The 47,340-nt window shown below is 67.8% G+C and carries 43 protein-coding genes (1 of these 43 running past the window's edge); 21 read left to right on the forward strand and 22 right to left on the reverse strand.

The window, feature by feature from the left end; genetic code table 11:
* Positions 1–522, forward strand: partial view of a TonB-dependent receptor gene (locus tag PYV00_RS13515; RefSeq protein WP_275228793.1) — the 3' end only. The gene continues 2,025 nt to the left of window position 1, outside the view; the window shows 522 of its 2,547 coding nt (coding positions 2,026–2,547); its start codon lies off the left edge, out of view; the stop codon is at positions 520–522.
* Positions 523–607: 85 nt separating this feature from the next.
* On the opposite strand, the gene PYV00_RS13520 is transcribed toward PYV00_RS13515, so the two are convergent.
* A complete protein-coding gene (locus PYV00_RS13520) occupies positions 608–1,684 on the reverse strand; it encodes an aminoglycoside phosphotransferase family protein (RefSeq protein ID WP_275228794.1) in 1,077 nt (358 codons plus the stop codon).
* A 138-nt stretch (positions 1,685–1,822) separates the two neighbouring features.
* On the opposite strand from PYV00_RS13520, the gene PYV00_RS13525 reads away from it, so the two are divergent.
* From PYV00_RS13525 to PYV00_RS13545, 5 genes are all read left to right on the forward strand, one after another.
* A complete protein-coding gene (locus PYV00_RS13525; RefSeq protein ID WP_275228795.1) occupies positions 1,823–3,037 on the forward strand; it encodes a CaiB/BaiF CoA transferase family protein in 1,215 nt (404 codons plus the stop codon).
* The gene (locus tag PYV00_RS13530) at positions 3,037–3,462 is read left to right on the forward strand and encodes a Zn-ribbon domain-containing OB-fold protein (RefSeq protein ID WP_275228796.1); all 426 of its coding nucleotides are present in this window, start codon (positions 3,037–3,039) and stop codon (positions 3,460–3,462) included. The genes PYV00_RS13525 and PYV00_RS13530 overlap by 1 nt, the downstream gene beginning before the upstream one ends.
* On the forward strand, positions 3,459–4,643 hold the full coding sequence (locus PYV00_RS13535; RefSeq protein ID WP_275228797.1) for a thiolase family protein: 1,185 nt from the start codon (positions 3,459–3,461) through the stop codon (positions 4,641–4,643). Before PYV00_RS13530 ends, PYV00_RS13535 begins: the two co-directional genes overlap by 4 nt.
* A gap of 108 nt (positions 4,644–4,751) precedes the next feature.
* A complete protein-coding gene (locus PYV00_RS13540) occupies positions 4,752–5,951 on the forward strand; it encodes an amidohydrolase family protein (protein ID WP_275228798.1) in 1,200 nt (399 codons plus the stop codon).
* A 13-nt stretch (positions 5,952–5,964) separates the two neighbouring features.
* Positions 5,965–7,251, forward strand: coding sequence for a cytochrome P450 (locus PYV00_RS13545; protein ID WP_275228799.1), 1,287 nt, complete (start codon positions 5,965–5,967; stop codon positions 7,249–7,251).
* A gap of 36 nt (positions 7,252–7,287) precedes the next feature.
* On the opposite strand, the gene PYV00_RS13550 is transcribed toward PYV00_RS13545, so the two are convergent.
* From PYV00_RS13550 to PYV00_RS13585, 8 genes are all read right to left on the reverse strand, one after another.
* Positions 7,288–7,752: a GreA/GreB family elongation factor gene (locus PYV00_RS13550; RefSeq protein ID WP_275228800.1), complete on the reverse strand. Its 465-nt coding sequence runs from the start codon at positions 7,750–7,752 to the stop codon at positions 7,288–7,290.
* Positions 7,749–9,011 (reverse strand): class I SAM-dependent RNA methyltransferase, encoded by a 1,263-nt coding sequence (locus PYV00_RS13555; RefSeq protein ID WP_275228801.1) that lies wholly within the window; start codon positions 9,009–9,011, stop codon positions 7,749–7,751. Before PYV00_RS13555 ends, PYV00_RS13550 begins: the two co-directional genes overlap by 4 nt.
* Positions 9,008–10,408: an NAD(P)H-hydrate epimerase gene (locus tag PYV00_RS13560; protein ID WP_275228802.1), complete on the reverse strand. Its 1,401-nt coding sequence runs from the start codon at positions 10,406–10,408 to the stop codon at positions 9,008–9,010. Before PYV00_RS13560 ends, PYV00_RS13555 begins: the two co-directional genes overlap by 4 nt.
* A complete protein-coding gene (locus PYV00_RS13565) occupies positions 10,392–10,763 on the reverse strand; it encodes a hypothetical protein (RefSeq protein ID WP_275228803.1) in 372 nt (123 codons plus the stop codon). The genes PYV00_RS13560 and PYV00_RS13565 overlap by 17 nt, the downstream gene beginning before the upstream one ends.
* Before the next feature lie 4 nt (positions 10,764–10,767).
* Positions 10,768–12,624: a dihydroxy-acid dehydratase gene (gene ilvD / locus PYV00_RS13570; RefSeq protein ID WP_275228804.1), complete on the reverse strand. Its 1,857-nt coding sequence runs from the start codon at positions 12,622–12,624 to the stop codon at positions 10,768–10,770.
* A gap of 82 nt (positions 12,625–12,706) precedes the next feature.
* Positions 12,707–13,438 (reverse strand): N-formylglutamate amidohydrolase, encoded by a 732-nt coding sequence (locus tag PYV00_RS13575; protein WP_275228805.1) that lies wholly within the window; start codon positions 13,436–13,438, stop codon positions 12,707–12,709.
* On the reverse strand, positions 13,435–14,250 hold the full coding sequence (locus PYV00_RS13580; protein ID WP_275228806.1) for a 4-(cytidine 5'-diphospho)-2-C-methyl-D-erythritol kinase: 816 nt from the start codon (positions 14,248–14,250) through the stop codon (positions 13,435–13,437). Before PYV00_RS13580 ends, PYV00_RS13575 begins: the two co-directional genes overlap by 4 nt.
* Before the next feature lie 81 nt (positions 14,251–14,331).
* Positions 14,332–15,981 (reverse strand): electron transfer flavoprotein-ubiquinone oxidoreductase, encoded by a 1,650-nt coding sequence (locus PYV00_RS13585; protein WP_275228807.1) that lies wholly within the window; start codon positions 15,979–15,981, stop codon positions 14,332–14,334.
* Positions 15,982–16,073: 92 nt separating this feature from the next.
* On the opposite strand from PYV00_RS13585, the gene PYV00_RS13590 reads away from it, so the two are divergent.
* The 6 genes from PYV00_RS13590 to PYV00_RS13615 all read left to right on the forward strand — a co-directional run bounded on the left by PYV00_RS13590 (position 16,074) and on the right by PYV00_RS13615 (position 21,688).
* The gene (locus PYV00_RS13590) at positions 16,074–16,901 is read left to right on the forward strand and encodes a hypothetical protein (RefSeq protein WP_275228808.1); all 828 of its coding nucleotides are present in this window, start codon (positions 16,074–16,076) and stop codon (positions 16,899–16,901) included.
* Between the two features lie 55 nt (positions 16,902–16,956).
* Positions 16,957–18,738, forward strand: a complete 1,782-nt coding sequence (locus tag PYV00_RS13595; RefSeq protein WP_275228809.1) for a lytic transglycosylase domain-containing protein — start codon at positions 16,957–16,959, stop codon at positions 18,736–18,738.
* Positions 18,728–19,255 carry a molybdenum cofactor biosynthesis protein B gene (gene moaB / locus PYV00_RS13600; RefSeq protein ID WP_275228810.1) on the forward strand — a complete coding sequence of 176 codons (528 nt, stop codon included), beginning with the start codon at positions 18,728–18,730 and terminating at the stop codon, positions 19,253–19,255. The genes PYV00_RS13595 and moaB overlap by 11 nt, the downstream gene beginning before the upstream one ends.
* Positions 19,256–19,320: 65 nt before the next feature.
* Entirely contained in the window at positions 19,321–20,433 is a 1,113-nt protein-coding gene (locus tag PYV00_RS13605) for a PA0069 family radical SAM protein (RefSeq protein WP_275228811.1), read from the forward strand.
* A gap of 85 nt (positions 20,434–20,518) precedes the next feature.
* Complete coding sequence (locus PYV00_RS13610) at positions 20,519–21,316, forward strand: enoyl-CoA hydratase/isomerase family protein (protein WP_275228812.1); 798 nt, start codon at positions 20,519–20,521, stop codon at positions 21,314–21,316.
* Between the two features lie 93 nt (positions 21,317–21,409).
* Positions 21,410–21,688 carry a hypothetical protein gene (locus tag PYV00_RS13615; RefSeq protein WP_275228813.1) on the forward strand — a complete coding sequence of 93 codons (279 nt, stop codon included), beginning with the start codon at positions 21,410–21,412 and terminating at the stop codon, positions 21,686–21,688.
* A 65-nt stretch (positions 21,689–21,753) separates the two neighbouring features.
* Here PYV00_RS13615 and dnaE read toward each other — a convergent pair whose 3' ends face one another.
* Positions 21,754–25,329 (reverse strand): DNA polymerase III subunit alpha, encoded by a 3,576-nt coding sequence (gene dnaE, locus PYV00_RS13620; protein WP_275228814.1) that lies wholly within the window; start codon positions 25,327–25,329, stop codon positions 21,754–21,756.
* Positions 25,330–25,465: 136 nt separating this feature from the next.
* Here dnaE and PYV00_RS13625 point away from each other — a divergent pair, with 136 nt between their 5' ends.
* A complete protein-coding gene (locus tag PYV00_RS13625) occupies positions 25,466–26,626 on the forward strand; it encodes a Yip1 family protein (RefSeq protein WP_275228815.1) in 1,161 nt (386 codons plus the stop codon).
* A 21-nt stretch (positions 26,627–26,647) separates the two neighbouring features.
* Here PYV00_RS13625 and PYV00_RS13630 read toward each other — a convergent pair whose 3' ends face one another.
* From PYV00_RS13630 to PYV00_RS13645, 4 genes are all read right to left on the reverse strand, one after another.
* Positions 26,648–27,142, reverse strand: coding sequence for a glutathione peroxidase (locus PYV00_RS13630; RefSeq protein ID WP_275228816.1), 495 nt, complete (start codon positions 27,140–27,142; stop codon positions 26,648–26,650).
* Positions 27,129–27,416, reverse strand: a complete 288-nt coding sequence (locus PYV00_RS13635) for a hypothetical protein (RefSeq protein WP_275228817.1) — start codon at positions 27,414–27,416, stop codon at positions 27,129–27,131. The genes PYV00_RS13630 and PYV00_RS13635 overlap by 14 nt, the downstream gene beginning before the upstream one ends.
* Before the next feature lie 127 nt (positions 27,417–27,543).
* Complete coding sequence (locus PYV00_RS13640; protein WP_275228818.1) at positions 27,544–28,218, reverse strand: ABC transporter ATP-binding protein; 675 nt, start codon at positions 28,216–28,218, stop codon at positions 27,544–27,546.
* The gene (locus tag PYV00_RS13645) at positions 28,211–29,452 is read right to left on the reverse strand and encodes a lipoprotein-releasing ABC transporter permease subunit (RefSeq protein WP_275228819.1); all 1,242 of its coding nucleotides are present in this window, start codon (positions 29,450–29,452) and stop codon (positions 28,211–28,213) included. Before PYV00_RS13645 ends, PYV00_RS13640 begins: the two co-directional genes overlap by 8 nt.
* A gap of 318 nt (positions 29,453–29,770) precedes the next feature.
* Here PYV00_RS13645 and purF point away from each other — a divergent pair, with 318 nt between their 5' ends.
* The 4 genes from purF (at position 29,771) to PYV00_RS13665 (ending at position 32,924) form a co-directional block, all read left to right on the forward strand.
* Complete coding sequence (gene purF / locus PYV00_RS13650) at positions 29,771–31,240, forward strand: amidophosphoribosyltransferase (protein WP_275228820.1); 1,470 nt, start codon at positions 29,771–29,773, stop codon at positions 31,238–31,240.
* A 10-nt stretch (positions 31,241–31,250) separates the two neighbouring features.
* On the forward strand, positions 31,251–31,967 hold the full coding sequence (locus PYV00_RS13655) for an SDR family NAD(P)-dependent oxidoreductase (protein ID WP_275228821.1): 717 nt from the start codon (positions 31,251–31,253) through the stop codon (positions 31,965–31,967).
* Between the two features lie 67 nt (positions 31,968–32,034).
* Positions 32,035–32,391 (forward strand): PilZ domain-containing protein, encoded by a 357-nt coding sequence (locus tag PYV00_RS13660; protein WP_275228822.1) that lies wholly within the window; start codon positions 32,035–32,037, stop codon positions 32,389–32,391.
* Positions 32,392–32,573: 182 nt separating this feature from the next.
* The gene (locus PYV00_RS13665; protein WP_275228824.1) at positions 32,574–32,924 is read left to right on the forward strand and encodes a PilZ domain-containing protein; all 351 of its coding nucleotides are present in this window, start codon (positions 32,574–32,576) and stop codon (positions 32,922–32,924) included.
* Here the strand turns inward: PYV00_RS13665 and PYV00_RS13670 are convergent.
* The 4 genes from PYV00_RS13670 to PYV00_RS13685 all read right to left on the reverse strand — a co-directional run bounded on the left by PYV00_RS13670 (position 32,906) and on the right by PYV00_RS13685 (position 38,635).
* Positions 32,906–34,213 carry an SAM-dependent methyltransferase gene (locus PYV00_RS13670; RefSeq protein ID WP_275228825.1) on the reverse strand — a complete coding sequence of 436 codons (1,308 nt, stop codon included), beginning with the start codon at positions 34,211–34,213 and terminating at the stop codon, positions 32,906–32,908. The genes PYV00_RS13665 and PYV00_RS13670 overlap by 19 nt on opposite strands.
* Before the next feature lie 35 nt (positions 34,214–34,248).
* Positions 34,249–35,631 carry a cryptochrome/photolyase family protein gene (locus PYV00_RS13675; protein ID WP_275228826.1) on the reverse strand — a complete coding sequence of 461 codons (1,383 nt, stop codon included), beginning with the start codon at positions 35,629–35,631 and terminating at the stop codon, positions 34,249–34,251.
* A 70-nt stretch (positions 35,632–35,701) separates the two neighbouring features.
* Complete coding sequence (locus tag PYV00_RS13680; RefSeq protein WP_275228827.1) at positions 35,702–36,742, reverse strand: 2-oxoacid:ferredoxin oxidoreductase subunit beta; 1,041 nt, start codon at positions 36,740–36,742, stop codon at positions 35,702–35,704.
* A 12-nt stretch (positions 36,743–36,754) separates the two neighbouring features.
* On the reverse strand, positions 36,755–38,635 hold the full coding sequence (locus PYV00_RS13685; protein WP_275228829.1) for a 2-oxoacid:acceptor oxidoreductase subunit alpha: 1,881 nt from the start codon (positions 38,633–38,635) through the stop codon (positions 36,755–36,757).
* A 240-nt stretch (positions 38,636–38,875) separates the two neighbouring features.
* On the opposite strand from PYV00_RS13685, the gene PYV00_RS13690 reads away from it, so the two are divergent.
* A complete protein-coding gene (locus tag PYV00_RS13690; protein WP_275228830.1) occupies positions 38,876–39,358 on the forward strand; it encodes an RNA pyrophosphohydrolase in 483 nt (160 codons plus the stop codon).
* Between the two features lie 39 nt (positions 39,359–39,397).
* Here the strand turns inward: PYV00_RS13690 and PYV00_RS13695 are convergent, their stop codons facing one another.
* The 4 genes from PYV00_RS13695 to PYV00_RS13710 form a co-directional block, all read right to left on the reverse strand.
* On the reverse strand, positions 39,398–39,940 hold the full coding sequence (locus PYV00_RS13695; RefSeq protein WP_275228831.1) for a tetratricopeptide repeat protein: 543 nt from the start codon (positions 39,938–39,940) through the stop codon (positions 39,398–39,400).
* Between the two features lie 13 nt (positions 39,941–39,953).
* Positions 39,954–41,126, reverse strand: coding sequence for an RsmB/NOP family class I SAM-dependent RNA methyltransferase (locus tag PYV00_RS13700; protein WP_275228832.1), 1,173 nt, complete (start codon positions 41,124–41,126; stop codon positions 39,954–39,956).
* Positions 41,127–41,198: 72 nt separating this feature from the next.
* A complete protein-coding gene (guaB, locus tag PYV00_RS13705) occupies positions 41,199–42,656 on the reverse strand; it encodes an IMP dehydrogenase (RefSeq protein ID WP_275228846.1) in 1,458 nt (485 codons plus the stop codon).
* A 133-nt stretch (positions 42,657–42,789) separates the two neighbouring features.
* Positions 42,790–44,283, reverse strand: coding sequence for a M28 family metallopeptidase (locus PYV00_RS13710; protein ID WP_428981637.1), 1,494 nt, complete (start codon positions 44,281–44,283; stop codon positions 42,790–42,792).
* Between the two features lie 276 nt (positions 44,284–44,559).
* Here PYV00_RS13710 and ypfJ point away from each other — a divergent pair, with 276 nt between their 5' ends.
* The 3 genes from ypfJ to PYV00_RS13725 all read left to right on the forward strand — a co-directional run bounded on the left by ypfJ (position 44,560) and on the right by PYV00_RS13725 (position 47,323).
* On the forward strand, positions 44,560–45,441 hold the full coding sequence (ypfJ, locus tag PYV00_RS13715) for a KPN_02809 family neutral zinc metallopeptidase (RefSeq protein ID WP_275228834.1): 882 nt from the start codon (positions 44,560–44,562) through the stop codon (positions 45,439–45,441).
* Between the two features lie 41 nt (positions 45,442–45,482).
* A complete protein-coding gene (locus PYV00_RS13720; protein ID WP_275228835.1) occupies positions 45,483–46,151 on the forward strand; it encodes a hypothetical protein in 669 nt (222 codons plus the stop codon).
* Between the two features lie 62 nt (positions 46,152–46,213).
* Positions 46,214–47,323 (forward strand): alpha-hydroxy acid oxidase, encoded by a 1,110-nt coding sequence (locus PYV00_RS13725; protein ID WP_275228836.1) that lies wholly within the window; start codon positions 46,214–46,216, stop codon positions 47,321–47,323.
* The last annotated feature ends 17 nt before the right edge of the window (positions 47,324–47,340 follow it).

Genomic DNA, 47,340 nt, shown 5'->3' on the forward strand with positions numbered 1-47,340 from the left:
GGCAAGTCCGTCATCAAGGGTGTCGAGGTGGATGCGGGCGCGACCGTGCTCGACATCGTGCGGCTCTCGGCCGGCTACACCTACCTCGATACCAAGATCAAGGATCTGGTGGCGCCGACGCTGACGGCCGACAGCCCGTTCGAGCAGATCATCCCGCGCGGCAATCCCGGCGATCCGCTGACCTATTCGCCCAAGCATCGCCTGACCACGTCCGCCGACGTCTACCTGCCGGTGGACGAGACGGTGGGCGAACTCTCGTTCGGCGCCACCTTCACGTATACGTCGAGCCAGCTTGTCGACGGCAACAACCGCATCCCGTCCACCAGCCTGCTCAACCTCAACGCGAGCTGGAAGAACGTTCTCCAGAGCGGGTTCGACGTGATCGGCTTTGCCACCAACGTCACCAACAAGATCTACAAGATGACGGCGGGCGGCGGCTACGAATCGTCGGGCATCTTCGACTTTGCCTATGGCGCGCCGCGCATGTACGGCATCCGCCTGCGCTACAACTTCGGCAAGTAAGCCGGCCGACAGTCCTGCGCGACAAGGGAAGGGCCCAGGCCACGCGGCCAGGCCCTTCCCACACCCGGCCTCACGGCCGGAAACCTCAAGCCACGCCCAACAGGGCGTGGCTTTCGTGTCTGGAAACGGCCTTGCCCAGCCGATCGACGAACTGGTTGATGATCGGCGGGTCGACCCGGCGCGTGATCGCCCAGAGGTAATAGCCATAGACCATCGCCTCGCGGTATTGCGCCCAGGCCTCCTCGTCACCGGGCATGGCCATCCCCGCGGCGCGCATCCGCGTGAGGTATTCGCCCAGCAGGCGGCGTTCCTCGGCCTCGGCGATTGATGTCGGCAGCACGGCGTTGAGGTGATAGGCGACATCCAGCGCCCAGCCGCCGCGCTGGAGCAATTGCCAGTCGATCACGCCCATGCCTTCGGCCGTGCGGAAGATATTGCCGGCGTGGGCATCGCCGTGGATCATGAACTGGCGCCGCCCCTCGTCACGTGCGGCCAGCGCGCGCATCGCCGCGATCAGGCGCGCGGCGTCGCGGATCTCGGGCGGGAGGTTCACCCCGCGCGGACCGTCGAGCATCTCCTGCAGCAGCTCAGGCGTGATATAGGTCATCCGCGCAAGCTCGGCCGCGCGCGGCCTGATCCAGTCGGCCCCGGCCAGGAAATCGCTGCGGGCATGGAGGGTGGCGAGTTGCGCCAGGCTTTGCGCCGCATCATCGGCGGTGAAAGGTTCGAGCGCGGAGCAGAAGCGCGCCCCATCGACGATCAGGTCACGCATCACGATCACCGCCTGCTGCCCTTCGCGATCGATCACCGCGCTGACGCATTCGGGCACGCGCAAGTCCGGCACCGCCGGGGCGACCTTGCAGTAGAAATCCGCTTCGAGCACGCAAGTCGGCCCGCCGCGCGCGGTCATCTCGTCGACATCGAGCAGGCCCTTGAGGCAGAAGCCGCGCTTTTCCGGCGATCCGGCGAACGTGACGGCAAAGCGCACCTTGGTCGCCACGGTCCTGATAAGCTCGACCTGTTCCACCGATTCGACTCGCGCGCCGTCGGCGCAGGCCCGCAGCGCATCGCCCAGCCAGGCGGGATCGAGCGCCTCCCGCAAGGTCCTGGGCACCGCGATCCGCGGCTGCGCCGGCACGGGCGGGGGTGTGGTTTCAGGCATCGTTCTCCCTTTCGATTTGCTGTGATCATCCCTTGACGCAATTCGCCATTTCGTTCCATGCTTCGCAATAGAGAATTTTCGTGGTCACAAGGGCGTCACCGGAAGCACCGCCCGAACCGCGCGACACCGGGGAGAGGCATGGGCAAGCCGCTGGAGGGCATAAAGGTCGTCGAAGTCGCGATGTGGGCCTTCGTGCCCGCGTGCGGCGGGATGCTGGCCGATCTGGGCGCGGACGTGATCAAGATCGAGCCGCCGACGGGCGATCCGCTGCGCGGCCTCAAGATCGGCAATCTCCAGCCCACCGGGCGCGCGATCGACTATTCCTGGGAAAGCTACAACCGGGGCAAGCGGTCGATCACGCTCGATCTCAAGCAGGAAGCCGGGCGCGAGGTGCTGATGAAGCTGCTAACCGACGCCGACGTGTTCCTGACCAACCTGCTGCCGCGCGCACGACGCGCGATGCGAATCGACGCGGCGGCGATCCGCGCCCAATTTCCCGATATCATCTACGCCAGCGGCAGCGGTGTCGGCCCTGGCGGCCCCGAAATGGAAAAGGGGGGATACGATGCCATCACCTTCTGGGCTCGCGGCGGCATCTCCTCATCCCTTACCGATGCCGGCGCCAGCCATCCCGTCGGGCCCCCGGGCCCCGCTTTCGGAGATACGCTGTCGGGCGCGATGCTGGCCGGCGGCATCTGCGCGGCGATCGCCAGACGGGCGATGACGGGAGAAGCTGGCGAAGTGGACGTCTCGCTGCTGGGCACGGCCATGTGGTCGATGCAGCGCTATATCTGCCAGGCGACAGCCGAGGGCATCGACAGCTTTGCCAGGCCGCCCGCCGACAAGCCGCACAACGTGCTCGTCGGCAACTACCGCACCAGCGACGGACGGTTCGTGGCGCTGTGCATGTTGCAGGCCGACAAATACTGGGCGCCGTTCTGCGCGGCGGCCGGGCGGGCCGATCTGGCCGCCGATCCGCGCTTCGCCACGGCCGAGGCGCGGCGCGACAACCTGGGTGCCTGCTATGCCGAGGTGACAGCGCTGTTCGCGGCGAAGACGCTGGCCGAATGGCGCGCGATCCTCTCGCGCCAGGAAGGCCAGTGGGACGTCGTCCAGAACGTGGGCGAGATGAAGGACGACGTGCAGGTGCAGGCCAACGGCTATCTCAAGCAGGTCGATTACGGCGATGGCAGCGCGATCCCGATGGTGAGCGTGCCGATGCTGTTCGACGGCAAGCCGCTGAGCTCCACCCGCTCGCCCGAACTGGGCGCCGACAGCGACGCGATCCTCGCCAGCCTGGGCTATGGCGAGGATGCGATCATCGACCTCAAGGTGCAGGGCGTGGTCTTCTGATGGCGCCGGCCCCTCCTCCCCCGCCGCGCAAGCTGCCGCTGCTGGAACCGGGCAGCGCGTTCTACTGGACCTCTGGCGCCGAGGGCGCGCTACGCATCCAGCGCTGCACGGCGTGCGGCACGTACCAGCACCCGCCCTTCCCGCACTGCGCCGCGTGCGGCAGCGAGGATGTCGCCCCGGCGGCGGTATCGGGCAAGGGCCGGCTGGCGACCTATACGATCAATTACGAGCCCTGGATTCCGGGCCTGCCGGTCCCGTTCGTGTTCGGCGTGGTCGAACTGGCCGAGCAGCGCGAGCTTTACGTCTTCACCAATGTGCTGGCGCCGGTCGACCAGGTGCGCCACGGCATGGCGGTGGCGGTGACGTTCGAACCGCACGAGGACGTGTGGCTGCCGATGTTCCGGCCCGAAGACGCGCCAGCATGACCGACCTGCCCGAAAAGCTGACCTGCATCACCGGCGCGGGCCAGTCCGAAGTCGGCCGTCCCTCCTCGCGCACCGCGCTGCAGCTGACCGCCGATGCCTGCCTGCAGGCGATCGCCGATGCCGGGCTCAAGGTCTCGGACATCGACGGTGTCGCGACTTATCCCGGCAAATCGGCCGAAGGCGGCGGCATCGCGCCGGTCTCGCCCGCCGAGGCGGCCGCCGTGCTCGGCATCGATCCGCGCTGGATCCTCGCTTCGGGCGAAGGCTTTTCGCACATGGCGCCGATCTTCAACGCGATCACCGCGATCGCTTGCGGGCTGGCGCGCCATGTCGTGATCTTTCGCACCGTGGCGCAGGCGACGGCGCGGCTGGCATCGCGCCAGTCCACCCTGATGGCGGGCGAGCGCAACGCCCGGATCGAGGGCAACAATGCCTGGACCGTGCCGTTCAACGCGCTTTCGCCGATCAACACGTTCGCGCTCTATGCCCAGGCCTATTTCGACAAGTACGGCGCGACATCCGAGCAGCTGGGCGCGATCGCGGTGAACAGCCGCAGGAACGCGGCGCACAATCCCAACGCGATCTACCGCAAGCCGCTGAGCCTTGAGGATTACCTCGCCTCGCGCGTGATCTCCTCGCCGCTGCGGCTGTTCGACTGCGATTCGCATATCGACGGATCAACCGCGATCGTGGTCTCGCACCGCGACGCGGCCAGCGATCTCAGGAACCCGCCGCTGCACATCGAAGCGATGGGCATGGCGATGGGCGGCCTGTGGGTCGGCAAGTTCGCGGGCGATTTCACCCACCTGGCCGCCGACAAGGCCGGCGCCATGCTGTGGTCGCGCACCGATCTCACGCCGGGGGACGTGGATTGCGCGCAGATCTATGACGGCTTCTCGATCCACGTCTGGCTGTGGCTGGAAGCGCTGGGCATGGTCGGCCGGGGCGAAGCGGCCGCGTTCGTCGAAGGCGGCCGGCGCATCGCGATCGACGGCGAATTGCCGCTCAACACCGGGGGTGGCCAGCTCTCGGCCGGGCGCTTCCACGGCTATGGCCATATCCACGAAGCCACCGTGCAGCTCTGGGGCCGGGGCGGCGGGCGGCAAGTGCAGGACGCGCGCACCTGCCTGATCTCCAACGGCGGCTACGGATACGGCGCGATGTTGCTGCGACGCGACTGACCACGGCGCGCGCCGAGTCGCCGGCTTGACAGACAAGTTCATAATCGCGATAATCATTTCGCTATTTCGAATGATACGACAAGTATCGCGGAAACGGGAGTTTGGGAGATGAGCGAAGCAGATCCGGCCATCACGGACGCGCAGGTCGAAAACTGGAGCTACGGCCCGATCTTCGATGCCGACGCGCACATCGATCCGCCGCACGACATGTGGAAGACCTATCTTCCCGCGCACTTGCGCGATCGCGCGCCCCGCATCCTCCATGAAGAGGATGGCGACTACATCGAATTCGAAGGCAATCGCCGCCCCTTCATGATGATCAACAACCAGGCCGGGCGCGAAGGCCGCAACTTCAAGATGAAGGGCCGGCTGGAGGAACAGCGCAAGGTGTGGGAACCGGCCACGCGCCTGGCCGACATGGATGCCGACGGCATGGACGCGGCGCTGCTGTTCGGCGGTGGCCCGCTCGGTTCGTTCGACAACGAACTCTACATCGCCAGCTACGAGGCTTATCAGAACTGGGTGCTCGATTTCTGCTCGGTCGCGCCCGACCGGCTGTTCCCGGTCGGCTACGTGCCGATGCGCGATATCGACGAGACCTGCCAGCATGTCGAACGGCTGGCGAAAAAGGGCTTCCGCGCGATCAACCTGCCCGCCTTCCCGCAGAATCCCGATGCCTGGAAAACCTCGTCGGGCATCCAGAACATGAAGGACGGCCAGGTCTCGGCGCTGACCGGCGATGCCAAAGGCGCGCTGCAATATGCCGATCCCGCCTTCGACAAGCTGTGGCGGACCATCGTCGACAGCAACGTGGTGATCACCTTCCACCTCGGCGCGCGCGTCCCGCGGTTCGGACAGAAGGAATTCTTCCTGCCCGACATGCCGATGTCGAAGATGGCCATGGCCGAACCGATCGGCATCTTCATCTTCAACTGCATTTTCGATCGCTTCCCCGACCTGCGCATCGGCAGCATGGAAAGCGGCGTGGGCTGGTTCGCCTGGTACACCGAATATATCACCCGCACCTGGGAAAAGCAGCGCTTCTGGACCGAGAGCGCGCTGAAGGAGCCGCCGAGCCACTACATGGACCGCAACGTCTTCGGCTCGTTCATCCAGGACCGCACCGGCATCCTCAACCGCAACCTGCCGGGCGGGCGGAACATCATGTGGTCATCGGACTATCCGCATTCGGAAACCACCTTCCCGCGATCGCGCCAGATCATCCTGCGCGATTTCGAGGGCGTGCCCGAAGAGGACGTGCGCGACATCATCAACAACAACTGCCGCAAGCTGCTCGGCCTTGCCTGAGAAAGCCCCGCCCGTGACCGACGTGCTGACGGCGGACGATCCGCTCTACGAGGAACTCTACGACGTGCGCCGCGAGGCCGAGGCGGTGGGCAATTTCATCGATGTCGATGTCATGCCCCGGCTGCACGCCCTGCGCGCGCAGGCGCCGGTCCACAAGGGCCGCGTGCGCGATCTGCTGGGCCTGCCGGGGCATGACCGGCACGCGCGCGCCGTGGGCCGCCAGCACTATACCGCGCTGACCTATGAAGCGTGCGAGGCGGGCTTTCGCGACCCGGAGACCTTTTCGAACCGCGTGCAGGGGCACGACAATCCGGCCGGCGAGATCACCATGGGCATCCTGGAGATGGACCCGCCGATGCACCGGGCCTATCGCCGCACGATCCAGCCCAAGTTCCTCATGCCCGAAGCGCTGGACTGGTGGCGCCGCCGCACGATCGACGGAATCATCGAACGCCTGATCGAGCGCATGGCCAGAGGCGACCGCGCCGACCTCAATCTCGATTTCTGCGCGCGGATCCCCGTCTATACCATCACCACCGCCATCGGCCTCGACGGTGACGACGCGCTGCGCTTCCGCCACGCCTACCTCAACAGCACCAGTTCCAGCCGCAACGTGACGATGGCAGACCGCATCGCCAACGGGCGGATCGTCGAGGATCTGCTGCTCGGGCTGATCGCCGCGCGCCGGGCCGAGCCGCAGGACGACCTCATCAGCTTCCTGCTGCAATCGCGCCTGATGGTGCCCGGCCAGGAGCCGCGCCCGCTGACCGATCGCGAGATCATGACGCACGCAAAGCTGGTCATGGTCGCTGGCGGCGGCACGTCATGGCGGCAGATGGGCATCACGCTGTTCGCGCTGCTGACCCACCGCGACCAGTTCGCCGCGGTCAAGGCCGATCGCGCCCTGCTTGACGACGCGATCGAGGAAGGGCTGCGCTGGAACCCGACCGCGCCCTATTTCTACCGTATGGTGATGCGCGACGTCGAATTCCACGGGCACCACATTCCCGAAGGATCGGTGCTGGAACTGTGCCTGGGCCCCGCCAACCGCGATCCGGCGCGCTGGGACCATCCCGACGCCTTCGACATCCATCGGCCCCGGCTCACCAACATGGCCTTCGGCCTTGGCACCCATCGCTGCCTGGGCATGAACGTCGCGCGCGTCGAGATCGCGCGCGGGATCACCGCGCTGATGGACAACTTCCCGGACTTGCGGCTCGATCCCGATGCCCCGGCCCCGTTCATGACCGGCGGGCTGGAGCAGCAGGGCGTTTCGGGGCTGCCGGTGCTGCTGCGCTAGAACAGGTCCATGGGCCGGCGCCGGCCCGCGCGCCTGTCAGCCGATCGGCTCCACCGCCAGCACCTCGATCGCGTCTTCCCGATCGCCGAACGGCAGGAACTCGCCCGCCGCGCCGTCCATCAGCGCGCGGGCCAGCGGGGCGGAAAACGCGATCATGTCCCGCGCCGGATCGGCCTCGTCATCGCCGACGATGGCCAGCACCCGCGACTTGCCGTTGAGCCGGAACGTCACGCGCGTGCCGAAGGCGACAACCTCGCCACTCGGCCCGGGCATGACCTGCGCGGTCACTTGCCGGGTCTGCCAATAGCGCAGGTCGCGCTGGAGCCGCCTGGCCGCGTCCTCGTCGCCCGCCGCCGCCACTTGCGCGGCCAGATCGGCCACGCGCGCATCGATCAGCGCCTTGCCGCGCGTCGTGACGAGGTTCGGGCCGGGCGGGATCGGAATCTCGAATTTCGGTTCGAGATGCTCGTCATCGCCTTCGCGGCGGAAGGCGACGCTCATGCCTCCCTCACGAACAGGCTGGCCAGCTCGACATGGGTGGACCAGCGGAACTGGCCGACCGGGCGCAAGTCCGCCAGCCGGAAACCCGCCTCCACCAGCACGGCCGCATCGCGCGACCAGCTTGACGGATTGCACGAGACATAGACCACGCGCGCCACCGTGCTTTGCGCGATGCACTGCACTTGCTCGCGCGCGCCCGCGCGCGGCGGATCGAGCAGCACGGCGGCGAACCTGTTCAGCTCGTCGGGCTGGAGCGGATTGCGGAACAGGTCGCGGTGCGCGGCGAAGATCGGCAGCTGCGCCCGGCCCGCCGCCGTCTTGCAGGCCAGATGCGCATCGCGCGCGGCCTCGGCGGCAAGCACCTTGGTATCCGGCCCGGCCAGCGCGAACGCGAAGGTGCCGAGCCCCGAGAACAGGTCCGCCACCGTGGCCGCGCCCGCCAGCCATTCCTTCGCGGCGCCCACCAGCGCGGCCTCGCCATCGGCGGTCGCCTGCAGGAAGCCGCCCGGCGGGAACGGCACCGACACGCCCGAGAGGTTCACGGTCGCAGGTTCCGGCTCCCACACCGTTTCGGGGCCATAGCCGCCATCCAGCGTCAGCCGCGCCAACCCCTGCGCGCGCGCGAAATCGAGCATGGCCTCGGTCGCGGCCAGCCCTTCCACGCTCAGCCCCTTGATGCCCAGATCGACGCCCTGCTCGCACAGCGTCAGTTCGATATCGGCGGCCATGCGGGCCTGCGCGTGCCTGTCATCCCTCTTGCCGGGGCCGCCCTTCTTGCCGGCAGCACCCTTGCCAAGCTGGATCAGCAGCTTGCGCAGCGGCGCCAGCAGCGCGACGAACGCGGGCACCAGCACCGGGCATTCGGCCAGCTCGACCAACCGGTGCGATTTCGCCTCGCGAAAGCCGATCACCAGGCGCCCGGCCGAGCTTTCCGCCCGCAACGAAGCCCGGCGGCGGCCGCCCGCGGGCGAGAGATGCGGCGGCGCGACGTGCTGCGCGCCCAGTTCCTGTGCGCTGGAGGCATTGGCGACGCGCGATTCGACGAACTGCGCCAGCGTCTCCTCGTCAAGCTGCTGCAACTGGCAGCCGCCGCAGCGGCCGAAATGGCGGCACGGCGGCGCGACATGATGCGGCCCCCATTCCAGCGTGCCGTCCTCGCGCAGCACATCGCCCGGCGCCGCGCCCCAGGCGAAGCGCCCCGAGGCGGTGACGCCATCGCCCTTCGCGGCGACGCGCAGGATCGTTTCCGCCTCGCTCACAAGCAGGCGGCAAGCGCGGCGGGAATGGCCTCGGCCAATTGACCGGCGGAAAACGCAGGTGGGCACAGCCGCGCCGCATCGCCATGCAGCCACACACCTTCACCGGCGGCGGCGAAGGCATCCACGCCGGTGGCGACACGGCTGGCGATGACCCCGGCGAGCACATCGCCGGTTCCCGCCGTGGAAAGCCAGCTTGACGCGCGTGGGGCGCACGCCAGCCGGCCATCGGGCGCGGCGATCACGGTGTCCGGCCCCTTGGCGACGATCACCATGCCGCTGGCCCGCGCCAGCGCCAGCGCGCGCTCGGGCTTGGAGCCGCCGCCATCGCAATCGAACGCGCGTTCCAGCGCGACCAGTTCGCCTTCGTGCGGCGTCGCGATGGTCGGCGCGGCGCGCTCGGCAAGCTGGCGCGGCCCGAGCAGGACCAGCGCATCGGCATCGACCACCGCCGCGACCGGATCGGCCAGCGCGATGGCCAGCCGCTCGCGCGCGTGCGCATCGCGGCCAAGGCCGGGGCCGACCAGGATCGCGATGTTGCGATCATCGGTCAGCACTTCGGAAAGCGGCCCGGTTTCGACCACCAGATCGCGCGGCGCGGCATCGGGCCGGTCGGCGAAGAGCTTCACATAGCCCGCCCCCGCGCCTTGCGCCGCCGCGCAGGCGAGCAGCGCCGCGCCCGGCATCCGCCCGCCGACGACGGCCAGCAGGCCGCGCCGGTACTTGTGCGCATCGGCGCCCGGCGCGGCGATGCGCGGGCGGGGCAGAGCACGCGCGGCACCCTCGACCGGCGCGACGCCGATCCCGACCAGCCGCAGCGCGCCCATCTTCGGCGCGGCAGGCATCAGGAAATGGGCGAATTTCCAGGCGCCCAGCGCGATCGTCAGGTCGTAATCGGGCAGCCCCTCGTTCAGCAGCATACCGCTGTCGGACTGCACGCCGCTCGGCAGGTCGATCGCGATCGTGTGCCGGTGGCCCACCGCGAGCCAGTTGAGCAGCCCGTAATGCTCGGGGCTCAGCGGCCGCGCCAGGCCGCTGCCGAACAGGCAATCGACCAGCACGTCGCCTTCGATCTCTATATCGGGGCCGTGGACCTCACCCTTGAACAGCGCGCGGGCGTTTTTCGCCGCGGCGGTCTTCGGCTCGGTCGCCGCGACGACCACCACATGGCCGCCGCGTTCGCGCAAGGTTTCGGCGATGACATAGCCATCGCCACCGTTGTTGCCCGGCCCGCACAGCACCGTCACCTTGTGGCGCCCGGCGATCCGCCAGACCCATTCGGCCGCGCCGCGCCCGGCCACGTCCATCAGCGCCTCGACGCTGGAGCCGGCCGCGATAAGCCCTTCTTCGGCCGCGCGCATCTGCGCAACGGTCAGGATCTGGTCACTGGGTGCCGGCATTTTTCGCCTGCGTCGCCGGGAAGCGATAGCGATCGCCGCCCACGGTCACTTCCAGCTTGCCGCCGTCCAGCCGCGACACGGCCTCCTCGGCCCCGTCGGCCACGGTCAGGCCGCGCCCGTCCTTGACCACGGTGAAGCGGCGGAACGCACCGTCCGGGTGGCGCACCGTCAGCGTCAGCGCGCCATCGGCCTGGGCCCGTTCGACCGCGCAGTTTTCCGCGAATTCCTTCGCCCCGCCAACAGCGCAGGCGATGTGCTCGTCCCCTTCGGCCACCTTGGGCGCATCGCCCTTGCCCGATGAGCAGGCGGCGAGGAGGATCAGCGGCAAGGCGGCGAACGCGGCCGAACGCATCATGCCCTCACCCGCGCTTCAACTGGCTGACATCGCGCACCGCGCCTTTCGCGGCGCTGGTGGCCATCGCCGCATAGGCCTGCAGCGCGACCGAGACCTTGCGCGGGCGCGGATGGACCGGCGCCCAGGCGGCATCGCCCTTCGCTTCCATGGCGGCGCGGCGGCTGGCCAGTTCCTCGTCGGAAACGGCAAGGTGGATCGTGCGGCTGGGGATGTCGATCTCGATGGTGTCGCCATTCTCGACCAGACCGATCGCGCCGCCCTCGGCCGCTTCGGGCGAGACGTGGCCGATCGAGAGGCCCGAAGTGCCGCCGGAAAAGCGCCCGTCGGTGATCAGCGCGCAAGCCGCGCCCAGCCCCTTCGATTTCAGGTAGCTGGTGGGATAGAGCATTTCCTGCATCCCCGGCCCGCCGCGCGGTCCTTCATAGCGGATCACCACCACGTCACCCGCCGTCACCTGCCCGCCGAGAATGCCCGCAACCGCCGCGTCCTGGCTTTCATAAACGCGCGCGGGGCCAGTGAACTTCAGGATCTTCTCGTCCACCCCGGCCGTCTTCACGATGCAGCCGTCGCGCGCGATATTGCCCGACAGCACGGCAAGGCCGCCGTCCTGGCTGAACGCGTTCGCGGCATTGCGAATGACGCCTTTCTCGCGATCGAGATCGAGCGAATCCCAGCGGCGCGACTGGCTGAACGCGGTCTGCGTGGGCACGCCGCCCGGCGCGGCCTTGAAGAATTCCTGCACCGAGGGCGAATTGGTGCGGGCAATGTCCCAGTGGTTGAGCGCGTCACCCATCGTCCGGCTGTGCACCGTCGGCAGATCGGTGTGAAGCAGCCCGGCGCGGTCCAGCTCGCCCAGGATCGCCATGATCCCGCCGGCGCGGTGCACGTCTTCCATGTGCACGTCGGACTTGGCCGGCGCGACCTTGGACAGGCACGGCACCCGGCGCGAGAGCCGATCAATATCGGTCATGGTGAAATCGACGCCCGCCTCGTGCGCCGCGGCCAGCAGGTGCAGCACGGTGTTGGTCGATCCGCCCATGGCGATATCGAGGCTCATCGCGTTCTCGAACGCCTGGAAACCGGCGATGGTGCGCGGCAGGGCGGTCTCGTCATCCTGCTCGTAATAGCGGCGGCACAGATCGACCGCCAGCCGCCCGGCTTCGAGGAACAGACGCTGGCGATCGCCATGCGTAGCCAGCGTCGAGCCGTTGCCCGGCAGCGAGAGACCGAGGGCTTCGGTCAGGCAGTTCATCGAATTGGCGGTGAACATGCCCGAGCATGATCCGCAAGTCGGGCAGGCCGACCGCTCGATGCTGCGCACTTCCTCGTCGGTGAACTTCTCGTCGGCGGCGGCGACCATGGCATCGACCAGATCGAGCGCCTGCTCCTTGCCGCGCAGCACCACCTTGCCCGCCTCCATCGGCCCGCCCGAGACGAAGACCGCCGGGATATTGATGCGCAGCGCCGCCATCAGCATTCCGGGCGTGATCTTGTCGCAATTGGAGATGCAGACCATGGCGTCGGCACAGTGGGCGTTGACCATGTATTCCACGCTGTCGGCGATCAGATCGCGGCTGGGCAGCGAATAGAGCATCCCGTCATGGCCCATGGCGATCCCGTCATCGACCGCGATGGTGTTGAATTCCTTGGCGACACCGCCCGCCGCCTCGATCTCGCGCGCGACCATCTGGCCCAGGTCCTTCAAGTGGACATGGCCCGGCACGAACTGGGTGAACGAGTTCACCACGGCAATGATGGGCTTGCCGAAATCATCGTCCTTCATCCCCGTCGCGCGCCACAAGCCACGGGCACCGGCCATGTTGCGGCCGTGAGTGGAAGTGCGGGAACGATAGGCAGGCATGGGTCGGCTCCGGTCGGGTGCTACGGGGGGTTTGCAGCGCCACTACGCCAAGTGGAGAGCGAGCCGAAGCAAAAAAATAATACTAACCCCCAATCTCAAGCGCAACTTTGTTGCAGATCCAGGCCAGCCGCTCCGCCCATTCGGCCTGGCCGGCGGCATCGCCGATCAGATCCTGCCGGATTTCGACGCCGAGATAAGGGCGCCCTTCGGCTTCGGCGTGGCGGTTCATCGTCGCGTTCAGCACCTTGCCGGAATAAGGCAGTTGATCGCCCACCATCAGCCCTTCGGCTTCGAGCAGGGGTATGGCGATGCGCGCGGCGCGATCATCCTGGTTGTAAAGCACGCCCACATGCCACGGGCGCTGCTGGCCCGGATCGCTGGCCAGGCGCGGGGTAAAGCTGTGGAGCGAGAGGATCAGCGCCGGCGGCACCGCGTCCAGCAGCGCGGCAAGGCCGTGGTGATAGGGGCGGAAGAAGCGTTCCAGCCGGTGCTCGCGCGCGCAGGCATCGATCCGGTTGCCGGGAATGGCGTGGCCGTCGCTGGTCTCGGGAAACAGGCCGGGGGCGTGCTCCTCGCGGTTGAGATCGCAGACCAGCCGGCTGATCCGGGCGACATGCGCGGCGATTCCCGCGCGCGCGGCCATGGCCTCGACGATGCCGCCCAGGCCGATGTCGACCGCGATGTGCGCGTCCAGCATGGCCGGATCGATGCCGAGGTCGATATCGTCGGGCACATGGTTCGAGGCATGGTCGGCAACGATCAGGATGCCGCCGAAGCGCGGCGTGCCGAGCAGGTGGAAGGCTTCTCCGCTCACCTGAGGGCCCCCGCCATCTGCCACCACTGCGGATGCGCGGCAGCGATCCGCGCCGCCACCGCATCGCGCGCGGCGGCATCATCGTAAAGCGCGAAGCAGGTCGCGCCCGAGCCGGACATGCGCGCCAGCCACGGCGCGGTCGCGCGCAGGGCGGCCAGCACTTCGGCGATCGCCGGGCACAGCGCGATCGCAGGCGCTTCCAGATCGTTACGACCGGCCAGCGCGATCGCGCGCGCGCCGCCTGCGGGCAGCGCCCCCCGATCGATGCCGTCCCATGCCCGGAACACCGGGCCGGTCGGTACCGGCACGCGCGGGTTGACCAGCAGCACGGGCACACCCGCCAGGTCATTGTCGATCGGTTCAAGCTCGGTGCCGGTGCCGCGCCCGATGCAGGCGCGGCTGAGCACGCAGGCTGGCACGTCCGCGCCCAGCCGCGCGGCGCGCGCGCGCCAGTCGCCGGGCAGGCTGCCCTGCGCCCGCTCGACCATGCGGAACACCGCGCCGGCATCGGCCGAACCGCCGCCCAGTCCGGCCGCCACCGGCAAGCGCTTGTCGAGCGTCACTGCCCAGCCCGGCCCATGCGGCAGCGCGGCCAGCGCCTTGGCGACGATATTACCCAGCGGATCATCGATTTGCCCGGCGAACTCACCAAACGACATCAGCTCGTCACGCGGCGCGGGAACCGCGCTCAGCCCGTCGCCCTGATCGACGAAGGCGAACAGCGTTTCCAGCGCGTGATAGCCATCCTCGCGCCGGTGCCGGACGTGCAGCGCCAGGTTGATCTTGGCAAAGGCGGTTTCGTTCAGCGGCAAAGCCCTCGCCCCTTCAGGGGAGCTGGCGACGGGCACATCTTTCCCCCAAGGGGGAGAGAGCAAGGTCTTGCATCGCCATCGTCACATGTTCGGATAGTTGGGCCCGCCGCCGCCTTCGGGCGCGACCCAGTCGATATTCTGGGTCGGGTCCTTGATGTCGCAGGTCTTGCAGTGGACGCAGTTCTGCGCGTTGATCTGCAGGCGCGCGCCGGCGCCATCGGGATCGACGAATTCATAGACGCCCGCCGGGCAATAGCGCGCTTCGGGTCCGGCATAGAGCGGCAGGTTGATCCGCGTCGGCACGGTATCGTCCTTCAGCACGAGGTGGCACGGCTGGTCCTCCTCGTGATTGGTGAACGAGAACGAGACGCTGGTCAGCCGGTCGAAGCTGATGACGCCATCGGGCTTGGGATAGGCGATCGGCTCGAACAGGTCCGCCCGCTTCAGCGCCGAGGCATCGGTGTGGTGCTTCATCGCGATCGGCAGGCCGATCTTGAGATAGCGCATCCACATGTCGATATCGGCGAGCGCCGATCCGAACAGATCGCCGTTGAACTTGGCGGTGAGCGGCTCGGCGTTCTGGACCAGCTTCAGTTCCCTGGCGATCCAGCTTTCGCGCACGGCGGCATCGTATTCGTCCAGGCTGTCCTGCTCGCGCCCGGCCTTGATCGCGGCGGCGATCGCCTCGGCGGCGAGCATCCCGCTCTTCATCGCGGTGTGGCTGCCCTTGATGCGCGGCACGTTGACGAAACCGGCCGAGCAGCCCGCCAGCACGCCGCCGGGAAAGGCCAGCTTGGGCACCGATTGCCAGCCGCCCTCGTTGATCGCGCGCGCGCCATAGGCCACGCGCTTGCCGCCCTCGAGCACCTTGCGGATTTCCGGGTGCTGCTTCCAGCGCTGGAATTCCTCGAAGGGATAGACGTGCGGATTGGCGTAATCGAGCGCGGTGACGAGCCCCAGCGCGACCTGGTTGTTCGCCTGGTGATAGAGGAAAGCCCCACCCCAGGTGTTGCTTTCCGACAAAGGCCAGCCCTGCGTGTGCAGCACGCGGCCGGGCACATGCTTGTCCGGGTCGATATCCCACAGTTCCTTGATGCCGATGCCGTAGATCTGCGGCTCGCAATCGGCTTCCAGATTAAACTGCGCTTTCAGTCGCTTGGTCAGATGACCTCGCGCGCCTTCGCAGAAGACGGTGTACTTGCCCAGCAGTTCCATGCCGGGCTGGTAATCGGCCTTGTGGCTGCCATCGCGGGCCACGCCCATGTCGCCGGTGGCCACGCCCCTCACCGCGCCGTCCGCGTCGAACAGCACTTCGGCGGCGGCGAAGCCGGGGAAGATCTCGACCTCCAGTTCCTCGGCCCGTTCCGCCAGCCAGCGGCACAGGCTGCCCAGCGAGCCGGTGTAGTTGCCGTGGTTCGACATGAACGGCGGCATCAGGATGTGCGGCACCGGGATCTTGCCGGTCTTGGTGAGGTACCAGTGCCAGTTATCGGTCACGGGCGTTTCGGCCATCGGGCAGCCCTGATCGCGCCAGTCGGGCAGCAGCTCGTCCAGCGCCCTGGGATCGACCACCGCGCCCGAAAGGATATGCGCGCCGATCTCGGAACCCTTTTCCAGCACGCAGACGCCCAGTTTCGGATCGACCTGCTTCAGCCGGATCGCGGTGGCCAGGCCAGCAGGCCCGCCGCCGACGATGACCACGTCATAAGGCATGGATTCGCGTTCACTCATGGCCTTCCCGATCCTGTCTCTGCTGCTTCTGGGCGCGATTTCGTTCTTGAAGTGCCTTGATTGGTGGAGTGCGGCAGGTCAAGACCCGCGACATGGACAAACGGGCAAATCCGGCGGTCGCGGAAGAATTCGCCGCCGCGCTGGACTGGTGGCGCGACGCCGGGGTGGACCGCGTCTTCGCCGACGAGCCGGCGCAATGGCTGGCGCCTCCTGAACCCGGCCCAGAATCCGCGCCCGAGCGTGATGGGCCGCGTGATGGGCCAGCGGCCGAGCGCGATCGCCCGGCCCCGCGCGCGGCGCGCGCGCCATCCGCCTTTGGCCCCGCCGTTGCCCCCCCGGCCCCCTCGCTCGACATCGCGGCGCTGCCCGCCGACCTCGATTCGTTCCGCGCCTGGTGGCTTGCCGATCCCGCGCTCGACGAAGGCGGCGCCAGCGGCCGCGTGCCGCCGCGCGGACCGGGGGGCGCGCCGATCATGGTGCTGGTGCCCGAGCCCGAGCGCGAGGATCGCGAAGTCCTGCTGTCCGGCGCGCAAGGGCGGCTGCTCGATGCGATGCTCGGCGCGATGCTCGGAGCGGCGGGCCTGGCGCGCGAAAGCGCCTATGTCGCCAGCGTGCTGCCGCGCCACACGCCGGGGTTCGACTGGGATGGCGCCCCGGCCGGCAACCTGGGCGCGATTCTCCGCCGGCACATCGCGCTGGTCGCCCCAAAGGGCATCATTTCCCTCGGATTCAACATTCTGCCGCTCATCGGCCACGAATGGCCGCAACGTCCTGCTATTTTACGCTCATTTAACCATGAAGGGCTGACGATACCCATGCTGGCCACCCGCAGCCTCCCCGCGCTTCTCGAAAGGCCGGGCTGGAAGGCGGCGGTTTGGCGGGCATGGCTGGATTGGGGGCTCGAATGGGATCGCGCCTAGCGGGGCCGGATTGGACCGGGGCCCATCGCGGCGCGAAAGAGATCGGGGACGGAATTTGAGAACGTTTGCCAGAACTGGGCTGCTCGCCATCGCCTGCGCCGCCGTGCTCGGATCGGTGCCGGCCTTCGCCAACAGCGCCGCGGTCGATTACTTCCGCAACCGGGCGGATCGCAGCGCGGTACCATCGCTGCTCAGCCATGATGACCGCGAATATTATCGCCAGGTGTTCGACGCGATCGACCGCAAGGACTGGAACCGCGTCCAGCAGCTTTTCACCCAGCGCCCCGATGGCCCGCTGCACCAGCAGGCCAAGGCGGAATACTATCTGGCCGCCGGCTCGCCCAAGATTGACGCGAGCGAGCTTCAGGCCTGGCTGGCGCAAGGCACCGAGCTGCCCGATGCCGACCAGATCAGCCGCCTGGCGCTGAAGCGCGGGGCGGAAAGCGTGCCGGCCCTGCCCACCGAACAGCAGTTCGCCCGCCTGCCGTCCATCACCAAGCGGATCAAGCCCGCCTCGATCAACGATGGCACGATGCCCGGCAATATCTCGGCCGGCATTCTCGATCGGATCAAGAACGACGACCCCATGGGCGCGCGCGTGCTGGTCGACGGGATCGACGCCGTGCTCAGCCCCTCGGCCCGCGCCGAGTGGAAGCAGCGCGTCGCGTGGAGCTTCTATATCGAGAACCAGGACGCGCCGGCCTATGAAGTGGCGCAGCTTGCCGCGACGCAGGGTCAGGGCCCCTGGGTGGGCGAGGCGTGGTGGACCGCCGGGCTGGCCGCCTGGCGCCTGGGCGATTGCGAAGGGGCCGCCGACGCGTTCAGGAACGCCGCCCAGCGCTCCGACAACGACGAGCTGCGCTCCGCCTCCTATTACTGGCAGGGCCGCGCGCTGGTGCGCTGCCGCAAGCCCGAACAGGCGGGGCAGGCCTTGCGCGCCGCCGCCGCGCGCGACGAGACGCTTTACGGGATGCTCGCGGCCGAACAGCTCGGCCTCAAGCTGCCCGAACAGCACGCCGGCGCCGATTTCAGCCAGGCCGACTGGCAGCAGTTGCGCAGCGTCGGCAATATCCGCGTGGCGGTGGAACTGGCCGAGATCGGCAAGGACGGGCTGGCCGACGAAGTGCTGCGCCATCAGGCCCGGATCGGCTCGCCCTCGCAGTTCGAGCCGCTGACCCGCTTGGCGCGCGACCTGGGCCTGCCCTCCACCCAGCTCTGGCTGGCCTACAACGCGCCTTATGGCGGCAAGCCCGAACCGGCGACCCGCTTTCCCACGCCCAAGTGGACGCCGGTGGGTGGCTGGTCCGTCGATCCGGCGCTGGTCTATGCCCATGCGCTGCAGGAATCGGTGTTCCGCGCCAACGTGGTCAGCCCGGCCGGCGCGCGCGGGCTGATGCAGATCATGCCGGCGGCGGCGCAGGACCATGCGGATTCGCTGGGCTACACCGGCTCGCCCAGCGATCTCAACAAGCCCGAAGTCAATCTCGCCTTCGGCCAGCGCCACCTTGACATGCTGCGCAACTCGCCCGGCACGCAAGGGCTGCTGCCCAAGGTCATGGCCGCCTACAACGCCGGCATCGCCCCGGTGATGCGCTGGAACAGCGAAGTGCGCGACCAGGGCGATCCGCTGCTGTGGATGGAATCGATCCCCTATTGGGAAACGCGCGGCTATGTGAACATCGTGCTGCGCAACTACTGGATGTACGAGCGGCAGGCCGGCGGCGATTCGGAAAGCCGCATGGCGCTGGCCGAAGGCATGTGGCCCACGTTCCCCGGCCTTTCCGGCTCGCAAGGCGTGCGCATGGCGGCCAACGGGGCGATCGTGCGTGCCCGTTGACGCGACGCGCGAATTCCGGCCACTCCAGATCGCCTTGCTCACCGTATCGGACACGCGCGGGCCGGAGAACGACACTTCGGGCGACATTCTCGCCGAGCGGATCAAGGCCGTCGGCCACCGCCTCGTCGCCCGCGCGATCGAGCGTGACGATGCCGCGCAGGTGGCGATCCGGCTGAACAACTGGATCGACGATGCCTCCGTCGACGTCATCATCACCACCGGCGGCACGGGCCTCACCGGCCGCGACGTGACGCCCGAAGCGCTCGACCGGATCAAGGACAAGGATATCCCCGGCTTCGGCGAGCTGTTCCGCTGGATCAGCTACAAGACCATCGGCACGTCCACCGTGCAATCGCGCGCCTGCGCGGTGGTGGCGCGCGGCACCTATATCTTCGCCCTGCCCGGATCGAACGGCGCGGTGAAGGACGGCTGGGACGGCATCCTGGCCGAGCAGCTCGACAGCCGCAACCGCCCCTGCAATTTCGTCGAGCTGATCCCCCGGCTGCAAGAGGTCTAGCCGCCTCGCCCCTGCGGCAAGCCTGGCCGCTTGCGTATTTGTTCCATATATGTTCTCATACGGGAATGTCCTCGAGTCATTCTCCTGCCCACAACCCTCCCATTCACGGGCCTCCCATCCACGGACGCGGCGCGCAATCGGGCGATCCCTCGCGCCGTTTCGGGCTGGCCGCGCGCGAGGCGGAAGGGGACTGGCGCGATGTGCAAAAGCTTGTGGACGGGCCTGTGGACAAGCTGCGGACAACCGTGACCGAGGAACACCCCAAGTCGATCATCAATTTCAACGCCTCGCCCGACATCGTCTTCGATCGCTCGATCAACGCCTATCGCGGCTGCGAGCACGGCTGCATCTACTGCTTCGCCCGGCCCAGCCACGCCTATCATGACTTGTCGCCGGGGCTCGATTTCGAGATGAAGCTCTTTGCCAAGCCCGATGCGGCGCGGCTGCTGCGCGAGACGCTGGCCAAGCCCAGCTACCGCCCCGCTCCCATCGCCATGGGCACCAACACCGATCCCTACCAGCCGATCGAGGCGCGTTACCGGATCACCCGGCAAGTGCTCGAAGTCTGCCTGGAAGCGCGCCATCCGGTGACGATCACCACCAAGTCCGACCGGGTGCTGCGCGATCTTGACCTGCTGGGCGAAATGGCGCGGCACGGTCTTGTCGCCGTGGGCATTTCGGTGACGAGCCTCGATCCGCGCCTGTCCGGCCTGCTGGAGCCGCGCGCCGCCTCGCCCGCCAAGCGGCTGGCCGCGCTGGGCGCGCTGGCCGGGGCGGGCGTGCCCGCGCATGTCTCGGTGGCGCCGGTCATCCCCGCGATCACCGACGAATATATCGAGGCGATCCTGGCCGAAGCGGCCGCGCGCGGCATCCGCCATGCCACCTGGATCATCATCCGCCTGCCGCACGAAGTCGCGCCGCTGTTCCGCGAGTGGCTGGAAACCCACTTCCCCGATCGCGCCGGCAAGGTCATGGCGACGATCCGCGATATCCGGGGCGGGCGCGACAACGATCCCGAATTCTTCACCCGAATGCGCCCGCGCGGCGTGTGGGCCGATCTGTTCCGCAAGCGCTTCCGCCTGGCGATGAAGCGGCTGGGCATGGGCGGACCGGACATCCGCCTCGATTGCGGTCAGTTCCGCCGGCCCAGCCGCGACGGGCAATTGTCATTGCTGTGATGCGATTGTCCTGATCCCGATCTTGCGCCTATCGCGGCGGCCAGGGCCGGCCGCACGGGCGACTGGCCGCAATGGAGTTACGGCGATGAACGACGCCCCCATCCTGATCGAAACCCGTGGCCCGATCGAGATCGTCTCGCTCAACCGGCCCGATGCGCTCAACACCTTCGATCCGCCGCTGACGTTCGCGCTGCGCGATTATTTCACCGCGCTGCACGATCGCGCCGATGTGCGCGTGGTGGTGCTGCGCGCCGAAGGCCGTGCGTTCTGCGCCGGGCTCGATCTGGCAGGCTGGCGGAATGACGGATCGCGCGGGCAATTGCAGCATTACTGGCGCTTGCAGCGCGCGATCGCCGGGCTGCTCGAACTGATGCGATCGTGTCCGCAGCCGATCGTCGGGCTGGGCCACGGGGCGGCGTGCGGCGCGGGCTTCTCGCTGCTGCTGGCGAGCGACGTGCGCTTTGCCGCGCCCGATCTTCGCATGAACGCGGCCTATATCAAGGTGGGCCTTGGCGGCTGCGATCTGGGGTGCAGCTATTTCCTGCCCCGGCTGGTCGGGGCATCGGTGGCGTCGGAATATATCCTCACCGGCAAGTTCATGAGCGCGGACAAGGCGCTGGCCTGCGGCCTCGTCAGCGAGATCGTGCCAGCGGCCGACCTGCTGGACAAGGGGCTGGACCTTGCCGGCGAGATGGTGGCCAACGCGCCGATGGGGCTGCGGCTGACCAAGGAAGGGCTCAACCGTAATCTCGATGCCCGCTCGCTGTCGGACGCGATGGCGCTGGAAGACCGCCAGCAAGTGATGATGCTGATGAGCGAGGATTTCACCGAAGGCGTCGCCGCGTTCCGCGAAAAGCGCGCGCCGCGCTACCGGGATCGCTAGCGTCCGCATCTCCTGATCGCGCCATCGGCAACCCTGGCCCGCTTCGGCGGTTTAACCCGGCATCACCAGGTTGAACGCGAAGGAAGCGACGACATGACCGAAGAACGTATCGTAACGACGGAAAGCGAAGCCGCCCCGACGAACCACACCACGATCATTCGCGAAGGCGGATCGGGCGGCGTGGCCGGCATCTTCCTGGGGCTGGTGCTGCTCGTCGCGGTGATCGGCGGCATCTATGTCTATTCGCGTTCCTCGGCGAGCGAAGCGGCCAAGGACAATGCGGTGGCCGAAGCGGCCAGCGACGTGGGCAATGCCGCCCAGGCGGTCGGCGATGCCGCCAAGGACGCGGCGAGCACGGTCGACAAGAATTGATCCGGCGGTGATCCCGCGCCCCTGACAGGCGCGGGGCCCGCCGCGATCGCCCGACGCAGCGACCGTCAGGCCACCAGCCGCAAGTGATCGTTCGCGCGCCGCGCGGTCAGCGACACGTTGGTGATGCCTTCGATCTGCGCGAGCTGCTCGGCGAATTCGCCGTCCAGCGCATAGTCGCGCCCCAGCCGCACTTTCTGAGCGCGCCCTTCGCCCAGATGCAGCTGCGCGATCACTTCGCCGCAGCCCCGGGCCCCCGGCCGCAGCAGCAGCGCCAGTTCCTGCACCGCCTCCACCCGATCGATATCGAGCGCCAGCAGCATCCGCGCGTCGGCCCGCACTTCGGCCAGCGGCTTGGCCCCGCGCACGGTGACGCGCGGCGGCTCATCGGGGCTGGGACTGTCGAGTTCGACAGTCAGCAGCACGCAAGTGCCTTCCCTGGCCCAGCGCACGAAGCTTTCGACCAGGCTTTCCTCGAAGCACGAGGCGGAGAACTGGCCGCTCGCATCCGAGAAATCGGCCATGACGAAGTCCTTGCCCTTCCTCGTCTTGCGCTTCTGCACGGCTTCCACCAGCACCGCCATCACCGCGCCCGAACGCCCGGCGGCGGCGCCCGAGCCGCCCGCGATCAGGCTGGCATGGGTGCGCGCGCCATTGGCCGAGGCGACCGCGCGATATTGCTCGACCGGGTGGGCGGCGAAGTAGAAGCCGAAATTCTCGCGCTCCTTTGCCATCTGGTCCATGCGGCTCCATGGCTCGCAATCGATCAGGCGCAACGATTGCTCGGCGTGATCGTCCCCGCCCAGGAAGCTGTGCTGGCTGCTGTTGCGCTCGCGCGCCGAACGGTCCGCCTCGGCCAGCAAGGTATCGGCATTGGCCAGCACGCGGGCACGGTTGGGCTCCAGACTGTCGAACGCCCCGGCGGCGGCCAGGCTTTCAAGCTGGCGGCGGTTCATCGAGCCGGCCGGCGCGCGGCGAAACACGTCGTCAAGGCTGACGAAAGGCCCATTGGCCTCGCGCTCGGCGACGATCGCGTCCATCGCCTTCTCGCCGACGTTGCGGATGCCGGCGAGGGCATAGCGCACCGCATGGCTTTCGGCCGTCTCCTCGACCATGAACTCGGCTTCGGACCGGTTGATGTCGGGCGCGGCCAGTTCGATGCCGTTGCGGCGCATGTCATCGACGAACACCGCCAGCTTTTCCGACTGGTGCATGTCGAAGCACATCGAGGCGGCGTAGAATTCGTGCGGGTAATGCGTCTTGAGCCACGCGGTCTGATAGGCGAGCAGCGCATAGGCGGCGGCGTGCGACTTGTTGAAGCCATAGCCGGCGAACTTGTCGATCAAGTCGAACAGCTCGTTGGCCTTGGCCTTCTCGATCCCCGAAACCGCCTTGCAGCCGTCGACGAAGCGCTGGCGCTGCGCGTCCATCTCGGCCTGCACTTTCTTGCCCATGGCGCGGCGCAGCAGATCGGCATCGCCAAGCGAATAGCCCGCCAGGATCTGCGCGGCCTGCATGACCTGCTCCTGGTAGACGAAGATGCCGTAAGTCTCGGCCAGGATGCCGGCGAGCTTCTCGTGCGGGTACTCGATCTTCTCCAGCCCGTTCTTGCGCCGGCCGAACAGCGGGATGTTGTCCATCGGCCCCGGCCGGTAAAGCGAGACGAGCGCGATGATGTCGCCGAAATTGGTCGGCTTCACCGCCGCCAGCGTGCGGCGCATCCCTTCGGATTCAAGCTGGAACACGCCCACCGTGTCACCGCGCTTGAGCAGGTCGTAGACCCGGCTGTCATCCCAGGCGAGCGTGTCGAGATCGACGGCGATGTGGCGCCGCCCCAGCAGATCGACCGCCTTGCGCAGCACCGAGAGGGTCTTGAGCCCGAGGAAGTCGAACTTCACCAGCCCGGAATCCTCGACATACTTCATGTCGAACTGGGTCACCGGCATGTCCGAGCGCGGATCGCGGTAGAGCGGGATCAGTTGCGCCAGCGGCCGGTCGCCGATCACCACCCCGGCGGCGTGGGTGGAGGAATTGCGCGGCAGCCCTTCCAGCTGCATCGCCAGATCGACGAGACGCTTGACCTCGTTGTCGTTCTCGTACTCACGGCGGAAATCGGCCGCGCCGTTCAGCGCGCGCTCCAGCGTCCATGGGTCGGTCGGATGGTTGGGCACCATCTTGCACAGCCCGTCGACCCGGCCGTAGCTCATCTGCAGGATGCGGCCGCAATCGCGCAGCACCGCGCGCGCCTTCATCTTGCCGAAGGTGATGATCTGCGCGACGTGATCGTGGCCGTACTTGGCCTGGACATAGCGGATCACCTCGCCGCGCCGGGTTTCGCAGAAGTCGATGTCGAAGTCCGGCATCGAAACGCGCTCGGGATTGAGGAAGCGTTCGAACAGCAGGCCGAGCCGCAACGGATCGAGATCGGTGATGGTGAGCGCCCAGGCGACCACCGAGCCCGCGCCCGATCCACGCCCCGGTCCCACCGGGATGCCGTTGTCCTTGGCCCACTTGATGAAGTCGGCAACGATCAGGAAGTAGCCGGGAAAGCCCATGCGGATGATGATCCCGGTCTCGAAATCGAGCCGGTCGGCATAATCGAGGAATTCCGCGCCCACGCCCGTGGGCTTCAGCCGCGCCGCATAGGCGGCGGCGCGCTCCTCTCCCGGCAAGGCGAGCACGGCGGCGATCTCTTCCTCGGCGGCTTCGGGCCAGTAGGGCGCGAGGCGGCGCGCGAGGCCCAGCCGGGCGTCGGTCGCCAGCATCCGCTCCTCACCCTCGCGGTCGCCGGCAAGGCTGGGCAGGATCGGCTTGCGCTTGGGCGGCGCATAGGCGCAACGCTGCGCGACGACGAGCGTGTTGGCGGTCGCCTCGGGCAAGTCGGCGAACAGCTCGGCCATCATCGGCGCCGACTTCACCCAGTGCTCGCGCGAGGAGCGCGGCCGCTCAGTGGCATCGACGTGGCTTGAATGGGCGATGCACAGCAGGGCATCGTGCGCGGAATGGAAATGCGGCTCGGCGAACTGCGCCGGATTGGACGCGACCAGCGGCAGGCCGCGCGCATAGGCGAGGTCGATCAGCGCCTCTTCCGAGGCGTCCTCCACCGGATCGCCCGAGCGCGCGATCTCGATATAGAGCCGGTCGCCGAACAGCGCCTGCAGCCGGTCGCAATAGGCCCCGGCCGCTTCGTCGCGGCCATCGGCCAGCAGCCGGGCCAGCGCGCCCTCGCCCGCGCCGGTCAGGCAGACCAGGCCCTCGCAATGGCCATCCAGCTGCGCCAGCGGAACATGCGGCTCCTGCTCCAGCGGCCGGTCGAGATGCGCCGCCGAGACGAGGTGGCACAAGTTGAGCCAGCCCGTTTCGTTGCGCGCATAAAGCGCCAGCCAGTCGATCACCGCTTCGCCGCCCGGCCCGGCCTCGCCGCGCGACACCGCCAGGAACGTGCCGATCACCGGCTGGATGCCGCCGGACCGGCAGGCGGCGGCAAAGGCGGTGGCGCCGTAAAGCCCATTGCGATCGCAAATGGCGATGGCCGGAAAGCCGCGTTCCTTTGCCAGCTTGGCGATCGCCTTGGGCTCGATCGCGCCATCGAGCATGGTATAGCTGGAAAAGATCCGCAGGGGGACGAACGGGGCGAAGGCCATGGCGCGATGCTACTCCCTCGGCCCCGCGCCGATCAAGCGCGCGGTCCTTCTGATCTGGGGAAAGGCAAACCCGCGCTTGCATGTTCGGCAGGATATTGTTCTATCCCCGGCAGGGGAAATTCCGAGGAGGTAAGCGATGGACAACGGCATGACCGGCGGGGGGAATCCCCTGGTCGAACGGGCAAAGGCGATCATCCTCAAGCCCAAGGAGGAATGGCCCAGGATCGCCGACGAAACCCGGACACAGGGCGATATCTTCAAGGGCTACGTGCTGCCGCTGGCGGCCATCGGCCCGGTTGCCAGCTTCATCGGCGCGCAGGTATTCGGCTATGGCGGGTTCGGCTTCCACTTCCGCCCGAGCCTGACCAGCAGTCTGGCCAGCGCGGTGATCGGCTTCGTCCTGACCGTCGCCGGCGTTTTCGTGCTGGCGCTGATCGCCGACTGGCTGGCGCCCAAGTTCGAGGGCACGAGCAACAAGCTCAATGCCTTCAAGCTGGTCGCCTATGGCGCGACCGCCAGCTTCCTGGCCGGGATCTTCGGCCTCATCCCCGCGCTCGGCGTGTTTGGGCTGCTGGGCCTCTACAGCATCTACCTGTTCTACACCGGCGCGCCGGTGCTGATGAAAGTACCAGAGGCCAAGGCGGCCGGCTATGTCGCGGTGACGATGGTCTGCGCCATCGTGCTGGCCATCGTCGTCGCGCCGATCACCGCGCTGATCACCGGCGCCCTGTTCGCCGGCCCGGCGCTGATCTCCTCGGCCGACAGCACCGATCAGGGCACCGTCTCGGTCCCCGGCGTCGGCTCGATCGACGTCGGCGAGGTCGAGAAGATGAGCAAGCGCATGGAAGACGCGGCCAACGGCAAGACCAAGCCGGTCGAGGCGGCCAGCCTGCAGGGCCTGCTGCCCGACGCGCTGGGCGCCTACAAACGCACCGCGGTAGAGACCACCGGCGCGGGCAATCTCGGCTCCTCGGCGCAAGGCACCTACACCGCGGGCGACCACAGCTTCACGCTCAAGGTCACGGACATGCACGGGCTGGGCGCGATCGCCGGCATGGGTGCGGCGATGGGCGTGGAGCAGAGCCGCGAGGATGCCGACGGCTATGAGAAGACCGCCACGGTGGACGGCCAGATGCAGACCGAATCATGGAGCAAGTCCGGCTCGCGCGGCAAGTTCGGCCGCATGGTCGCCGATCGCTTCCTGGTCGAGGCGGATGGCAACGCCAACAATATCGACGAACTGAAGGCCGCCGTCGCCGCGATCGACCCGGACGATCTGGAAGACCTGGCGGGATAATCCGCCGGCCCGCCCGGACCGTCACAGCAGGCGGGCGATGTCCTGCTCGATCTTCTCCGGCTTCGCCGCAGGGCCATAGCGGCGCACGACCTTGCCGTCGCGGCCGATCAGGAACTTGGTGAAGTTCCATTTGATCCGCCGGCTGCCCAGCAGTCCGGGCGCCTCGGTCTTCAGCCACTGCCACAGCGGCGGGGCATTGGCGCCGTTGACCTCGATCTTGGCCATCAGCGGGAAGCTGACGCCGAAATTGATCTCGCAGAAGCTGGAGATGGCGCCCGCGTCACCCGGCTCCTGTCCGCCGAACTGGTTGCAGGGAAAGGCGATCACCTCGAACCCCTGCCCCCGGTACTTGCGCCAGAGCGCTTCCAGCCCCTCGTACTGCGGCGTGAAGCCGCATTTGCTGGCGGTGTTGACCACCAGCAGCACCTTGCCCGCCTTGTCGGCAAGACTCACCGTCTCGCCATTGGGCAAGGCGGCGGTGAAATCGCCGATGGTGCGGGGCTCAGCCGCCGGCATTGCCCGGAAAGTCGGAACGGCGGAACAGCGTGCGAATCTCGCCGATCTCGATGCGGCGATCGCCGTTCTTGAGGATCGCGTAGCGCGGCTGCTCGGCTTCGGGCAGGTCCATGACGAAATCGATCAATCCCGCGAATGTCCCGCGCCGGATCGTCTTGAAACGATGGAGCAAGCCGCCGCCATCCTCCTGCATGTGCAGCTCGGCGGTATCGTTCCACTCGATGCCGGGGGTTCCATCCGGCTCGCCCTGGAAAGTCGTGGGGTTGTCGCTCATCGGTGTTCTCTCAATCCTGTGTGGAATCAAACGCACCTCTAGGGGGCGAGATTAGACCTTGCCCGCGCATTTTCAACGATTCACCGCCAAATATGCACGGAATATCGCCCCACCGAAACCGCGCGGCCTATTGCAGCACGCCCTCATGCAACCGCACGACCCGGTCCATCGAAGCGGCCAGCCGCTCGTTGTGCGTCGCCACCAGCGCGGCGCTGCCTTCGCCGCGCACAAGCTGGAGGAACTGTTCGAACACCTTGTTCGCCGTCGCCTCGTCAAGATTGCCGGTGGGCTCGTCGGCCAGCACCATCTGCGGCTTGTTGGCCAGCGCGCGGGCCACGGCCACGCGCTGCTGTTCGCCGCCCGAAAGCTGGCTGGGCCGGTGATCGAGCCGGGCGCCCAGGCCCAGCGCGTCGAGCAGCTCGCGCGCCCGCGCCTCGGCCGCCTCGCGCGGCACATCGGCGACGAGCTGCGGCAGGATCACGTTCTCGATCGCGGTGAAATCGGGCAGCAGGTGGTGGAACTGGTAGACGAAGCCCAGATGATCGCGCCGCATCGCCGCGCGCTGGTCCTTGCCCAGCCGCGCCGCGTCGGTGCCGGCGATCTCGATCTTGCCGCCAAAGCCGCCTTCGAGCAGGCCGATCGCCTGCAGCATCGTCGATTTGCCCGATCCCGAAGGGCCCAGCAGCGCGACGATCTCGCCGGGGCGGATCGTCAGGTCCACGCCGCGCAGCACGTCGATCCGCACGCCGCCCTGCTCGAAGCTGCGCGTCAGGCCGATGATGCGCACCACCGGGCTACTCATAGCGCAGCACCTGCACCGGATCGGTGCTTGCCGCCTTGAACGCGGGGTAGAGCGTGGCGAGGAAGCTGAGCACCAGCGCCAGCACGCAGATCACCGCGACTTCCACCGGATCGGTGCGGCTGGGCAGCTCGGTCAGGAAGCGGATCGAGGGGTCCCACAGGTTCTGCCCGGTCAGGATCTCCACGCCGTGGACGATCGGCTGGCGGAAATAGAGGAACACGAAACCCATGATCACGCCCGCCAGCGTGCCCAGCGCGCCGATAATGAAGCCGGTGGTGACGAAGATCTTCAGCAGCGATCCGCGCGTCGCCCCCATCGTGCGCAGGATCGCGATGTCGCGCGTCTTGGCGCGCACCAGCATGATCAGCGAGGACAGGATGTTGAACACCGCCACCAGCACGATGATCGACAGCACCACGAACATCGCCACCCGCTCCACCGCCAGCGCCTCGAACAGCGAGGCGTTGATCGTCTTCCAGTCGGTGACGACCGCCTTGCCGGCCAGCTGGCGCTCCAGCGGGGCCAGGATGCGTTCGACATGATCGGGATCGTTGGTCGTCACCTCGATCATGCCGATGGTGTCGCCGGTCAGCAGCAGCGTCTGCGCGTCCCGCACCGGCATGACCACGAAGCTTTCGTCATAGTCATAGACGCCGATCTCGAAGATCGCAGCGACGCGGTAGGCGATCTGGCGCGGGACCGTGCCGAACGGAGTCGACCGGCCCTGCGGATTGATGATGGTGATCGTATCGCCCACTTGCGCGCCCAGGTTCTGCGCCAGGCGCGAGCCGATCGCCACGTTCTCGGCGCCGGGGCGCAGATCGGCCAGCGAGCCGTCCTTCAGCTTGTCCTTCAGCGCGGCGATGTCGCCCGGCAGGTTGCCGCGCACCAGGATGCCTTCGGACCGGCCGTTGAAGGTGGTGAACATCGGCTGCTCGATCAGCGGCGAGGCATGGGTGACGCCCGGCGTCTTGCGGACCTGGGTGAGCACGTCCTGCCAGTTGTCCAGCCGCCCGCCATAGGCCTGGATGATCGCGTGGCCGTTCAGCCCGACGATCTTGTCGAACAGCTCGGCCCGGAACCCGTTCATCACGCTCATGACGATGACCAGCGCCGCCACGCCCAGCATCACTGCGACCAGGCTGATCCCCGCGACGATGGCGATGAACGCCTCGCTGCGGCCCGGCAGCATGTAGCGCTTGGCGATGGTCCATTCGAAAGGGGAAAGGATCACGCGAACGATCCGTCGATGGCCGGGGGCATGGCGTCGCATTTAGGGGGACATCGCCAGGCTGGCAAGCAATCCGCGTGGCCACCGCGCCTCGCATGGCGGCTCGGCCGCGGCGGCAGGAAGCGGGCAAGCGCGCACTTTCCCGCGACGGAGGCCCGCCGCTTTGCCGCGCCACAGTGGCAAATACGGTGGCAAAACCGTCATCGGGCCGTCACGCCCGATGGCCGGTGCAGCGGGTATGGGCAGCTTCCCCTTGCAATTGGACGCGTCAGGGGGCAAATGCGCGGACGATTGACGCGCCAAGCGGGCTCCGAAGAATCCATGAATCTGACTCATCCGTTTCTCGATCGGGACGGCGACAAGCTGCGCGAAGAGTGCGGCGTTTTCGGCGTCATCGGCGCCAAGGAAGCGGTCAACATCGCCGCCTTGGGGCTGCACGCGCTCCAGCACCGGGGCCAGGAAGCGGTCGGCATCACCACGTACGACGGCAGCGAATTCTATTCGCGCCGGGGCCTGGGCCATGTCGCGCAGGTCTTCGCCGACAAGGATCTCGACCAGTCGCTGCCCGGCGACATGGCATCAGGCCACGTCCGCTATTCGACCACGGGCGGTTCCGGTCTGCGCAATGTCCAGCCGCTGTTCGCCGATCTGGCCACCGGCGGCTTTTCCATCGCGCATAACGGCAACATCTCCAACGCGATGAGCCTGAAGCGCGAACTGGTGCGGCGCGGCGCGATCTTCCAGTCGACGTCCGACACCGAAGTGATCATCCACCTGGTCGCCACCAGCCGCTATCCCACGCTGCTCGATCGCTTCGTCGATGCGCTGCGCATGGTGGAAGGCGCCTATTCGCTGATCTGCATGGCCGAACAGGGCATGATCGCCTGCCGCGATCCACTGGGCATCCGGCCGCTGGTGATGGGCCGGATCGGCGATGCCACCGTCTTCGCCAGCGAGACCGTGGCGCTCGACGTGATCGGCGCCGAATTCACCCGCTCGATCGAGCCGGGCGAACTGGTGCAGGTCGATCACAAGGGCACGATCTCCAGCCACCGCCCGTTCGGCAGCCCTTCCCCGCGCCCCTGCATTTTCGAACATGTCTATTTCAGCCGGCCCGATTCGGTGATGGATGGCCGCTCGGTCTATGGTGTGCGCAAGCAGATCGGCGTGGAACTGGCCAAGGAAGCGCCCGCCCAGGCCGATATCGTCATTCCCGTGCCCGACAGCGGCGTCCCCGCCGCGATCGGCTATGCGCAGGAATCGGGCATCCCCTTCGAACTGGGCATCATCCGCTCGCACTATGTCGGGCGCACGTTCATCCAGCCGTCGGAAGGCGCGCGCCATGCCGACGTCAAGCGCAAGCACAACGCCAACCGCGCCATCGTCGAAGGCAAGCGCATCATCCTGATCGATGATTCGATCGTGCGCGGCACCACCTCGATGAAGATCGTCGACATGATGCGCGATGCGGGCGCCGCCGAAGTGCACATGCGCATCGCCAGCCCGCCCACCAGCCATTCGTGCTTCTACGGCGTCGACACGCCCGAACGGTCCAAGCTGCTGGCCGCCAACATGGATACCGCCGCGATGGCGCAGTTCATCAAGGCCGACAGCCTGGCCTTCGTCTCGATCGACGGGCTGTACCGCGCGGTTGGCGAGGCCCACCGCAAGAACACGTGCCCGCAGTTCTGCGATGCCTGCTTCACCGGCGACTATCCCACCAGCCTGACGGACCTTTCCGAGCGCGAATCGCCCGATCTGCTGACGCTGCCGGTCAACAAGGTCGCGTGAGCCTTTCGCGTTGAGCATTCCCGATTTCAGCGACCAGATCGCCCTCGTCACGGGCGCGAGCCGCGGCATCGGCGCGGCCACGGCGATCGCGCTGGCCCGCACTGGCGCGCATGTCGTGCTGACCGGGCGGGACACCGGGGCGCTGGAAGCGGTCGAGGAAGCGATCTACGAGGCGGGCGGATCGGCCACGATCGCCCCGGTGGACCTGACCGAGCCTGACGGCATCGCCCGGCTCGCCACCGCCGTGGCGCAACGCTGGGACCGGCTCGACATCATGGTGATGGCCGCCGCCGTGCTGCCCGAGCTGACCTCGGTGCCCGATATCGACCAGAAGGCGTTCAACAAGGCGCTGACCACCAATGTGCTGGCGACGCAGGCGCTGATCGCCAATTTCGACCGGCTGCTGCGCCAGAGCGCCAATGCCCGCCTGATCGGCCTGACCAGCAACCAGGCGACGAAGCCGCGCGCCTATTGGGGCGCCTATGCCGCGTCCAAGGCGGCCTTCGAAGCGCTTCTGGATTGCTATGCGCAGGAAACGCAGGCGATCACCCGGCTGCGCGTCGCCCTGGTCAATCCCGGCGCCACGCGCACCGCGATGCGCGCCCGCGCCTATCCAGGCGAAGACCCCGCTTCGGTCAAGCCGCCCGAAGCGGTGGCCCAGCGGCTCGTCTCGCTGCTTGATGAGCCCTTCGCCAGCGGGTATCGCGAGAGCGTTAACCCTATCTGATCGGCCATCGGCACCCGATCAGGGTCGCCACGCCGGCCGGCCGGCGCATTCGGAAAAAACCACGGCAATGCCCGAAGACGGACAGGACAGGTATTCGATCGCCGCGCAGGAAGACCGCAGCGCGCCGCGCACCCGGCGTGCGATCCCGGTGGCCCTGCACGCGGCGGGCGCGGCCGGCCAGGGGTTCAGCACGGTGCTGCGCGATCTGTCGATCTCCGGCTTTTCCGCCCCGCTCAGCGGCGCGCTCGATCCCGGCACGCCCTGTTCGCTGACGGTGCCGGGGCTGCATTCGCTGCGGGCGCGCGTGGTCTGGTGGAACAAGGGCCTGGTCGGCTGCGCTTTCGATGATCTGCTCAATCCGGCGATCTGCGACGATCTGCTGGACCACTGGCGCGGCGCCGGCTGCTTCGACGACGAGATCTGACGCGCAAGGCCGGTCCGCGCACCGTCCGGCGCCGGGCAATTCCCGTTTGGGCTGAACGGCTTGCGCCAGGACAATGCAGTACCATTAACCACAGGCGTTAGACCGCCCTTAACTTTCCGCTGACAGTTTGCAGAACGCTGGCCGCATTGCCGGACAGTGCAAGCAAGGCGTTCGGAACAATGATGGCCGATGCACGACAGGACAAATACGCGCTCGCGTCGCAGGAAGACCGGAGCGCCCCGCGCACCCGGCTCTCGATTCCCGCGGCGCTGCGACCATCGGGCTCCAAGGGGTTCCAGACGGCGGTGCGTGATCTTTCGCTCTCGGGCTTTTCCGCCACCGCGATCAACCGGCTGCACCCCGGCACGCTGTGCTGGCTGACGCTGCCGGGCCTCCATTCGATGCAGGCACGCGTGGTCTGGTGGGACAATGGCCTGGTCGGCTGCGCCTTCGAGAACCTGCTCAGCCCGATCGTCCACGACAACCTGCTGGCCCGCTGGCTGGGTGACGGGGTCTACAACGCCGAAGGCTGATCGCGCCGGACCAGCGTGACTTGCGCGACGTCGATGCCGCCGCCCAGAAAGCCGCCTTCGCAATACATCAGGTAATAGCGCCAGAGCCGGGCGAAGCGCTGATCGAAGCCGCGCGGCAGGCGGCCTTCCTCCACCGCCCGGTCGAAGCTTTCGCGCCATGCCGCCAGCGTGCGCGCATAGTCCACGCCGAAAGCCTCGCGATCGCGCCAGGCCAGCCCGCGTTCCTCGGCCAGCCGGCGAAAATCCGGCTCGTGGATCAGCATCCCGCCGGGGAAGATATAGGTCTGGATGAAATCGGGGCTGCGCGCATAGCCGGCGAACAGATCCTCGCGCATGGCGATGTACTGGATCGCCGCGCGGCCGCCGGGCCTGAGATTGCGGGCAATGCAATCGAGGAACGCCGGCCAGAATTCACGCCCCACCGCCTCGACCATCTCGACACTGACGACCGCATCGTAACGCCCGGCCACGTCGCGATAGTCGCGCTTGAGGAAATCGACCCGGCCCGCGCCCGGCCGCCAGCGATCGCGCGCATAGGCAAGCTGTTCGTCCGACAGGCTGATCGCATCGACATGGGCATCGTGCCGTTCGGCCAGATAAGCGGCCAGCGTGCCCCAGCCGCAGCCGATTTCCAGCACCCGGTCGCCCGGATCGAGCGCCAGCCGCTCCTCGATCGCGGCCACCTTGGCCGATTGCGCGATGTCCAGCGTATCGAAGAACTGGCCCATCATGTTCGGCCCGTCCGCCACCGCGCCGAACCGCGCGCTGGAATAGATCATCGTCTCGCCCAGCCACTGCTCGTAGAAATCGTTGCCGAGATCGTAGTGGGCGTGGATGTTGCGCAGCGATCCGCCGCGCGTGTTGCGGTTCAGCCAGTGCAGCGCCCGGCCCAGCAGCCGCCATGGCCCATGCGCGCGCCCGACATCGCCGAGCGTGGCGGCATTGTCCATGAACAGCGCGAAGAGCGGCACCGGATCGGGGCTTTCCCACTCGCGCGCTTCCCAGGCCTGATACCAGCCGACCGAGCCGCCGGCGGCCAGCCGCAGCAGCGCGCGATAGCTTCTGAGCACGACCACCGCGTCAAACCCCGGCGCATGGCCGCCCAGGATGCGGACCGAGCCATCGGGCAAAGTCGTCATGATCGATCCGCGCGCCAGCCCGCGATCGATCCGGTCAAGGATACGGTGAATGCCGCCGGACCAGACGCGCGCGAACCATCCGGGGCCCATGCCGAACGCGCGGCCGCCCGCGACAAGCTGCTCACCTCTCCCCGGCACCTGCGCGTTCATGTTAACCTTATGAACCCGTTGCGCCAGCGTTTCAATCAGGCTCGCGCGCCCTTCGCCGCGCCATGGGCCGCCAGCGCCCGCTCGCGCGCGGCGCGATGCTCGATGATCCTGGCCGGATAGCCCCGGGGCCGGCGATGATCGGGCGGATCGTGGATCTCGCTGTCGGACAGGCCGGCCAGCTCGGGCACCCAAGCGCGGATATAGCCGGCGGCGTCGAACTTCTCCGACTGGACCAGCGGCGCCATGATCCGCACGAACATGTTGGCATCGACACCCGATCCGGCGACCCATTGCCAGTTCACCGCGTTCGAACCGTAATCGGCATCGACCAGCGTGTCCCAGAACCACTGCTCGCCTTCGCGCCAGTCGATCAGCAGATGCTTCACCAGAAAGCTCGCGGCGATCATCCGCACGCGGTTGTGCATCCAGCCGGTCGCCCAGAGCTGGCGCATCCCGGCATCGACGATCGGATAGCCCGTGCGGCCGCGCCGCCACGCGCGCAAGTCCGCTTCGGCAGCGGGCCCCGTGCGCCAGGCCAGATCCGCGAATTCCGGCCGGGCCGCACGGGCGCCATATTCGGGAAATTGCACGATCACGTTCTGCGCATAGTCGCGCCAGCCCAGCTCGCCCAGGAACGTGCCCACCGATCCCCCGGCGCCGGCAACCGCGTGCCAGACTTGCGCGGGCGAGACCTCGCCGAAATGGAGATGCGGCGAAAGCAGCGACGTGCCGTCCCCGGCGGGCAGGTTGCGCGTGGCTTCATAGCGCGCCGCCTTGCCGGCGAATGCCTCCAGCCGCGCCCGGGCCTCGTCCTCGCCCGGCCGCCACGCCGCGCGCAGGCCGCCGGCCCAGTCGGGAGCGCGGGGCAGCAAGGCCCAGTCGGCCAGCGGCTCGCTGGCGGGCCATGCCGCCGGCGGCATGATCCGCGCCGGGGCCGGCAGCGGCGCGAGCGGCGGCATAAGCTCGCCCAGCGCCCGCCAGAACGGCGTGAAGATCCGGTAAGGCGTGCCCGCCCCGGTCAGCACCGTGCCCGGCGGCGCAAGGTAATTGCCATGATGCAGGTGCAGCGCCAACCGCTTGCCCACCGCCTTTTCGGCATTGCGCCACCACGGCTCGTAATGATGCAGCGCATGGACCGCGCTCGCGCCGGTTTCCCCGGCGATCGCGGCAAGCACCTCCTCGCACCGCCCGCGCCGCAGGATCAGCCGCGATCCGCGTTCGCGCAAGGCCGCGTCCAGGCTGGCGAGGCTGTGATGCAGCCACCAGCGCGCGGCACCGCCCATGCGGCGATGCCGGGGCGTCTCATCGTCGAGCACATAGACCGGGATCACCGGCCCCGTTGCCGCGACGGCGGCGAACGCGGCCTGATCGGCCAGGCGCAGATCACGCCGCAGCCAGACGATGCAGGGAGACGCCATCGTCAGCCCACGCTTGCCGGCAGGCCCCGTTCCAGCGCGCTGGAACGGATCGAACGGGCTCGCCGGACGCTCAGTCCATCAGGCCATGCGTGGCGGTTTCCTCGACCGTCCAGGTCTGCCCCTTGGCCAGCAGCTTGCCGAGATCGGCATCCTTGTTGGCGCTCGCCTTCCGGCGTTCCTCGGCCACCACGCTTTCGAACGTGGGGCGCGGATCGTCATAGATCACGCCCAGCGCCATCGGGAACGCGCCGAACGGCATTTCCACCAGCATGTGCGCCAGTCCCCGGTTCTTGACGTTGTGCACCGCGACGCCGGCCGCCTGCCAATCCCCATCGACCACGTCGACGACCTTGAGCGTCAGCGTCGCGGTGTCGAGCGCGAGGCCCTTGGCGCCCTTGGCGAAGAGCAGTGGCTGGCCATCGGTGCACCAGAGCTGCATCTCGTCGGCCACCGCCTTGGCGGTGAAATCGTCAAACCGATCCTTGTTGTAGACGATGCAGTTCTGGAAGATCTCGATGAAGGCCGCGCCCTGGTGCTCGTAAGCGGCCTTGAGCACGCTGGGCAGTTCCTTCGACACGTCATAGCCGCGCGCGACGAACCGCGCGCCCGAGCCGAGCGCGAAGGCGCAAGGGCTGGCGGGCCGGTCGACCGAGCCGAGCGGGGTCGAAGGGCTCGGCGTGCCGAGCCGGCTGGTCGGCGAATACTGGCCTTTGGTCAGCCCGTAGATCTCGTTGTTGAACAGCATGATCTGGCAGTTCAGGTTGCGGCGCAGCACATGCATCGTGTGGTTGCCGCCGATCGACATGCCATCGCCGTCACCCGTCACCAGCCAGACGTCCAGCTCGGGATTGGCGAGCTTGATGCCCGTGGCGAAGGCCGGTGCGCGGCCGTGGATCGTGTGGAAGCCATAGCTTTCGACGTAATACGGAAACCGGCTGGAGCAGCCGATGCCCGAGACGAACACCGTGTTCTTGGGGTCCGCGCCGATCTGCGGCAGCGTGCGCTGCACCGCCTTGAGGATCGCATAGTCGCCGCAGCCGGGGCACCAGCGCACTTCCTGATCGGTTTCCCAGTCCTTGAGCGTGGTGGCGATAGGGGTCATGTCATTCATCGGTCTATCCCCTCAGGCCAGCATGTCTTCGATCGCCGCTTCGATTTCGGCGATGGTGAAGGGCTGGCCGGATACCTTGTTGAGCGGCCGGGCATCGACCAGGAACTGGTCGCGCAGCACGGTCTTGAACTGGCCGGTGTTCATTTCAGGCACCAGCACCCTGTCATAGCTCTTGAGCAGATCGCCCAGGTTGCGCGGCAGCGGCCAGACGTGGCGGACGTGGATGTGCGACACGTCGAGCCCCTTGCGGCGCGCGCGGCGCACGGCCTGATGGATCGGCCCGAAGGTCGAGCCCCAGCCGATCACCGCCAGCTTGCCCGAAACATCGCCCAGGCTGACCTCCTGCGCGGGCACCGCCAGGGCGACGGCATCGACCTTGGCCTTGCGCGCCTCGGTCTGCGACTGGTGGACATCGGGCGAATAGTCGATCGCGCCGGTGTCGATGCCCTTCTCGATGCCGCCGATGCGGTGCATCAGGCCCGGCGTGCCCGGCTTGATCCACGGCCGCACGCCGCGATCATCGCGCTTGAACGGCAGGACCGGCCCCTCGCCATTGTTGCCCGCTTCGAGGAAGCTCACCGGGAACGGAGCGAACGTGGCCGGATCGGGCACTTTCCACGGCTCGGCGGCATTGCCGATGTAGCCGTCGGTCAGCAGGATCACCGGGGTCATGAACTGGGTGGCGATGCGGCAGGCCTCGATCGCGCATTCGAAGGCATCGGCGGGCGAACGCGCGGCGATCACTGGCAGCGGCGCATCGCCGTTGCGGCCATAGACCGCCTGATAGAGGTCGGACTGCTCGGTCTTGGTGGGAAGGCCCGTGGAAGGCCCGCCGCGCTGCGAATTGACGATGACCAGCGGCAGCTCGGTCATGATGGCAAGGCCCATCGCCTCACCCTTCAGCGCGATGCCCGGGCCCGAGGAAGAGGTGACGCCCAGCTGCCCCGCATAGGACGCCCCGATCGCCGAGCAGATCGCCGCGATCTCGTCCTCGGCCTGGAACGTGGTGACGCCGAATTCCTTCATCTTCACCAGGTTGTGCAGGATCGCCGAGGCCGGCGTGATCGGATAGCCGCCGAAGAACATCGGCAGCCCGGCCAGCCGCGCGCCGGCGACCAGGCCCAGCGAGACCGCTTCGGCGCCGGTGATCGTGCGATAAAGGCCCGGCTCTGCCGGCACCGGATCGACATGCAGCTTGCGCAGCGGCCCGGCCAGCTCGGCCGTCTCGCCATAGGCGTGGCCGGCATTGAGCGCGGCGATATTGGCATCGGCCAGCACCGGGTTCTTCGCGAACTTGCCGCGCAGCCAGTCGATCAGCGGCGCGCGGTCCCGATCGAACATCCACAGCGCCAGGCCCAGCGTCCACATGTTCTTGCAACGCAGCGCTTCCTTGTTGCCAAGGCCGAACGCCTTGACCGATTCCAGCGTCAGCGCGCTGATATCGAAGGCCAGCACATCCCACTTCGACAGCGAGCCGTCTTCCAGCGGACTGGTTTCGTACTTGGCCTTTTCCAGGTTGCGCTTGTTGAACTCGCCCGTGTCGGCGATGACGAGGCCGCCGGGCTTGAGCGCCTGGACATTGGTCTTGAGCGCGGCCGGGTTCATCGCCACCAGCACGTCGGGCGCGTCGCCCGCGGTGGTGATCTCGCTCGATCCGAAATTGATCTGGAAGGCCGAGACGCCGAACAGCGTGCCTTGCGGCGCGCGAATTTCGGCGGGGAAGTCCGGGAACGTCGCCAGATCGTTGCCGGCAAGCGCGGTGGAAAGCGTGAACTGGCCGCCCGTAAGCTGCATACCATCACCCGAGTCGCCCGCGAAACGTACGACCACGGCTTCTGGCGATGTCGCCTCGGGTTGCGCGGTGGTGGCTTTTTCGGCTGATAGTGTCGCCATTGTCATCCTCTGTGGCGGAGCTGCTCTTGCTCGATGGGGTGGGCCCTGATCCCGTTCAAGCAGCCACGCAATTTAGAAAAACTCTCAAGTGAAAAACCTGACATCGCATGAGAACCATAAAACACGCTAGTCAAGAGCGAGGGCATGGGCCATTCTTACAGGCATGAATCGCGACAGGCTGTTTCACCGCCCCGCTACATCGCCGCAAGCTATCCTTTCCACGCGGGAATCCCCATATCCATGATCGACATACCCAACCTGCCATACCGGCCCTGCGTCGGCGTGATGCTGGTGAATGCCTCGGGCAAGGCCTTTGTCGGCAAGCGAATCGACAATCGCGAGGGCGATTGGTGGCAGATGCCGCAAGGCGGCATCGACCCCGGCGAGGACTTGCGCGACGCCGCGCAGCGCGAGCTGTGGGAGGAAACCGGCGTCACGCGCGAGCATGTCACCTTCATCGCCCAGACCCGGGAGGAACTGCTCTATGACTTGCCCGAGGAGCTTCTGGGCAAGCTGTGGGGCGGCAAGTATCGCGGCCAGCGCCAGCACTGGTTCCTCGGCCGGTTCGAAGGGGTCGACGCGCATATCGACCTGAAGGCGCACAAGCCGCCCGAGTTCTGCGAATGGAAATGGATCGATCCCGAACTGCTGCCGGACATGATCGTGCCGTTCAAGAAACGCGTCTACCGCGCCGTGCTGGACGAGTTCCGCGCCCTGATCTGACGGGTATCCGGCCTGAGCGGCGAGGCAGCCCCGGCGCGATCAGTTCTCCGAGACCACGGGCTTGGGCGTCACCGCCTCGGCCGTGACCATGCGCGGGGCCGGTCCCTTGGCGATGGCGGCGGAAAGCTGGCGCGCTTCGGCGCAATTGTCGCCACACAGCGTCTTGAGCCGGGCGAGATTGCGGTTGGCTTTCTCGGTCGCGCCCTTTTCGGCCAGCGCCGCGCCTTCGCCGGCGATCGCCGCGAGATTGCGCGGATCGCCTTCCAGCGCCTCACGGTAATAGTGCAGCGCCTTGCCCTGCAGCCCGGTGCGCCGGGTGGCGGCGGCAAGATCGAGCAGGACCGTGACATTGCCCGGCTGCACCGCCAGGGCCGCCTCGAAATCGTCGATCGCATCGTTCACCTTGCCCGCCTCCATCGCGGTGCGCCCCTTGGCCAGCAGCGCGGTGGCGCGCGGGTCCATCGGATCGGACGGCGCGGAATGGATGACGCTGGAGGAAACGGCGACGGCGAGTGAAAGGGCAAGAGCAACAGGGGTATAACGCATCAACATGTCCTTGGCCGAGAGCTGCGTCTTGGTCATGAAACTGACGCTATCACACCCTGACGAGGCGCGCGATGAAAAACCCGTCGGTCCCGTCATGGGCCGGCGAGAGGCGGATTCCCGCTCCGCGCGGCGTGCCGGCGGGCAGCACGGGCGGCTCGGCGCGAAAGCCCGGCCAGCGCGACAGGAACGCCGCCGCCTGCTCCGCCCCTTCGGCATCGAGCAACGAGCAAGTGACGAAGACCAGCCGCCCGCCCGGCCGCACCAGCGCCGCGCCGATATCGAGCAGCCGCGCCTGCAAGCCGGTGTAGCGCGCCAGTTGCGCGGGATTGAGCCGCCAGCGCGCTTCCGGGTTGCGCCGCCAGGTGCCCGTGCCCGAACAGGGCGCATCGACCAGCACCGCGTCCGCCCGATCGCGCCAATCCGCCAGCGCCTCGGCCTCGCGGCCCGGATCGAGCAGCCGGGTCGCGATGCCCGGCGCCCCGGCCCGCGCCGTGCGCGGCTCCAGCCTGGCCAGCCGCCCGCGATCGGTATCACAAGCGAGAATCGTGCCCGAGGGCCCCGTTTCGGCGGCCAGCGCCAGCGTCTTGCCCCCTGCCCCGGCGCACAGGTCGATCACCGATTCGCCCGGCCGCGCGCCCACCGCCATGCAGGCCAGCTGCGATCCGGTGTCCTGCACCTCGATCATGCCATCGCGGAAGGCGGGGCTGTCCTCGATCCGCGTCCCGTGCGGATAGCGCCAGCCATGCGGCGCGGCGGTGCGCGCGCCGCCTTCAGGCAGCGTGGCGATGCCCGCCTTGAGCGCGTTCACCCGAATATCGAGCGGCGCGCGTTCGAGCAAAGCGGCGGCATCGGCGCCCGTCACGCCGCTCGCGGCCAGGGCCTCGGCCAGCCAGGCCGGGGCGGTGCCGCCCGGTGCCGCCGGCTCATCGGGCGCGATCGGCGCGGGGGCATGGCGCGATCCATCGAACAGGGCGGCAAGCGCGGAATCGTCGTTCGCCAGCCGCAGCATCGCCGCGCGGCCGCTCTGGGGCACATCGCCGCAAGCGCGGATGGCACGGAACACCAGTTCGCGCACCGCGCGCCGATCACCGCTGCCGGCAAAGCGGCGCGTGCGGAACCAGTCGGCGACGATGCGATCGGCCGGCGGGCCATTGTCACGCGCGGCGGCGATGACGAGATCGAGCACCTCGATCGCCGCCTGGACGCGGGCGGCCGGCGTCATGCGCCGGATACTCGCGGAAGCGGGCCGGTGCCGCCATGAAATGCGCGCTTCCGCGCATTTCCCGACAGACCCTTAGCGCGAGGGATAATTGGGTGCCTCGCGCGTGATGGAAACATCGTGCACGTGGCTTTCGCGCAGGCCCGCGTTGGTGATGCGCACGAACTTCGCCTTGGTGCGCAAATCGTCGATCGTGGCTGATCCGGTATAGCCCATCGCCGCCTTGATGCCGCCGACAAGCTGGTGGATCACGTCGCGCGCGTGGCCCTTGAACGCGACCTGCCCCTCGATGCCTTCGGGCACCAACTTCATCTGGTCCTTGATGTCACCCTGGAAATAACGGTCGGCCGAACCCGATCCCATCGCGCCCAGAGAGCCCATGCCGCGATAGGACTTATAAGCGCGGCCCTGATAGAGGAACGTCTCGCCCGGCGCTTCCTCGGTGCCCGCCAGCATCGAGCCGATCATGATCGTCGAGGCGCCAGCGGCCAGCGCCTTGGCGGCATCGCCCGAAGTCCTGACGCCGCCATCGGCGATCACCGGCACGCCCGACTTGTCCGCTTCCTCGGACGCTTCCATCACGGCGGTGAGCTGCGGCACGCCGACGCCCGCGACAATGCGCGTGGTGCAGATCGAGCCCGGCCCGATACCCACCTTGATCGCGTCCGCCCCGGCATCGATCAGCGCGCGCGCCGCTTCGGCGGTGGCGACGTTGCCGGCGATGACCTGCGCCGAATTCGACAGCTTCTTCACCCGCTCCACCGCGCGCGCGACATCCTTGTTGTGGCCATGCGCGGTGTCGATCACGACGACATCGCATTCGGCGGCGAGCAGCGCCTCGGTGCGTTCGAAGCCCTTGTCGCCCACCGTGGTCGCCGCCGCCACGCGCAGGCGGCCGGCGGCATCCTTGGTGGCGTTGGGGTATGTCACCGCCTTTTCGATGTCCTTCACCGTGATCAGGCCGATGCAGCGGAAGTCGTCATCGACCACCAGCAGCTTCTCGATCCGGCGGTGGTGCAGCAGGCGGCGCGCCTCTTCCTGGCCGACGCCGGTCTTCACCGTGGCCAGGTTCTCGCGCGTCATCAGCTCGCGCACCGGCTGGTGCGGATTGTCGGCGAAGCGCACGTCGCGGTTGGTCAGGATGCCCACCAGCTTGCCGCCGGGCTCCACCACCGGGATGCCGCTGATCTTGTGCACGCTCATCAGCGCCTGCGCATCGCCCAGCGTGGCATCGGGCGGGATGGTGATCGGGTTGATGACCATGCCGCTTTCGAACCGCTTGACCGCGCGCACCGCCGAGCACTGCTCGTCGATCGAAAGGTTGCGGTGCAGCACGCCGATCCCGCCCATCTGCGCCATGACGATGGCCATGTCGGCCTCGGTCACGGTGTCCATCGCCGAGGAGATCACCGGGATATTGAGCGCGATCGTGCGCGTCAGCCGGGTGCTGGTATCGGCCTGGGTGGGCACGATGTCGGACTGTGCGGGGCGCAGCAGGACATCGTCGAACGTCAGTCCCAGCGGTATTTCGATCTGCGCCACTCAAAAGCCTCCGGTCGGGAATCGTGGCGGCCCATGTAACCAAGCGGGTGGGTTTGGGCTAGGGGGTGTTGCGATTTCGTCGAAAGCGCCGGGCGCGGGCCTGCCCCGGCGCGGGCGCGGGCGGCTACTTCGCCTTCATCGGCACCCGGCGCAGATCGCCGAACCAGCGCGCCAACGCGGTGAGCAGCTTCACGTCGTCCACTTCGCCGCCCAGTTGCAGCGGGTGCGACAGGTCGTCGCTGGGGCGGTGGTAGTCGCCATCGAAGAAGGCCTTGATGCGGCTGATATCGCCATAGGCCGTCGTCACCATCACGGTCGGGATATCGTGCTGCATCAGCGCCCAGCCGTCCTGCCGCTTGACGTATTCGTTGGCCTCGTCGCTGGCGACGATCTTCACCTTCTCGTGCCGCGCGGCTTTCTCGATCTCGGCGTCGAGCCCGGTCATGCCGCGCCCGACGATGGCGAAGGGCGTGCCTTGCGGGGCCAGCGCGATCGAATCGATGTTGAACCCGGCAACGATCTGGTTGGGCGGCAGCGGCGGGTTCTCGGCAAAGGCGTGGGCGCCCAGCAGACCCAGTTCCTCGGCGGTGGTGGCCAGGAAATAGACGTCGCGATCGAGCTGCGGCCCGCGCGCCAGCCGCCGCGCGATTTCGGTGAGCGCGGCCACGCCGCTGGCATTGTCGATCGCCCCGTTGCAGATCAGGTCTTCGGCCGGCGGCGCGGCGCAAGTGCCGAAATGGTCCCAATGGGCCACCAGCAGCACCGCGCCCGCATCGGGGCGGCGGCCGGGCAGCTTGCCGATCAGGTTGTGCGTGCGGATCGTCGTCTCGCGCGTGGTCGCCTCGAGCGAGGCCGACAGATCGAGCATGACGGGCCGGAAATCGGGCCCGGCCGCCACCTTTTCCAGCGCGGCCAGCGTGCGCCCGGAATAGCGCAGCAGATCGTCCATGGCATCGCGCGTGACGAAGCCTTCCAAATCGCCGCCCAGCGAATCTTCGGCCAAGGCGTAGCCCGACCGGCGGCGGCGCGCCGCGACCTGGTCCAGCGTGCGATCGCCATCGAGCACGGTGATCACCGCCGATGCACCTTGCGCCAACAGCTTGCTTTGCCGTTCGCTGTCGATCCCGTCGCCATCGAGCATCACCGCCACGCGCCCGGCCAGTTCGTTGCGGGTGAAGTCCATGCCCTCCGCCCGGCCGACGAACAGCAGCGGCGCCTCGCGCACCAGGCTGCGCTTGCCCGATGTGAGCATCAGGATCTTGGCCGGATCGAACCAGACGCGCTTGCCCCTGCGGAAGAACTGCGCGGCCGAGGAGGCCGGCTCGCGCGCGACCAGCGTGACCGGCGCGAACCATTCGTTGCCCGGATCGTTGGTGCCCGAAACCAGGCCGATATCGTACCACTGCCGGCCCAGATAGCGCAGCGTCTTGGCCTCACCCTCGGTGCCCGGCTCGCGCCCTTCGAAATCGTCGCTCGCCAGCACCTCGATATGCGCGCGCAGCCGGGCTTCCAGCTCGCGGTCCGCGCGCGAGGGCGCGGCCTGCGCCGGCGGGGCAAATGCCAGGGCCGCGCCAAGCCATACGCTCACAGCCGTTCGTGCGACCCTGTCCATGTCCATGGGAATACTCACTAAAGATTCAAACGCGGCGGACAAGCGCGCGTTCGGCGGATCTTGCCATACCAGTGCGATTTCAGGTCTGATTCAGCCTACCTGAATCAAGGCTGCACGAACCGGCGCGAAGCGGGTGAAATCGTCGCGAATCGATAACGGGCCGGCCGCCGGTGCCAAGGCGGCTTGCATTTTGCGCGCCCGCGCCCTGAATAGGGGCACGATAGCAGGATGCCGGCGGCCGGATCGGCGCGCCGGCGGCAAGGCAGCAGGGAACGGCGCACAGTGAAGCTCAACAGATTCGATCCGGCGAATATCCGCGTCGGCAGCGGCGGCAGCGGCGGCGGCTTTCCCGGCGGTGGCGGCGGCAAGATCGGCTGCGGCACGCTGGTGATCGCGCTGATCGCCGCGCTCGTTTTCGGAGTCGATCCGGGCCAGATGCTCGGCACGCTGGAAAACGCGCAGCAGCAATTGCCGCAATCGGGCCCCGGCCAGGGCCAGCCGGACAACCCGAGCACCACCCAGCTTTGCGAGGCCAATGCCTATGCGCTGGAAGCCTGCAACGCGCTCAGTTCGCTCAACGCGACGTGGGAACCGCTGTTCAGGCAGGCGAACATCCCGTTCGAGCAGCCGACACTGTGGTTCTATACCGGCGGCACGAAATCGGGCTGCGGCGCGGCGCAAAGCGCGATGGGGCCGTTCTATTGCCCGGCCGACCAGGGCATCTACATCGACACCAGCTTCTATGACCAGCTTGCCCGCCAGCTGGGCGCGCCGGGCGATTTCGCGCGCTATTACGTCATCGCCCACGAATATGGCCATCACATCCAGAAGCTGACCGGGATCGAAAGCCAGGTGCGCAGCGCGCAGCAGCAGAACCCCTCGCAAGCCAACCCGCTGCAAGTGCGGATGGAACTGCAGGCGGATTGCTATGCCGGGGTCTGGGCGGCCAAGCACCGCGACCTGATCGAGCCGGGCGACATGGAGGAAGGGCTCAACGCCGCCAGCCAGATCGGCGACGATACGCTGATGCGCGGTGCCGGCCAGCAGGTGAATCCCGAAAGCTTCACTCACGGTTCCAGCGCGCAGCGGATGCAATGGCTGAAGCGCGGGCTGGAAACCGGGAACGACGAGGCGTGCGATACGTTTGCAGACCTGAAGCGATAACGGGTTCGCCATCCGGCGCCCGCATCCGCAAGGAGGGTTCGATGCGAAACGCATGTCTGGTTCTGGTCGCAGTGGGGGCACTGTTGGCCGGCGAGGCGCAAGCCCGCGGCCAGGACGCCCCCGTCACCAATCGCGATCCCGATGCGATGGACGTCGCCAAGACGCCGATGACCGATCTCAACCTGGGCCAGGACGAGATCCCGGCGCTGCTGATCGAGGCGCAGGCGCGGCCCTATGCGCTGACCGGGCTGGGCAAGTGCAGCCAGCTGACCGCCGCGGTCGAGGAATTCGACACCATCCTGGGCCCCGATCTCGATTTGCCGCAGGAAGAGCGCGAGCGGATCAGCACCGGGCGCGTGGCCAAATGGGTGGTCAGCTCGTTCATCCCGTTTCGCGGGCTGATCCGCGAGATTTCCGGCGCCAACGATCATGAGCGCAAGTTCGTCGCGGCGATCCAGGCCGGGCTTGCCCGGCGCGGGTTCCTCAAGGGCGTGGGCGCCTCGCGCGGGTGCAAGTACCCCGCCTCGCCGGCCACCCCCGCCGTGATCGCGGCCCGCAAGATCGAGCTGGACAGGATGGAGCCGGAGAAAACGGAAGCCAGGTCCGCCGGCGAGGCATCGCGCGACGCGACCCCGGCCAAGGCCGCCAGCAAGCCTTCGGGCAATGGCGTGACGTATACGTCGAAGGCGGTGGTGCAGCCCACGCCCTGACCTTGCGCCACCGGGCACTTGCGCGATTGCGGCGGCGGGGCTGCCTGGGCTAGAGCGCGGACATGCGCCTTGCCGATTGCCACAACATCGACGATTTCCGCCGGCTCGCCAGGCGGCGCCTGCCCTGGCCGGTGTTCGACTATATCGACGGCGCGGCCGACGATGAGGCGACCAAGGCGCGCAACACCGGCGCCTTCCGGTCGGCCGATCTCGTGCCGGACGTGCTGGCCGGGGTGGCGGAGATCGACACTTCGGTCACGGTGCTGGGGCGCAGGAGCGCCTTGCCCCTGATCCTTTCGCCCACCGCGCTGCAGCGCGTGTTCCACTGGCAGGGCGAGCGCGCGGTGGCGCGGGCGGCGGAGAAGTTCGGCCTGTGGTTCGGCATTTCCAGCCTTGCCACCGTCTCGATCGAGGAGATCGGCGCGCTGGTTGCCACGCCCAAGCTGTTCCAGCTCTATGTCCACAAGGACAAGGGCCTCAACGCCGCGATGATCCAGCGCTGCCGGGCGGCGAAGTTCGACGCCATCGCGCTGACGGTCGATACCATCGTTTCGGGCAAGCGGGAGCGCTGCGCGCGGAGCGGCTTTACCTCGCCGCCGCGCTTCACGCCGTCTTCCGCGCTGTCCTACGCGATCAAGCCGCGCTGGGCGCTCGATTACCTGCTGCGCGAGAAGTTCGCCCTGCCCAATCTCGATACGCATGTCTCGGCCGGCACTGGCGAGGCGGTGTCGATCGCGGGCTATTTCAACACCATGCTCGACCAGTCAATGACCTGGCGGACCGCCGAGCAGATCCGCCAGGACTGGGGCGGCACTTTCGCGCTCAAGGGCGTGATGAGCGTGGCCGATGCCAGGCGCGCGGTGGAGATCGGCGCGGACGCGATCATGATCTCCAACCACGGCGGCCGCCAACTCGACGGCAGCCGCGCCCCGTTCGACCAGTTGCGCGAGATCGTCGATGCGGTGGGCGGCCAGATCGAGATCATCTGCGACGGCGGCGTGCGGCGTGGCACCCATGTGCTCAAGGCGCTGTGCGCGGGCGCGACCTGCGCCTCGGGCGGGCGGCTCTACCTCTACGCGCTGGCGGCGGCAGGCCAGCCCGGCGTCGAACGCGCCATCGCCATCCTGAACCACTTACCGGCTGACGCCGGTAGGATCATGCGGAGGGGCTGAAGCCATTCTTGCCGATA

Origin of the sequence: Novosphingobium album (ex Liu et al. 2023), assembly GCF_029076845.1 — a bacterium.
GTDB lineage: Bacteria > Pseudomonadota > Alphaproteobacteria > Sphingomonadales > Sphingomonadaceae > Novosphingobium.

What these genes read in the sequence shown, in the direction of transcription:
- PYV00_RS13520 (WP_275228794.1), bottom strand. Translation starts at nt 1,684, where the DNA reads ATGCCTGAAACCACACCCCCGCCCGTGCCGGCGCAGCCGCGGATCGCG.
- PYV00_RS13525 (WP_275228795.1), top strand. Translation starts at nt 1,823, where the DNA reads ATGGGCAAGCCGCTGGAGGGCATAAAGGTCGTCGAAGTCGCGATGTGG.
- PYV00_RS13530 (WP_275228796.1), top strand. Translation starts at nt 3,037, where the DNA reads ATGGCGCCGGCCCCTCCTCCCCCGCCGCGCAAGCTGCCGCTGCTGGAA.
- PYV00_RS13535 (WP_275228797.1), top strand. Translation starts at nt 3,459, where the DNA reads ATGACCGACCTGCCCGAAAAGCTGACCTGCATCACCGGCGCGGGCCAG.
- PYV00_RS13540 (WP_275228798.1), top strand. Translation starts at nt 4,752, where the DNA reads ATGAGCGAAGCAGATCCGGCCATCACGGACGCGCAGGTCGAAAACTGG.
- PYV00_RS13550 (WP_275228800.1), bottom strand. Translation starts at nt 7,752, where the DNA reads ATGAGCGTCGCCTTCCGCCGCGAAGGCGATGACGAGCATCTCGAACCG.
- PYV00_RS13560 (WP_275228802.1), bottom strand. Translation starts at nt 10,408, where the DNA reads ATGCCGGCACCCAGTGACCAGATCCTGACCGTTGCGCAGATGCGCGCG.
- PYV00_RS13565 (WP_275228803.1), bottom strand. Translation starts at nt 10,763, where the DNA reads ATGATGCGTTCGGCCGCGTTCGCCGCCTTGCCGCTGATCCTCCTCGCC.
- ilvD (WP_275228804.1), bottom strand. Translation starts at nt 12,624, where the DNA reads ATGCCTGCCTATCGTTCCCGCACTTCCACTCACGGCCGCAACATGGCC.
- PYV00_RS13585 (WP_275228807.1), bottom strand. Translation starts at nt 15,981, where the DNA reads ATGAGTGAACGCGAATCCATGCCTTATGACGTGGTCATCGTCGGCGGC.
- PYV00_RS13590 (WP_275228808.1), top strand. Translation starts at nt 16,074, where the DNA reads ATGGACAAACGGGCAAATCCGGCGGTCGCGGAAGAATTCGCCGCCGCG.
- PYV00_RS13605 (WP_275228811.1), top strand. Translation starts at nt 19,321, where the DNA reads ATGTCCTCGAGTCATTCTCCTGCCCACAACCCTCCCATTCACGGGCCT.
- PYV00_RS13610 (WP_275228812.1), top strand. Translation starts at nt 20,519, where the DNA reads ATGAACGACGCCCCCATCCTGATCGAAACCCGTGGCCCGATCGAGATC.
- PYV00_RS13615 (WP_275228813.1), top strand. Translation starts at nt 21,410, where the DNA reads ATGACCGAAGAACGTATCGTAACGACGGAAAGCGAAGCCGCCCCGACG.
- dnaE (WP_275228814.1), bottom strand. Translation starts at nt 25,329, where the DNA reads ATGGCCTTCGCCCCGTTCGTCCCCCTGCGGATCTTTTCCAGCTATACC.
- PYV00_RS13625 (WP_275228815.1), top strand. Translation starts at nt 25,466, where the DNA reads ATGGACAACGGCATGACCGGCGGGGGGAATCCCCTGGTCGAACGGGCA.
- PYV00_RS13630 (WP_275228816.1), bottom strand. Translation starts at nt 27,142, where the DNA reads ATGCCGGCGGCTGAGCCCCGCACCATCGGCGATTTCACCGCCGCCTTG.
- PYV00_RS13635 (WP_275228817.1), bottom strand. Translation starts at nt 27,416, where the DNA reads ATGAGCGACAACCCCACGACTTTCCAGGGCGAGCCGGATGGAACCCCC.
- PYV00_RS13640 (WP_275228818.1), bottom strand. Translation starts at nt 28,218, where the DNA reads ATGAGTAGCCCGGTGGTGCGCATCATCGGCCTGACGCGCAGCTTCGAG.
- purF (WP_275228820.1), top strand. Translation starts at nt 29,771, where the DNA reads ATGAATCTGACTCATCCGTTTCTCGATCGGGACGGCGACAAGCTGCGC.
- PYV00_RS13660 (WP_275228822.1), top strand. Translation starts at nt 32,035, where the DNA reads ATGCCCGAAGACGGACAGGACAGGTATTCGATCGCCGCGCAGGAAGAC.
- PYV00_RS13665 (WP_275228824.1), top strand. Translation starts at nt 32,574, where the DNA reads ATGGCCGATGCACGACAGGACAAATACGCGCTCGCGTCGCAGGAAGAC.
- PYV00_RS13670 (WP_275228825.1), bottom strand. Translation starts at nt 34,213, where the DNA reads ATGAACGCGCAGGTGCCGGGGAGAGGTGAGCAGCTTGTCGCGGGCGGC.
- PYV00_RS13675 (WP_275228826.1), bottom strand. Translation starts at nt 35,631, where the DNA reads ATGGCGTCTCCCTGCATCGTCTGGCTGCGGCGTGATCTGCGCCTGGCC.
- PYV00_RS13680 (WP_275228827.1), bottom strand. Translation starts at nt 36,742, where the DNA reads ATGAATGACATGACCCCTATCGCCACCACGCTCAAGGACTGGGAAACC.
- PYV00_RS13685 (WP_275228829.1), bottom strand. Translation starts at nt 38,635, where the DNA reads ATGGCGACACTATCAGCCGAAAAAGCCACCACCGCGCAACCCGAGGCG.
- PYV00_RS13690 (WP_275228830.1), top strand. Translation starts at nt 38,876, where the DNA reads ATGATCGACATACCCAACCTGCCATACCGGCCCTGCGTCGGCGTGATG.
- PYV00_RS13695 (WP_275228831.1), bottom strand. Translation starts at nt 39,940, where the DNA reads ATGACCAAGACGCAGCTCTCGGCCAAGGACATGTTGATGCGTTATACC.
- PYV00_RS13700 (WP_275228832.1), bottom strand. Translation starts at nt 41,126, where the DNA reads ATGACGCCGGCCGCCCGCGTCCAGGCGGCGATCGAGGTGCTCGATCTC.
- PYV00_RS13710 (WP_428981637.1), bottom strand. Translation starts at nt 44,283, where the DNA reads ATGGACATGGACAGGGTCGCACGAACGGCTGTGAGCGTATGGCTTGGC.
- PYV00_RS13720 (WP_275228835.1), top strand. Translation starts at nt 45,483, where the DNA reads ATGCGAAACGCATGTCTGGTTCTGGTCGCAGTGGGGGCACTGTTGGCC.
- PYV00_RS13725 (WP_275228836.1), top strand. Translation starts at nt 46,214, where the DNA reads ATGCGCCTTGCCGATTGCCACAACATCGACGATTTCCGCCGGCTCGCC.